The 57,311-nt window shown below is 67.1% G+C and carries 56 protein-coding genes and 1 pseudogene (2 of these 57 running past the window's edge); 19 read left to right on the top strand and 38 right to left on the bottom strand.

The annotated features are described in order from the left end of the window. The 14 genes from metK to pyrR all read right to left on the bottom strand — a co-directional run. Positions 1-46: the start of a methionine adenosyltransferase gene (metK, locus tag OHB26_RS26185; RefSeq protein ID WP_330179903.1), read on the bottom strand. It extends 1,169 nt beyond the left edge of the window; 46 of the gene's 1,215 nt are visible here — the first part of the coding sequence; the start codon lies at positions 44-46; the stop codon falls past the left edge of the window. Between the two features lie 199 nt (positions 47-245). Continuing rightward, positions 246-1,466, bottom strand: a complete 1,221-nt coding sequence (gene coaBC, locus OHB26_RS26180) for a bifunctional phosphopantothenoylcysteine decarboxylase/phosphopantothenate--cysteine ligase CoaBC (RefSeq protein WP_330179902.1) — start codon at positions 1,464-1,466, stop codon at positions 246-248. A 78-nt stretch (positions 1,467-1,544) separates the two neighbouring features. Then, complete coding sequence (gene rpoZ, locus OHB26_RS26175) at positions 1,545-1,811, bottom strand: DNA-directed RNA polymerase subunit omega (protein ID WP_067571890.1); 267 nt, start codon at positions 1,809-1,811, stop codon at positions 1,545-1,547. An 86-nt stretch (positions 1,812-1,897) separates the two neighbouring features. Next, positions 1,898-2,479, bottom strand: coding sequence for a guanylate kinase (gene gmk / locus OHB26_RS26170; RefSeq protein WP_330179901.1), 582 nt, complete (start codon positions 2,477-2,479; stop codon positions 1,898-1,900). 7 nt (positions 2,480-2,486) lie between these two features. After that, positions 2,487-2,810: an integration host factor, actinobacterial type gene (mihF, locus tag OHB26_RS26165; protein ID WP_067571887.1), complete on the bottom strand. Its 324-nt coding sequence runs from the start codon at positions 2,808-2,810 to the stop codon at positions 2,487-2,489. A gap of 540 nt (positions 2,811-3,350) precedes the next feature. After that, complete coding sequence (locus tag OHB26_RS26160) at positions 3,351-3,776, bottom strand: VOC family protein (RefSeq protein ID WP_330179900.1); 426 nt, start codon at positions 3,774-3,776, stop codon at positions 3,351-3,353. Positions 3,777-3,836: 60 nt separating this feature from the next. Next, complete coding sequence (locus OHB26_RS26155) at positions 3,837-4,679, bottom strand: patatin-like phospholipase family protein (RefSeq protein ID WP_330179899.1); 843 nt, start codon at positions 4,677-4,679, stop codon at positions 3,837-3,839. Between the two features lie 61 nt (positions 4,680-4,740). After that, positions 4,741-5,565, bottom strand: a complete 825-nt coding sequence (gene pyrF, locus OHB26_RS26150) for an orotidine-5'-phosphate decarboxylase (RefSeq protein ID WP_330179898.1) — start codon at positions 5,563-5,565, stop codon at positions 4,741-4,743. A 3-nt stretch (positions 5,566-5,568) separates the two neighbouring features. Next, positions 5,569-8,910 (bottom strand): carbamoyl-phosphate synthase large subunit, encoded by a 3,342-nt coding sequence (gene carB / locus OHB26_RS26145; protein ID WP_330179897.1) that lies wholly within the window; start codon positions 8,908-8,910, stop codon positions 5,569-5,571. Continuing rightward, positions 8,910-10,028 (bottom strand): glutamine-hydrolyzing carbamoyl-phosphate synthase small subunit, encoded by a 1,119-nt coding sequence (gene carA / locus OHB26_RS26140; RefSeq protein ID WP_330179896.1) that lies wholly within the window; start codon positions 10,026-10,028, stop codon positions 8,910-8,912. Before carA ends, carB begins: the two co-directional genes overlap by 1 nt. Beyond that, the gene (locus OHB26_RS26135; RefSeq protein ID WP_330179895.1) at positions 10,025-10,537 is read right to left on the bottom strand and encodes a PH-like domain-containing protein; all 513 of its coding nucleotides are present in this window, start codon (positions 10,535-10,537) and stop codon (positions 10,025-10,027) included. The genes carA and OHB26_RS26135 overlap by 4 nt, the downstream gene beginning before the upstream one ends. Then, positions 10,537-11,889, bottom strand: a complete 1,353-nt coding sequence (locus tag OHB26_RS26130; RefSeq protein ID WP_330179894.1) for a dihydroorotase — start codon at positions 11,887-11,889, stop codon at positions 10,537-10,539. The genes OHB26_RS26135 and OHB26_RS26130 overlap by 1 nt, the downstream gene beginning before the upstream one ends. 70 nt (positions 11,890-11,959) lie before the next feature. Continuing rightward, the gene (locus OHB26_RS26125) at positions 11,960-12,925 is read right to left on the bottom strand and encodes an aspartate carbamoyltransferase catalytic subunit (RefSeq protein ID WP_330179893.1); all 966 of its coding nucleotides are present in this window, start codon (positions 12,923-12,925) and stop codon (positions 11,960-11,962) included. Beyond that, entirely contained in the window at positions 12,922-13,557 is a 636-nt protein-coding gene (pyrR, locus tag OHB26_RS26120; RefSeq protein ID WP_153804349.1) for a bifunctional pyr operon transcriptional regulator/uracil phosphoribosyltransferase PyrR, read from the bottom strand. Before pyrR ends, OHB26_RS26125 begins: the two co-directional genes overlap by 4 nt. 324 nt (positions 13,558-13,881) lie before the next feature. Between pyrR and OHB26_RS26115 the strand changes: the two genes are divergently transcribed. Both OHB26_RS26115 and OHB26_RS26110 read left to right on the top strand, forming a co-directional pair. Further along, entirely contained in the window at positions 13,882-14,943 is a 1,062-nt protein-coding gene (locus tag OHB26_RS26115) for a mechanosensitive ion channel family protein (protein ID WP_330179892.1), read from the top strand. 24 nt (positions 14,944-14,967) lie between these two features. Further along, a complete protein-coding gene (locus tag OHB26_RS26110) occupies positions 14,968-15,840 on the top strand; it encodes an alpha/beta fold hydrolase (RefSeq protein ID WP_330179891.1) in 873 nt (290 codons plus the stop codon). Positions 15,841-15,845: 5 nt separating this feature from the next. On the opposite strand, the gene OHB26_RS26105 is transcribed toward OHB26_RS26110, so the two are convergent. From OHB26_RS26105 to OHB26_RS26090, 4 genes are all read right to left on the bottom strand, one after another. Further along, the gene (locus OHB26_RS26105; RefSeq protein WP_330179890.1) at positions 15,846-16,445 is read right to left on the bottom strand and encodes a TetR/AcrR family transcriptional regulator; all 600 of its coding nucleotides are present in this window, start codon (positions 16,443-16,445) and stop codon (positions 15,846-15,848) included. A 154-nt stretch (positions 16,446-16,599) separates the two neighbouring features. Next, a complete protein-coding gene (locus tag OHB26_RS26100; RefSeq protein ID WP_330179889.1) occupies positions 16,600-17,283 on the bottom strand; it encodes a GNAT family N-acetyltransferase in 684 nt (227 codons plus the stop codon). Positions 17,284-17,336: 53 nt separating this feature from the next. Next, positions 17,337-17,678, bottom strand: a complete 342-nt coding sequence (locus tag OHB26_RS26095) for a hypothetical protein (RefSeq protein WP_330179888.1) — start codon at positions 17,676-17,678, stop codon at positions 17,337-17,339. A 163-nt stretch (positions 17,679-17,841) separates the two neighbouring features. After that, complete coding sequence (locus OHB26_RS26090; protein ID WP_330179887.1) at positions 17,842-18,651, bottom strand: NAD(P)H-binding protein; 810 nt, start codon at positions 18,649-18,651, stop codon at positions 17,842-17,844. Between the two features lie 142 nt (positions 18,652-18,793). On the opposite strand from OHB26_RS26090, the gene OHB26_RS26085 reads away from it, so the two are divergent. After that, a complete protein-coding gene (locus OHB26_RS26085; protein WP_330179886.1) occupies positions 18,794-19,420 on the top strand; it encodes an alpha-ketoglutarate-dependent dioxygenase AlkB in 627 nt (208 codons plus the stop codon). A 12-nt stretch (positions 19,421-19,432) separates the two neighbouring features. Here OHB26_RS26085 and OHB26_RS26080 read toward each other — a convergent pair whose 3' ends face one another. Together OHB26_RS26080 and OHB26_RS26075 are read right to left on the bottom strand one after the other, a co-directional pair. Further along, a complete protein-coding gene (locus OHB26_RS26080; RefSeq protein WP_330179885.1) occupies positions 19,433-20,725 on the bottom strand; it encodes an FAD-dependent oxidoreductase in 1,293 nt (430 codons plus the stop codon). Positions 20,726-20,771: 46 nt separating this feature from the next. Further along, the gene (locus OHB26_RS26075; protein ID WP_330179884.1) at positions 20,772-21,335 is read right to left on the bottom strand and encodes a DUF4334 domain-containing protein; all 564 of its coding nucleotides are present in this window, start codon (positions 21,333-21,335) and stop codon (positions 20,772-20,774) included. 167 nt (positions 21,336-21,502) lie between these two features. On the opposite strand from OHB26_RS26075, the gene OHB26_RS26070 reads away from it, so the two are divergent. From OHB26_RS26070 to OHB26_RS26055, 4 genes are all read left to right on the top strand, one after another. Beyond that, positions 21,503-22,519: a J domain-containing protein gene (locus tag OHB26_RS26070; protein ID WP_330179883.1), complete on the top strand. Its 1,017-nt coding sequence runs from the start codon at positions 21,503-21,505 to the stop codon at positions 22,517-22,519. A gap of 8 nt (positions 22,520-22,527) precedes the next feature. Further along, positions 22,528-23,514 carry a hypothetical protein gene (locus tag OHB26_RS26065; RefSeq protein WP_330179882.1) on the top strand — a complete coding sequence of 329 codons (987 nt, stop codon included), beginning with the start codon at positions 22,528-22,530 and terminating at the stop codon, positions 23,512-23,514. A 13-nt stretch (positions 23,515-23,527) separates the two neighbouring features. Beyond that, positions 23,528-24,823 (top strand): adenylosuccinate synthetase, encoded by a 1,296-nt coding sequence (locus tag OHB26_RS26060; protein ID WP_330179881.1) that lies wholly within the window; start codon positions 23,528-23,530, stop codon positions 24,821-24,823. Positions 24,824-25,053: 230 nt separating this feature from the next. Continuing rightward, positions 25,054-25,707, top strand: a complete 654-nt coding sequence (locus tag OHB26_RS26055; protein ID WP_330179880.1) for an NUDIX domain-containing protein — start codon at positions 25,054-25,056, stop codon at positions 25,705-25,707. Positions 25,708-26,132: 425 nt separating this feature from the next. Here the strand turns inward: OHB26_RS26055 and OHB26_RS26050 are convergent, their stop codons facing one another. Further along, positions 26,133-26,837, bottom strand: a complete 705-nt coding sequence (locus tag OHB26_RS26050) for a TetR/AcrR family transcriptional regulator (RefSeq protein ID WP_330179879.1) — start codon at positions 26,835-26,837, stop codon at positions 26,133-26,135. Positions 26,838-26,990: 153 nt separating this feature from the next. Between OHB26_RS26050 and OHB26_RS26045 the strand changes: the two genes are divergently transcribed. Together OHB26_RS26045 and OHB26_RS26040 are read left to right on the top strand one after the other, a co-directional pair. Then, the gene (locus tag OHB26_RS26045) at positions 26,991-27,962 is read left to right on the top strand and encodes a quinone oxidoreductase family protein (RefSeq protein ID WP_330179878.1); all 972 of its coding nucleotides are present in this window, start codon (positions 26,991-26,993) and stop codon (positions 27,960-27,962) included. Positions 27,963-28,147: 185 nt separating this feature from the next. Next, complete coding sequence (locus OHB26_RS26040; RefSeq protein ID WP_330179877.1) at positions 28,148-29,005, top strand: SDR family oxidoreductase; 858 nt, start codon at positions 28,148-28,150, stop codon at positions 29,003-29,005. 7 nt (positions 29,006-29,012) lie between these two features. On the opposite strand, the gene OHB26_RS26035 is transcribed toward OHB26_RS26040, so the two are convergent. Further along, entirely contained in the window at positions 29,013-29,561 is a 549-nt protein-coding gene (locus OHB26_RS26035; protein WP_330179876.1) for an LppU/SCO3897 family protein, read from the bottom strand. Positions 29,562-29,729: 168 nt separating this feature from the next. On the opposite strand from OHB26_RS26035, the gene OHB26_RS26030 reads away from it, so the two are divergent. Next, complete coding sequence (locus tag OHB26_RS26030) at positions 29,730-32,597, top strand: LuxR C-terminal-related transcriptional regulator (protein WP_330185789.1); 2,868 nt, start codon at positions 29,730-29,732, stop codon at positions 32,595-32,597. A gap of 102 nt (positions 32,598-32,699) precedes the next feature. On the opposite strand, the gene OHB26_RS26025 is transcribed toward OHB26_RS26030, so the two are convergent. From OHB26_RS26025 to OHB26_RS26010, 4 genes are read right to left on the bottom strand one after another with little or no spacing between them, the layout of a single operon-like run. Beyond that, positions 32,700-32,957 carry a YciI family protein gene (locus tag OHB26_RS26025; RefSeq protein ID WP_330179875.1) on the bottom strand — a complete coding sequence of 86 codons (258 nt, stop codon included), beginning with the start codon at positions 32,955-32,957 and terminating at the stop codon, positions 32,700-32,702. A gap of 17 nt (positions 32,958-32,974) precedes the next feature. Further along, positions 32,975-33,484 (bottom strand): transcription antitermination factor NusB, encoded by a 510-nt coding sequence (gene nusB / locus OHB26_RS26020; protein WP_330179874.1) that lies wholly within the window; start codon positions 33,482-33,484, stop codon positions 32,975-32,977. A gap of 19 nt (positions 33,485-33,503) precedes the next feature. Beyond that, on the bottom strand, positions 33,504-34,067 hold the full coding sequence (efp, locus tag OHB26_RS26015; protein ID WP_330179873.1) for an elongation factor P: 564 nt from the start codon (positions 34,065-34,067) through the stop codon (positions 33,504-33,506). A 35-nt stretch (positions 34,068-34,102) separates the two neighbouring features. Next, positions 34,103-35,227, bottom strand: a complete 1,125-nt coding sequence (locus OHB26_RS26010; RefSeq protein WP_330179872.1) for a M24 family metallopeptidase — start codon at positions 35,225-35,227, stop codon at positions 34,103-34,105. A gap of 154 nt (positions 35,228-35,381) precedes the next feature. Here OHB26_RS26010 and OHB26_RS26005 point away from each other — a divergent pair, with 154 nt between their 5' ends. The 4 genes and pseudogenes from OHB26_RS26005 to aroB all read left to right on the top strand — a co-directional run bounded on the left by OHB26_RS26005 (position 35,382) and on the right by aroB (position 39,957). Continuing rightward, entirely contained in the window at positions 35,382-36,002 is a 621-nt protein-coding gene (locus OHB26_RS26005) for an A24 family peptidase (protein WP_330179871.1), read from the top strand. Between the two features lie 60 nt (positions 36,003-36,062). After that, positions 36,063-37,277, top strand: a complete 1,215-nt coding sequence (gene aroC, locus OHB26_RS26000; RefSeq protein WP_330179870.1) for a chorismate synthase — start codon at positions 36,063-36,065, stop codon at positions 37,275-37,277. 89 nt (positions 37,278-37,366) lie between these two features. Further along, positions 37,367-37,858, top strand: a pseudogene (locus tag OHB26_RS25995) (shikimate kinase); the annotation flags it as partial. Positions 37,859-38,841: 983 nt separating this feature from the next. Next, entirely contained in the window at positions 38,842-39,957 is a 1,116-nt protein-coding gene (gene aroB / locus OHB26_RS25990) for a 3-dehydroquinate synthase (protein WP_330179869.1), read from the top strand. Positions 39,958-40,085: 128 nt separating this feature from the next. On the opposite strand, the gene OHB26_RS25985 is transcribed toward aroB, so the two are convergent. After that, the gene (locus OHB26_RS25985; RefSeq protein ID WP_330179868.1) at positions 40,086-40,571 is read right to left on the bottom strand and encodes a B-4DMT family transporter; all 486 of its coding nucleotides are present in this window, start codon (positions 40,569-40,571) and stop codon (positions 40,086-40,088) included. A gap of 132 nt (positions 40,572-40,703) precedes the next feature. On the opposite strand from OHB26_RS25985, the gene OHB26_RS25980 reads away from it, so the two are divergent. Both OHB26_RS25980 and OHB26_RS25975 read left to right on the top strand, forming a co-directional pair. After that, a complete protein-coding gene (locus OHB26_RS25980) occupies positions 40,704-41,324 on the top strand; it encodes a helix-turn-helix transcriptional regulator (protein ID WP_330179867.1) in 621 nt (206 codons plus the stop codon). 13 nt (positions 41,325-41,337) lie between these two features. Beyond that, entirely contained in the window at positions 41,338-41,790 is a 453-nt protein-coding gene (locus OHB26_RS25975) for a DUF3291 domain-containing protein (RefSeq protein ID WP_330179866.1), read from the top strand. A 109-nt stretch (positions 41,791-41,899) separates the two neighbouring features. On the opposite strand, the gene OHB26_RS25970 is transcribed toward OHB26_RS25975, so the two are convergent. The 5 genes from OHB26_RS25970 to alaS all read right to left on the bottom strand — a co-directional run bounded on the left by OHB26_RS25970 (position 41,900) and on the right by alaS (position 48,879). Beyond that, a complete protein-coding gene (locus tag OHB26_RS25970) occupies positions 41,900-43,216 on the bottom strand; it encodes an IS4 family transposase (protein ID WP_330179865.1) in 1,317 nt (438 codons plus the stop codon). A 168-nt stretch (positions 43,217-43,384) separates the two neighbouring features. Continuing rightward, a complete protein-coding gene (locus OHB26_RS25965) occupies positions 43,385-44,212 on the bottom strand; it encodes a shikimate dehydrogenase (protein ID WP_330179864.1) in 828 nt (275 codons plus the stop codon). Next, complete coding sequence (locus OHB26_RS25960) at positions 44,187-45,632, bottom strand: endolytic transglycosylase MltG (protein WP_330179863.1); 1,446 nt, start codon at positions 45,630-45,632, stop codon at positions 44,187-44,189. Before OHB26_RS25960 ends, OHB26_RS25965 begins: the two co-directional genes overlap by 26 nt. Continuing rightward, a complete protein-coding gene (gene ruvX, locus OHB26_RS25955) occupies positions 45,629-46,213 on the bottom strand; it encodes a Holliday junction resolvase RuvX (protein ID WP_330179862.1) in 585 nt (194 codons plus the stop codon). The genes OHB26_RS25960 and ruvX overlap by 4 nt, the downstream gene beginning before the upstream one ends. After that, a complete protein-coding gene (alaS, locus tag OHB26_RS25950; RefSeq protein ID WP_330179861.1) occupies positions 46,213-48,879 on the bottom strand; it encodes an alanine--tRNA ligase in 2,667 nt (888 codons plus the stop codon). The genes ruvX and alaS overlap by 1 nt, the downstream gene beginning before the upstream one ends. Positions 48,880-48,950: 71 nt before the next feature. Here alaS and OHB26_RS25945 point away from each other — a divergent pair, with 71 nt between their 5' ends. Continuing rightward, positions 48,951-49,610: a CatB-related O-acetyltransferase gene (locus OHB26_RS25945; protein WP_330179860.1), complete on the top strand. Its 660-nt coding sequence runs from the start codon at positions 48,951-48,953 to the stop codon at positions 49,608-49,610. 22 nt (positions 49,611-49,632) lie between these two features. On the opposite strand, the gene OHB26_RS25940 is transcribed toward OHB26_RS25945, so the two are convergent. From OHB26_RS25940 to OHB26_RS25930, 4 genes are all read right to left on the bottom strand, one after another. Beyond that, the gene (locus OHB26_RS25940; RefSeq protein ID WP_330179859.1) at positions 49,633-49,971 is read right to left on the bottom strand and encodes a cytochrome P450; all 339 of its coding nucleotides are present in this window, start codon (positions 49,969-49,971) and stop codon (positions 49,633-49,635) included. Between the two features lie 214 nt (positions 49,972-50,185). Next, on the bottom strand, positions 50,186-50,392 hold the full coding sequence (locus OHB26_RS39755) for a Uma2 family endonuclease (RefSeq protein ID WP_442942718.1): 207 nt from the start codon (positions 50,390-50,392) through the stop codon (positions 50,186-50,188). After that, positions 50,341-50,751: a Uma2 family endonuclease gene (locus OHB26_RS25935; RefSeq protein WP_330185788.1), complete on the bottom strand. Its 411-nt coding sequence runs from the start codon at positions 50,749-50,751 to the stop codon at positions 50,341-50,343. Before OHB26_RS25935 ends, OHB26_RS39755 begins: the two co-directional genes overlap by 52 nt. Positions 50,752-51,069: 318 nt before the next feature. Next, positions 51,070-52,419 carry a replication-associated recombination protein A gene (locus OHB26_RS25930; RefSeq protein WP_442942717.1) on the bottom strand — a complete coding sequence of 450 codons (1,350 nt, stop codon included), beginning with the start codon at positions 52,417-52,419 and terminating at the stop codon, positions 51,070-51,072. Positions 52,420-52,620: 201 nt separating this feature from the next. On the opposite strand from OHB26_RS25930, the gene OHB26_RS25925 reads away from it, so the two are divergent. After that, positions 52,621-54,261, top strand: a complete 1,641-nt coding sequence (locus OHB26_RS25925; RefSeq protein ID WP_442942716.1) for an alkaline phosphatase D family protein — start codon at positions 52,621-52,623, stop codon at positions 54,259-54,261. Positions 54,262-54,337: 76 nt separating this feature from the next. Here the strand turns inward: OHB26_RS25925 and OHB26_RS25920 are convergent, their stop codons facing one another. Continuing rightward, on the bottom strand, positions 54,338-55,507 hold the full coding sequence (locus tag OHB26_RS25920) for a phosphotransferase family protein (RefSeq protein WP_330179858.1): 1,170 nt from the start codon (positions 55,505-55,507) through the stop codon (positions 54,338-54,340). Between the two features lie 357 nt (positions 55,508-55,864). Between OHB26_RS25920 and OHB26_RS25915 the strand changes: the two genes are divergently transcribed. Continuing rightward, positions 55,865-56,962, top strand: a complete 1,098-nt coding sequence (locus OHB26_RS25915; RefSeq protein WP_330179857.1) for a hypothetical protein — start codon at positions 55,865-55,867, stop codon at positions 56,960-56,962. A 72-nt stretch (positions 56,963-57,034) separates the two neighbouring features. Here OHB26_RS25915 and aspS read toward each other — a convergent pair whose 3' ends face one another. Next, positions 57,035-57,311, bottom strand: the final stretch of a protein-coding gene (gene aspS / locus OHB26_RS25910; protein WP_330179856.1) for an aspartate--tRNA ligase. Its footprint extends 1,514 nt past the window's final position; 277 of the gene's 1,791 nt are visible here — the last part of the coding sequence; its start codon lies beyond the right edge, outside the window; it ends in the stop codon at positions 57,035-57,037.

Here is a 57,311-nt window from a genome sequence, read left to right as displayed (position 1 = left end):
CGGTCACGGACTCACTGGTGAATAGGCGGCTGCCAGTCGTGCGCACAGTTGTTCCCTCTCCCTCAACGGGTTCTCGTATCGGGCTGCGACAGTAGCGGACCCCCACCACCGCACAACCCTTTGTCTCAGGTTATGCCAATTCGTTCGTCACAAGGCGCGAGGACGCTCCGTGACGAACGGATTGTGACTCAGACAGTCTGCCATCAAAGCGGGCAGTTCCATCCGAACCCTGCGGTGCCGAGGCTTCAGCGGAGCAAGGGGCCGAGCGCATCGAGCACTCGGCTGGCCAGCAGCGCCTTGGATCCATGATCCAAGGCGATCTCGGTGCCATCGGCACCGAGCAGCCAACCATCATTATGGTCTACTTCGAAGGCTTTGCCTTCCCCAACGGCGTTGACCACCAATAGGTCACAGCCTTTGCGCGCCAGTTTGGCGCGCGCGTGGGTGAGCACATCGGCGTGCTCGTCACCGGTCTCGGCGGCGAACCCGACAATGGCGGTGCCCGCGAGCTGACCGTCCCGGCGCGTTTGAACCAGACCGGCGAGAATATCCGGGGTCTTGGTCAGTTCGATCGAATTCGGTTCGTCCGCACCCTTTTTGATCTTCGCGGCGGCCACGTTCACCGGCCGGAAATCGGCCACGGCGGCGGCCATGATGACCGCGTCCGCACCGATCGAATGCTTGTCGACCGCCACCTTCAACTGCTCGGCGGTGGTGACGTGCACGACCTCGACCGCGGCCGGCGGTGCCAGCCCGATGGTGTTGCCCGCGATGAGCGTCACCTGCGCACCGCGCTGCGCGGCCACCCTGGCGATCGCATAACCCTGCTTACCGGAGCTGCGATTACCGAGGAACCGCACCGGATCCAGGGGTTCGCGGGTACCGCCCGCGGAGACGACGACACGACGGCCTTCGAGATCACGCGGGATCGCATCGGCCCGTTCGAGCAGTAGCGAGGCGAACGAGAAGATCTCCTCCGGTTCGGGCAAACGCCCTGCGCCGGAATCGGATCCGGTGAGCCGCCCGTGCGCGGGCTCCATGACCATGGCGCCGTGCGCGCGCAGTGTCGCCACATTCGCGATCGTCGCGGGGTGCTCCCACATCTCGGTGTGCATCGCGGGCGCGAACAAAATGGGACATCGGGCGGTGAGAAGTGTGGCGGTGAGTAGGTCGTCCGCGCGGCCGGAGGCGGCACGCGCCATGAGATCGGCGGTGGCGGGGGCGATGACCACCAGATCGGCCTCCTGGCCGAGTCGCACATGCGGCACCTCGGGCACATCGGAGAAGACTCCGGTGTGCACGGGATGACCGGACAGCGCCTCGAAGGTGGCCTTGCCGACGAAATTCAATGCCGACTCGGTGGGGATGACACGCACCTCGTGCCCGGTTTCGGTGAACCGGCGCACGAGGGCGCAACTCTTGTACGCGGCGATACCGCCGCCGACACCGACGATGACCCGGGTCACCGCATGCCCCGGGTGAATTCTGTCGTCACTACGCCTCCAGCGCCGTAGAGAGATGCCTGGCTTTTACGCTGCGAGGGCTTATTCGCCTTCGGAGTGCTCGAGCAGGTCGGCGTGGATCTCACGCATGGCCACCGACAGCGGCTTCTCCTGCAGACCCGGCTCCACCAGCGGGCCGACGTATTCGAGAATGCCGTCGCCGAGCTGGTTGTAGTAGTCGTTGATCTGCCGGGCCCGCTTGGCCGCGTAGATGACCAGCGCGTACTTCGACGAGGTCCGCTCCAGCAGTTCATCGATCGGCGGGTTGGTCAGGCCGATCGGAGTGTCGTAGATGGCCGCGGTCTTCATGTCAGTACTCACTAGGAAGGCTCCTGCGGGTTGTTTGAATGGTGAAACCGGCTCACTTCGAAGATGAGCCGGTCAGGTTTCGAGACCTACCTCGAAATTGTGCTAACGAACAAGGATACCAACTGCTCACAGGCGGTCGTCACCTCGTCGTTCACTATGACGGTGTCGAACTCGTCACAGGCCGCCAATTCGGTCCTGGCGGTTTGCAGCCTTCGCGCTATGACCTCGGGCGATTCCGTGCCTCGCGAGGTCAGCCGGGATACGAGCTCATCCCAACTGGGGGGTGCCAGGAAGACCAATTGGGCTTCGGGCATGGTCTTGCGGATCGAGCGAGCGCCTTCGAGGTCGACCTCGATCAGGACCGGGTGTCCGGTCGCGAGCGCTTCGCGCACAGGTGCGGCCGGAGTACCCGACCGCTGAAGTCCACCGTGGATATCGGCCCATTCGAGTAGTTCGTCCGCCGTGATCATGGCGTCGAATTGCTCGCGGGATACGAACCGGTAGTCGCGACCGTCGACCTCCCCGGGCCGGGGGGCCCGGGTGGTGGCCGAAACACTGAAAACCAGTTCGGGCAGTCGTTCGCGCACGCAGCGCACGACAGTGGACTTGCCGACGGCCGAGGGGCCGACCAGAACTACCAGTCGTCCCTTCCGAGTGTGTTCGACCACCCTCGGATTAATCTGCCGTGAAGTCGAACCGGGCCAGCAGCGCCTTACGCTGCCGGTCACCCAGTCCGCGCAGGCGGCGAGTGGGAGCGATTTCCAGTTCGCTCATGATTTCAGCGGCCTTGACCTTGCCAACCTTCGGCAGAGCCTCGAGCAGTGCCGAAACCTTCATCTTGCCGAGAACTTCGTCCTTCTCGGCATCAGCAAGGACCGTCTTCAGATCGGTGCCGCCACGCTTCAGGCGCTCCTTGAGCTCCGCCCGAGCACGGCGAGCGGCAGCCGCCTTCTCCAAAGCAGCGGCGCGCTGCTCGTCAGTCAGCTGGGGAAGGGCCACGGTTCCTCCGTCTCATCGTTCATTGCATGTACTCCCGCCGTTCTAACCCGGCGGTCTCAGCGACCGTACCCACGACGCCTCCCGATTGCGAACCCGCCCCCCAGGTCAGCGCGTGATTCCGAGCACGACCGGGCGGAATGCGGCCATCCGGGGACGGGTTCGGACCGGGTTCGGGCGGTCGCTCGGCGAGTGCGCGAATCCCCTTGTGGCCAGGGGTTTTTCGACTTTCGGCGGGGGCGGCGAACGGCGCTCGAGATGTCCGATTCAGACCGTGACCCACCTGTAATCATCCGACCTGGAACTTTCTCGAATTTCCCGGCGTGTCGCGTGAAACTGCACCGCGTGTCGCGCATCACGCCGGACATTCGAACACGATTCGAACACTCGATCCCGCCGCAGGTCCAGCCCCCTAATGCCTCCCCAATCCGACGTGCGGACCCCCTGACCGCGCCGCAGACGGGTGAAATCCGATGGATGCGACTTCCCGGGCGTTTCGCCCACAGCGCAGCGGGAGCGGCGCGATCAGGCCGGGCGCGCATTTCAGCCGTCGTACTGGCAGAGCTCGATGAGGGTGCCTTCGGGGGCGCGCAGATGGGCCACGCGCATGCCCCAGGCTTCCTGATAGACCGGCGCGGCGGCGAGTTCCGCACCCCGGCTCTCCAGCACCTCGGCGGCGGCATCGACATCGGCGACGCGCAGTACGACCACCACGGCGTCGACACCCTCGCGCGGGCGGTGCTCGGCCCCGACCGCGGCCTCCATGAAGGCGCGCTGGAACAGCGCGAGGTCGGCGTCACCGGCGACGAAGCAGGCATAGGGGCCGTCGACGGGTTCGAGGCCGGACTCGTCCTGATGCTTGAGCGGGAGGCCGAGCGTCTCGCGGTAGAAGCGATAGCTGGGTGCGAAATCGTCTACCAGGACGCGGGTTTGGGCGTACGAGAGCAGTCCCAGGCCGTCACCGGACATGAATGGTCCACCTTTCACTACGAGGGCGATCGAGGCCACTGTAGTGAAAAGTGGTGTGGTTCAGCGGCTCGGCCACACCGCCTTCAGACCCGGGGCGGCGTCGGCGGCCTGGCGATATCCGGCCTCGTAGGCCGGTTGCAGGGCGGCCGCGCTGAACAGATCGAGACCGAAGGCGGTGATGGCGTCGGCATCGGGAACGATGGAGGCCGTTGCGGCGCCGCCCAATTCGCTGTCGGACGGGGCGTGCGGAAACAGATGCGCCAGCGGTTCGATGATCAGCATGAACTCCGCGCCGGCGGCCAGATCGGCATTGATGGGTGAGCGCATACCGCCGTCGATGTAGTAGTGGTCACCGATCGGAATGGGCGGGAAGACACCGGGAACCGAGGTGCTCGAGGCCAGCGCCTCGGGCAGGGTGGCCGCGCTGTCGCGGGTCCAGGGCTGTAGTTCACCGGTGGTGATATCGATGGCGGTGACGATGAAATCCGCCTCCGGCCAGTCGGAAACCGCGGCCAGGCCGCCGATCCGGGCGATGTGCGCGACCGGATCGCCGACATTCATCTCCAGGGCGCGGGCGCCGGCCAGTTTGCGGGCCTCGTTCGCACTGAGGCCGGGGGTGGTGAGAATCCCCAGGATCTCGCCGAAGCCGGACGCATCGAACTGCGGCCCTTGGGAATCCGGCGGAGGCATGGTGAGCAGCTTTTGCAGGTCGCCGTGCCCGGTCAGCACCGCACCGACCACCGCACCGGCGGAGGTGCCAACGAATCTGTCGGCCAGGGACAGGTCGATACCGGCCTCCCGCAGCCCGATGGCCAGACCGGTCATCCAGCAGATGCCGACCGCACCGCCTCCACCGAGTACGAGCGCATGGCGAATACCGTTGGGCGACACCGAGTCAGACATGACAACCACTGTACCGAAACGGCCCGCTGCAATATTTCACAACGGGCCGCTCAGGATTCGATCAGTGCTGCAGGAAGGCGAACTCCTGGGCGAGCTCGGCTACGCGATCCTGGAGGGCTGCGACCGAGGGGCCGGATTTGAGGACCTCGCGGGAGACGTTCGGCAGGACCGCGCCGAGGTCGCTCGCGGGGACCAGGTTGCGGATGGAGTCCGCTCCCCCACCCTGTGCGCCCACACCCGGCATGAGGATGGGGCCGTTCAGGGCCGACAGGTCGGGGGCTTGGGTGAGGGTCGCGCCGACGACCACACCGACGGAACCGAATTCGGTGCCCGCGTTGGCGGCGGCCGCGTCGTCGACCATGCGCTGGGCGATGGTGCGGCCGTCCGGGCCGGTAATGCGTTGCAGCTCGGCCGCTTCCGGGTTGGAGGTGGCGGCGAGCACGAAGACGCCGCGGTCATTGGCCCGCGCCAACTCCAGAGCCGGTGCGAGAGCGCCGAATCCGAGGTACGGCGAGACCGTCACCGCATCGCTGGCCAGCGGTCCGTCACCGAGCCAGGCGTGCGCGTAGGCGTCCATGGTGGAGCCGATATCGCCGCGCTTGGCATCGGCGAGCACCAGGGTGCCCGCCTCGCGCAGGGCGCCGATCGTCTCCTCCAGCACCATGATTCCGGCCGAACCATAGGTTTCGAAGAACGCCACCTGCGGTTTGACCAGGGCCACCCGACCGGCGAACGCCTCGACGCAGGCATCGGCGAACTTCGCCAGTCCGACGGTGTCCTCGGGCAGACCCCAGGCCCGCAGCAGCGGCGGATGCGGGTCGATACCGACACAGACGGGTCCGTGCTCGCGCATCGCATCCCGCAGCCGCACACCGAAACTCGTCATATCTCAGCCTCGCAGGGTGGCGTGGAGTTCCTGCAGGGACCGCACACCGATGCCGCCGTTGATGGTGGCCTCGATGCCCTGGACCGCCGCGGCCGCACCCTGGACGGTGGTGATGCACGGGATATTCGCGCTCACCGCGGCGGTGCGGATCTCGTAACCGTCCACGCGGGGACCGTTATTGCCGTACGGGGTGTTGAAGACGATGTCGACCTCCCCGTCCTTGATCATGTCCACGATGCTGGGCGAGGCGACGGAACCCTCGGCGGTGCCCGATCGACCCTCCGCGAGCTCCGGGTCCGAATGCTTGCGCACCTGCTCGCACGGGATTCCGTTGCGGCGCAGCATTTCCGCGGTGCCCTCGGTGGCCAGAATGCGGAAGCCGAGGTCGTGCAGGCGCTTGACCGGGAAGACCATGGCGCGCTTGTCACGGTTGGCGATCGAGACGAAGGCGGCGCCCTCGGTCGGCAGCGAACCGTAGGAAGCGGTCTGGGACTTGGCGAACGCGGTACCGAAGTCGGCGTCGATACCCATGACCTCACCGGTGGACTTCATCTCCGGCGAGAGCAGCGAATCGATACCGCTGCCGTCGGGCCGCTTGAAGCGGTGGAAGGGCAGAACGGCTTCCTTCACCGCGACCGGGGCGTCGATCGGGGTGTACCCGCCGTCGCCCTCGGCCGGGAGCAGGCCCTCCTTGCGGAGTTCGGCGATGGTGGCGCCCAGCGCGATTCGCGCCGCGGCCTTGGCCAGCGGCACCGCGGTGGCCTTGGAGACGAAGGGCACGGTGCGGCTGGCGCGCGGGTTGGCCTCGAGGACGTAGAGCACATCGTCCTTGAGCGCGTACTGCACGTTCAGCAGGCCCTTGACGCCGATGCCCTTGGCCAGAGCCACGGTGGAGCGGCGCACGGCCTCGATATCGCTGCGGCCCAGGGTGATCGGGGGCAGGGCGCACGCGGAGTCACCGGAGTGGATTCCGGCCTCCTCGATGTGCTCCATGACTCCGCCCAGGTAGACCTCTTCGCCGTCGCACAGGGCGTCGACGTCGATTTCGATGGCGTCTTCCAGGAACCGGTCGATGAGCACCGGGCGATCCGGGCTGATATCGGTGGCGCGGGAGATGTAGCCCTCGAGGGTCTGCTCGTCGTAGACGATCTCCATACCGCGACCGCCCAGCACGTAGGACGGGCGCACCAGCACCGGGTAACCGATCTCGGCGGCGATCTTCTTCGCGGCCGGGAAGGTGGTGGCGGTGCCGTACTTCGGGGCCGGAAGGCCCGCTCCGACAAGGACATCGCCGAATTCGGCGCGATCCTCGGCCAGATCGATGGCGGCGGCGGAGGTGCCGACCACGGGAACGCCCGCGTCCGTGAGCTTCTGGGCAAGACCCAGCGGGGTCTGGCCGCCGAGCTGGCAGATCACGCCCGCGACGGTGCCGGATTCGGTTTCCGCGTGGTAGACCTCGAGGACGTCCTCGAAGGTCAGCGGCTCGAAGTAAAGGCGGTCGGCGGTGTCGTAGTCGGTGGAGACGGTCTCGGGATTGCAGTTGACCATGACGGTCTCGTAACCGGCTTCCGAAAGCGTCAGTGCCGCATGCACACACGAGTAGTCGAACTCGATGCCCTGACCGATGCGGTTCGGACCCGAACCCAGGATCAGCACCTTCTCGCGCTCACGCTGCGGCGCGACCTCGGACTCCGCGGCGGGATCGAGCTCGTAGGCCGAGTAGTGGTAAGGGGTCTTGGCCTCGAACTCGGCGGCGCAGGTGTCGACGGTCTTGAACACCGGGCGGATGTGCAGGCGGTGCCGCAGTGCGCGCACACCGTCTTCACCCGCGAGTTCGGGTCGGAGAGCGGCGATCTGGCGATCGGAGAGGCCGTAGTGCTTGGCCGTGCGCAGCAGCGGCTCATCCAGTACGGCGGCGTCCAGGATCTCCTGGCGCAACTCCACCAGCGCGGCGACCTCGGCCACGAACCAGGGGTCGATACCCGAGGCCTTGGCGGTGTCCTCGATGCTCGCGCCCAGGCGCAGCGCGCGCTCCACCTGGTAGATGCGTCCCTCGGTGGGGGTGCGCAGATCCTCCAGGATGGCCTCGACGTCGGTCCAGTCGCCATCGGGCTGGGTCCAGAAGCCGGTGGCCTTGGTCTCGAGCGAGCGCAGCACCTTGCCCAGCGCCTCGGAGAAGTTGCGGCCCATGGACATCGCCTCGCCGACCGACTTCATGGTGGTGGTCAGCGTCGGGTCGGCACCGGGGAACTTCTCGAACGCGAAGCGCGGGGCCTTGACCACGACGTAGTCGAGCGTGGGCTCGAAGCAGGCCGGGGTCTCCTTGGTGATGTCGTTGACGATCTCATCGAGGGTGTAGCCGATGGCCAGCTTGGCGGCGATCTTGGCGATCGGGAATCCCGTTGCCTTGGAAGCCAATGCGGACGAGCGCGAGACGCGCGGGTTCATCTCGATGACGATGAGGCGGCCGTCGGCGGGGTCGACCGCGAACTGGATGTTGCAGCCGCCGGTGTCGACGCCGACCTCGCGCAGAATGGCGATGCCGAGATCGCGCATCTTCTGGTATTCGCGGTCGGTGAGGGTCATGGCCGGGGCGACGGTGACCGAGTCACCGGTGTGCACGCCCATCGGGTCGACATTCTCGATCGAGCAGACGATGACCACATTGTCATTGCGGTCGCGCATGAGTTCGAGCTCGAATTCCTTCCAGCCCAGGATGGATTCCTCGATGAGCACGTTCGCGGTCGGCGAGGCGGCCAGGCCGCCTCCGGCGATGCGATCGAGATCCTCATCGTTGTAGGCCATTCCGGAGCCGAGGCCGCCCATGGTGAAGGACGGACGCACGACCACCGGGAAACCGAGCTCGGCAACGGTTTCGCGGACCTGGTCCATGGTGTAGCAGACCTTGGAGCGCGCGGACTCGCCGCCGACCTTGGCGACGATGTCCTTGAACTTCTGCCGGTCCTCACCGCGCTGGATGGCTTCGAAGTCCGCGCCGATGAGCTCGACGTTGTACTTCTCCAGAATCCCGTTGTCGTGCAGGTCGACCGCGCAGTTCAGGGCGGTCTGACCGCCCAGGGTCGCCAGGATCGCGTCGGGGCGCTCCTTGGCGATCACCTTCTCGACGTACTCCCAGGTGATCGGCTCGACATAGGTGGCGTCGGCGAACTCCGGGTCGGTCATGATGGTGGCCGGGTTGGAGTTGACCAGCGATACGCGCAGGCCCTCGGACCGCAGGACGCGACACGCCTGGGTTCCGGAGTAGTCGAACTCGCAGGCCTGGCCGATGACGATCGGACCCGAGCCGATCACCAGGATGTGGTTGAGGTCGGTACGGCGTGGCATCAGGCACCTTCCATCAGGGTGGCGAAGCGATCGAACAGGTAGGCGGCGTCATGCGGTCCGGCGGCGGCCTCGGGGTGGTACTGCACCGAGAAGGCGCGACCGCTGACCAGCTGAACACCTTCGACGACACCGTCATTGGCGCAGACGTGGCTGACCTCGGCCTTGCCGAACGGGGTGTCGAAGACCTCGCCGCGCTCGCCCTCGAGGGCGAAGCCGTGGTTCTGCGCGGTGATCGAGATGCGCCCGGTGTGGTGTTCGATGACCGGGACATTGATGCCGCGGTGACCGAACTTCATCTTGTAGGTGTTGCGGCCCAGCGCCCGGCCCAGGATCTGGTTGCCGAAGCAGATGCCGAACAGCGGCAGATTCTCCTGCAGCACAGCCTGGGTCAGCGCGACCGCGCCGTCGGCGGTGGCCGGGTCACCGGGACCGTTGGACAGGAACACCCCGTTCGGGTTCAGCTCCTTGATCTGGTCCAGGGTCACATTGGAGGGCACCACGTGCACCCGCATACCGCGCTGGGCGAACATGCGCGGGGTGTTGGACTTGATGCCGAGATCGACTGCGACAACGGTGAATCGATGCTCACCGTCGGGTTCGATGGTGTACATCTCATCGGTCGAGACCTCACCGGCCAGGTCCGCGCCGAGCATGGAGGGCTGGCCGGTGACCCGCGCCACGAGCTCCTCGTAGTCGGCCAGGGCCGCACCGGAGAAGACGCCCGCCTTCATCGAACCGCGAGTGCGCAAGTGCCGCACCAGGGCTCGGGTGTCGATACCCGCGATGCCGACGACGTTCTGGTTCTCCAGCTCGTCCTGCAGGGTGCGCTCGGCGCGCCAGTTGGAGGCGCGGCGCGCCGGATCGCGCACGGCGTAACCGGCGACCCAGATCTTGCCGGACTCGTCGTCCTCGTCGTTCCAGCCGGTATTGCCGATCTGGGGCGCGGTGGCCACCACGATCTGACGGTCGTAGCTGGGGTCGGTGAGGGTCTCCTGGTATCCGGTCATCGCGGTGCAGAACACCGCCTCACCCAAAGTCTGTCCGACGGCGCCGAAGGTTGTTCCGCGGAATACGCGGCCATCCTCGAGCACCATCACTGCGACGTTGTCGCTGCTCATGCCTCGTCTCCCGTCTTCATAGTCTGTGCCTGCGGTGTCCCGGTCCAGGCGGGGTACACCGTCTTGTCGTCGCCCCGGAATCCGGTATCCACCTCGGTTCCGGTCGGCAGCGTCCAGCGAATCACCAGCACACCGCCTTCGGTCATCACCTTGCCCGCGTGCCCACGCTCGGTGCGCACCGCGGTGATGGACTCCTGCGGAATCCAGATCGTGTCCGCGCCGTCACGTTGCAGCAGGATGCCGCGTTCGAATCGAGTCATCTCCGCCGTAGCTCGGAAACCCAGGTCGCCCACCGTGATTCGCTGAATCCAGCTGGGTGCCAGGGTGCTGCCGAGATACATCCCCGTGGTCGGCTCCAGCAGCTGCGCACCGCAGTCGGCCGGGACGAGCGGCAGCTCACCGATCGACGCGGCCTGCTTCTTCGCTCGCCCGGTCCAGGCGCGGTACATGCCCCAGACGCACAGTGCGAACAATACGAGCAGCACGACCACCGTCAGTGTTCGCTCCATTACGGACCTCCTCGGTTCCCCACCCGCCGGTCTCCACCGGCGAAGACCTCATCGCCACCGCGCGGGGCGGCGGCCACTCCGTCGCGCGAGGTGATCCGGCCGCGCAGGAAGGTGGCGGTCACCTTCGCGGGCAGGGTCATCTCGTCGAACGGAGTGTTGTGGGCGATGCTGGCGAGTTCCTTCGCGCGCACCGTCCACTCGGTGTTCGGATCGATCAGCGCCAGGTTGGCCGGTTCGCCGACGGCGAGCGGGCGGCCCTGATCGTCCAGGCCCACAATGCGGGCCGGGTTCTCACTCATGACGCGGGCCACGCCGCGCCAGTCGAGCAGGCCGGGCTGAACCATGGTCCGCACGATGATGGAGAGCGCGGTCTCCAGGCCGAGCATGCCGGGGCGGGCCGCGGCGAACTCGCAGCACTTGTCCTGTTCGGCATGCGGGGCGTGATCGGTTGCGACACAGTCGATGACGCCGTCGGCCAGGGCCTGGCGCAGTGCGCTCACATCGGAGGATTCGCGCAGTGGCGGGTTGACCCGGTTGACCGCGTCGTAGGTCTCCAGGCGCGAGTCGTCCAGCAGCAGGTGGTGCGGGGTGACCTCGGCGGTGATCGAAATACCCTGGGACTTGGCCCATTTGAGCAGTTCGACGGTGCCCGCGGTGGAGGCGTGGCAGATGTGCACGCGCGCACCGGCATCGCGGGCGAGCAGGGCGTCGCGGGCCACGATGGACTCCTCGGCGGCACGCGGCCAGCCGGCCAGGCCCAGGCGGGCGGCGTTCGGACCCTCGTGTGCCACCGCGCCCTTGGTCAGGCGCGGCTCCTCCGCGTGCTGAGCGATCAGGACGCCGAGCGAGTTCGCGTATTCGAGGGCACGGCGCATGATCAGCGGGTCGTAGACGCAGTGACCGTCATCGGAGAACATGCGCACCGCGCCGACTCCGGCCGCCATGGTGCCCATTTCGGCGAGCTGCTTACCCTCGAGCCCGACGGTGACCGCGCCGACCGGATGCACATCGACCAGACCGACCTGCTGGCCGCGCCGCCACACATGGTCGGTGATGACCTGCGAGTCGGCGACCGGGCTGGTGTTGGCCATGGCGAACACGGCGGTGTATCCGCCGAGGGCCGCTGCGGCCGAACCGGTTTCGATGGTCTCGGTGTCCTCGCGACCCGGCTCACGCAGATGCGTGTGCAGGTCGATGAAGCCCGGCAGCAGGAATTGTCCGGTGCCGTCGACGATTTCGGCGTCATCGGCCTTCAGGCCCGCACCGATTTCGCGGATTTCCCCGTCGGCCAGCAGGACGTCGACGGGATCGCCTTCGCCATACAGCCGGACGTTCTTGATCAGGATGCTCATGCTGTCTCCTCTCCGCGCGATCGGGGGCCCTCCGTGGTTATGCGGGCGGCCGCCTCCGGGCCTGACCCGATCACGCGACCACCTCGTCGGTTCCGACCAGCAGGCGGAAGAGCACCGCCATGCGCATATGGACTCCGTTGTTGACCTGTTGCAGCACAGCCGCTTTGGGGGAATCGGCGACGGCCGACGCGATTTCCATACCGCGCAGCATGGGGCCGGGATGCAGGACCACCGCGTGCTCGTCGAGCATGCCCATGCGGCGCTCGCTCAACCCGTAGTTGATCGAGTACTCGCGCGCCGACGGGAAGAAGCCGCCGTTCATGCGCTCGGCCTGCACGCGCAGCATCATGACCGCGTCCGCGCCGGGGAGTTCGGCATCGAGGGAGTGCGAGATGCGCACCGGCCATTGCCCGACGCCCACCGGCAGCAGGGTCTGCGGGGCGACCAGGACCACCTCGGCCCCGAGGGTGCCGAGCAGGAAGGCATTCGAGCGCGCGACCCGGCTGTGCAGGATGTCGCCGACCAGCACGACCCGCTTACCTTCGAGGTCGCCGAGGCGCTGGCGCAGGGTGAGTGCGTCGAGCAGAGCCTGGGTGGGGTGCTCGTGCGTGCCGTCACCGGCATTGATGATGGCCGGGCCGGGTCCGACGAAACCGCCGCTCTGCTCGGTGATCTGGGCGAACCAGCGGGCGATCTGATGCGCCGCGCCCGAGGCCGGATGCCGCACGATGAGCGCGTCCGCGCCCGCCGCGTGCAGGGTCAGCGCGGTATCGCGCAGCGATTCACCCTTGGAGACCGAGGAGCTCGAGGCGCTGACATTGATCACGTCCGCGCTCATCCACTTGCCCGCGACCTCGAAGGAAACCCTTGTGCGCGTGGAGTTCTCGAAGAACACCGTCATGACGGTGCGCCCGCGCAGGGTCGGCAGCTTCTTGACCTCGCGCCCGAGCAGGGCCTGTTCGAAGCGCTCGGCGTCGTCGAGCAGTTCGGTGGCGGCGGCGCGATCCAGATCGGTCACCGAGAGCAGATGCTTCACTTGTCACCCTCCTGACGCAGGTACACACCGTCACGGCCGTCGTGCTCACGCAGCAGCACCGAGATGTCCTCGCTGCGGGAGGTGGGCACGTTCTTGCCGACATAGTCGGCGCGGATGGGCAGTTCGCGATGGCCGCGATCGATGAGTACGGCCAGCTGGACCGCGCGCGGGCGGCCCAGATCGCGCAGCCCGTCCAGGGCCGAGCGCACGGTGCGTCCGGAGAAGAGCACATCGTCGACCAGCACCACCAGCACGTCTTCGATACCGCCCTCGGGCACCGAGGTGCGCTCGAGCGGGCGGTGCGGACGGCTGCGCAGGTCGTCGCGGTAGAGGGTGATGTCGAGGGAGCCGACGGCGGGTCGCACACCGGAGAACTCCTCGATGCGGTTCGCCAGCCGGGTGGCGAGAGTCGTTCCGCGCGTGGGGATTCCGATCAGCACCACACGGGGGCCGTTCGGGTCGCCGGAGTCCAGCGCGGTCTTCTCGATGATCTGATGCGCCATACGCGCGATGGTGCGGCCGACATCGGAGTCCGAGAGCAGTTCTCGTCCGGCGTCCACCTGCGCGGGATCGTGCCGCTGCGAGTATTCGGCAGCGCTCGACTTGGCCGCCCGATCTTCGGGCACAGCCATGCCGACCTCCTTCCCCGCCTCACCGGACGGTCCGTTAAAGGATGTCTTTTCGGGTTGCGAGCCTAGCAGCGCCGCCGCCCCGGCCCGGCACCGCACCCCCGTGGCAACCAACGAGTCCGAGCAGGTCGGCGAGTTGCGCGCGACACACCTGCGGTAGAGCGCCCAGCTCCGGGAGTTCGGGCCGCGTAAGCCTCACACCAGCACATTTCCTCCGAGAATCCTCGCAACTAGGACATGCGATTAGCTACTCCACAGCTATGATCCGAACCGATCGGTTTGCAAGGGGTCCGCCGTCATCGCTCGATGCTGGGAGGAATCTCACACATGAGTAAACCGCTGATCTGGGCGATCGCCGCCGCACTGGTGATCATGGGTCCGCTTCTCGGCATCGCCACCCGCAGGATCGTCGATCGCCTTGCCGAGAAGACCATCGGCAAGGGCCGAGCCATGCATCGGATGGGTTTCGGACTCGCGCACGACCTGGCGGTGCCGGTGGGAGCGCTCATCGGACTCACCATCGCGCTCGCGCTGCCGACCGGGCTACCGTTCTCCCCCGCCTCGGTGCACCAGATCCTGACCGCGGCGTTGATGCTCGCGCTGACCTACGCCGTGGCCCGGCTGTGCGCGGATGTGGTGACCTCGGTGGCCAAGCGAATCACCGGGGTGTCCGGCTCGGTCAGCCTGTTCTCCACCATCACCCGGGTCGTGGTGTTCGTGCTGGGCATACTGATCACCCTGGACAGCGTCGGGGTGCAGATCACTCCGCTACTGGGCGCGCTGGGTATCGGCGCGCTCGCCATCGCACTGGCCCTGGAGGGCACGCTCGCGAATCTCTTTGCCGGAGTACATATCCTGGCGTCGAAAACCGTGCAACCCGGAGACTTCGTCAAGATCGACAGCGGGGACATCGGCTGGGTGCGCGATGTGAACTGGCGGACCACCACCATTCAGGACCTGTCGGGAAACTTCATCATCGTGCCGAACAGCAAGTTCGCCGAGGCCATCCTCACCAATTTCCATCGCCCCGATCAGGATATGGCGGTCACCGTCGAGGTGAGCGCGAGCTACGCCAGCGACCTCGAACACGTCGAGGCGGTGGCCCTGGATGTGGCGCGCCAAGCGGTGAAGGAACTCGATGCCGGTTTCAGCGGCGCCGAACCGCGGGTACGGTTCCACACCTTCGGCGAGTCGGGGGTCGAATTCCGGGTGGTGCTGCGCACCCGCCATTACGAGGACCAATACCTGCTGGTCAGCGAGTTCATCAAGGGGCTGCACAAGCGCTTCCGCGAAGAAGGCATCGTCATTCCGTACCCCGTGCGGGTGCTGGAAATCGCGCCGGGCGGCGCGCCCGAGTCCCGCTTGGCGGCAGCTCTTCATACACCGTAAACCCGTCTGTGCGATGCTCGGAGGGTGAGCAACGAAGCCGACTTCACCGAACCAGCCCGCGTCACCTTCCGCGGCCATGGCGGTATCAACCTCGCCGGTGACTCCTGGGGACCCCAGGACGGACCGCTGGTGGTATTCCTGCACGGCGGCGGCCAGACCCGTCACTCCTGGAAGGACTCCGGGCTGGCGCTGGCCAAGGCCGGAATGCACGCGGTGCTACTGGACGCGCGCGGGCACGGTGACAGCGACTGGGCACCCGAGGGCGATTACACCCGCGGTGCGATGGTCGAGGACCTGCTCGGCGTACTCGATCAACTCGGCAAACCCGGCTTCGTGGTCGGGGCGAGTATGGGCGGGCTCACCGGACTCATCGCCAGCGCGCACCCGCGGCACGAACGCATGACCGGTCTGGTGCTGGTCGATGTGGTGCCGCGACCCGAGGTCAAGGGCGTGGAGCGGGTGATCAACTTCCTGGGCAGCAATCCCGAGGGCTTCGCCAGCCTCGAGGAGGCCGCCGATGCCGTGGCCGCGTACCTGCCGCACCGCCGCCGCCCGCGCAATCCCGAAGGGCTGCAACGCAATCTGCGCCAGCGCGAAGACGGCCGCTGGTACTGGCACTGGGATCCGGCCATGCTCGGCGGGCGCGGCGAACAGATCGATATGCATACCAAGGCCCTGGAAGACGCGGCGCGAGAGCTGACCATGCCGGTACTGCTGGTGCGCGGTGCGCTCTCGGATGTGGTGAGCGAGGAGGGTGTGCGGTCCTTCCGCGCCCTGGTTCCGCATGCCGAATACGCCGAGATCGGCACGGCCGCGCATACCGCGGCCAGTGATGCGAATGACGAATTCACCGATGCCGTGGTCGATTTCGTGCGCGCCCACGTGAATATGGGCTGAAAACGCTACTCCCCCAGCATCCGATCGAGCAGGTGGCGGGTCAACTCGACCACCTGCCCGCGGGTATGACTGCCGATCAGCACACCCTGGGTGATGCTGCCGAGGGCGAACACGATCAGCTGAGCGTCCAGGTTCGCGGTGTCGAACGCCTTGCCCGGCTGCCGATTTCGCTGCAATTGCGCGGTGAACAGGTTCACCAGATACAGCGGTGCGCCATGGGTGTCCTCCGGTGTGATGACATCGGATCCACTCAGCGCCGCCGCGTGAAAGGCCGCGAGTACCAGACTGTCCTGGTGGCTGGCATCGTCGAGCGGCAGGAGCGCGAGCGCGACCGCCTCGATCACCTCCCGGGGTCCGGCGTCCTGTCCCAGCGTGCCCACCCGGGCGGCGAACCGTTCGCCCGAATCCACCACCACGGCCAGGTGGGTGGCGAGCAGCAGCTCACGCTTCGCACCGAAGTAGTACTGGATCAGGCGCACCGAGATCCCCGCCTCGGCGGCGACCGATTGGAAGGTCGCGGCCTCCAGCCCGCCGGCGGCGATCACGCGCCGAGCGGCCGTGGTGATCTCGCGACGGCGCTGCTCGTGATCGACCAAACGTGGCATGAGAAGCCATGGTACGCCCATACCACGGCCTGAATTACCCAACGCAGATCGACCAATGTGGATTCACGCCCACCCCGCAGTCGGTGCCGAGCCGGTTGAGCAAGGGCGACAGCGCGGCCAGCGATCTCGCCGCCGTAGCGCAACCGAGTGCGAGTCAGGCGGTTTCGAGGCGGGTTGTCAGGCGGGACTTGGTGTTCGGCCAGTCGTCGATGGTGATGGAGAACAGAATGCTGTCGCGGAGGGTGCCGTCGGCGCGGCGGAATTGGCGGCGCAGGGTGCCTTCGTATCGTGCACCGAGACGGGCGATCGCCTGCTGGGAACGATGGTTGCGGACATCGGTTTTGAGTTGTACCCGTGCCGCACCGAGGGTTTCGAAGGCGTAGTCGAGGAGGAGCAATTTCGCCTCCGGGTTCACCACGGCGCCCCACACCGGGGGCGTGTAGACGGTGAAGCCGATCTCCAGACCCGCATCACGAGGACGGGCCTCCAGGTAGGAGGTGACGCCGATGATCGCCCCGGCCGGTCGATCGGCGATCGGCCGACGGGAGCGCACCGTCCACACATGCCAGTCCGGCTGCGAATTTCGCTCGCGCAGTAGGGCTTCCAGCTGCTCGGGTTCGCTCGGACGCCAGGGCAGGTGCGCCCAGACCCGGTCGTGGTCGAGGGCTCGGAACAGTTCGGCGGAGTCGGCGGCCGGGTCCACGGCGGTCAGTTGGATCGACTTGCCGATCAACTCGGTACCCACGGGTATGGGCCAGAGCATCTCCGGCCACGGCACGTCATCGGGTCGCGGGTCGGGGATGGGTTCGAAGCGCTCCGGATCTGCGATCTGCTGCACATCCGGACTATACGGTTTGCGAAGCTGACGCCGATGCCCCACCGGCACGTCGATCACTCCGCTACGGCACGCTTCTCCTCGATCCGGCGACGGATCCGGTCCCAGGATTCGGGGAGATCACTCGCCGGTGCGGTGAAGAATACGAAGGTGGCCTCGCGCATGACCTTTCGTTTGCGGGCGATGGTCGACTTGTGCGGCTCGGCGCCCGCGTAGGTGTAGATGGCTTGCTTATCGGTCCAGGCCGAGTAGGTCCAGAAGGTGCCCTTCAGCATTTCGGCCTTCAGTGCGACGCCGAGGACTCCCGGGGAGCGGCGTGCCTGACGCCAGAGAACCAGTGAGGCCATCAGGAAACCGGGAGCCTGCCACAGCGAATCGACCTCCAGACGGGAAGCCATGCACTGCACCTCGGGCGTGGCAGGCTGAACGATTGTCATCCAGGGAAGCGTGGGCATACGACCGCTCTTTCGGCGAAACGTGGACGGCCACCGAGCAGATGACCGCGCCTTACGTTCCGCAGTCCGGTGTTGATTGTCATGACAACAGTTCTGGGGGCGCTCACTATCGGAAACCGGCGACGTTGTCGAGAGCCCACTGCGCGAAAGTGGTTGCGGGACGGCCGGTGATGTCGTGGACGCTGCCGATGGGCAGCGCATCGGTCGATTCGCCGAAGCTGGTGAGGGCGTTGTCGACATACCAGGTGGCGGTCTCACCCATGGCCGGCGTCAGAGCGGCGATGGTCTCCTCCCGGGTGGAGGGCGCGAAGGCGATATCGCGACCGAGAGCGGTGGCGAGCGCGCGAACCAGATCCGTGCGGGTGAGGATCTCGGGCCCGGCCAGGGGGTAGGACCGGCCGAAATGAGTGTCGTCCAACAGGGCGGTGGCGGCGACGGCGGCGATATCGTCCATGGCGATGGGCGCGCTCGCGGCATCGGGCCGGGGTTCGCGGACGGTGCCGGTGCTGCGGATCTGATCCGACCACGTCAGGGAGTTCTCCATGAAGTCGGCGGGCCACAGGTGGGTCCAGGCCAGGCCGCTGTCCTCGACGGCGGTGCTCACGGTGCCCCACCAACTCTCGGGTTCACCGGACAGGTCCACCACATGCCGCACGCCCGCCGCGCGGGCGCGCGCCAGTAGATCGGCGGTGGTGTCTGAGTTCGGTGCCAGATACATGCGATCCACGCCGTCGAACACCTTCGCCAGGGTGTCGGGTCGGCGCGGGTTACCCTCGGCGACCTGCACCTCGGCCGGTAGCGCGGCCTTGCGCGGGTTGGCGGTGAGTGCGCGAATATCGGTGACGCCCAGGCCCAGCAGGTGGTCGACGACCTTGCGGCCGATATTCGCGGTTGCTCCGGTTACCAGGATGGTCATATGTGCCTTTCCATGCGATTCGCCGAAAGTGCCAGTTTGCCTACGGAATTCGCGAGGCGCACATGACTTTTTCGATGGACCGCGGTGGTGATCGGGCGTGGCACGCTTGAACATCAACTCGATAGAACGTATGTTCGATCCCATGTCGATGCCACTGCAGGGATCTCTGCTCGACGGGTTCGGGGAGCTCGAGGTGGGTGCGCTGGACGGAATGCGGCGCACCGCGCTCAGCGCCGGGGCCTGGGTGGATGTGCTGCCCGGCTGGATGAGCGGGGCCGATCTACTGTTCGAACGACTGGTCGCCGAGGTGCCGTGGCGGGCCGATCGGCGGGCCATGTACGACCGGATGGTGGATGTGCCGCGACTGCTCGCCTTCTACGAACAGGGGCAGGGGCTACCGGATCCCGTACTGGACCGGGCGCGCGACGCGTTGAGTGAGCATTACCGGCACGAACTCGGCGAGCCGTTCACCACCGCCGGGCTCTGCTATTACCGCGACGGGAACGACAGTGTCGCCTGGCATGGCGATACCTCCGGACGCGGCGCGACCCACGACACCATGGTGGCCATCGTGTCCGTCGGTGCGGCGCGAGCGCTGATGTTGCGGCCGCGTGGCGGCGGTGAGAGCCTGCGCTATCCACTCGGACACGGCGATCTCATCGTGATGGGCGGATCCTGCCAGCGGACCTGGGAGCATGCGATTCCCAAGACTCGCCGACCGGTGGGGCCGCGCATCAGTATTCAGTTCCGGACGCGGGGCGTGCGCTGAAAGATTCTGATGTCAGCCGGATTCGGTGACCATCGGGGCGGGCGGCACGGGGCGGCGGGCGAACTCCGGTGCGTGCTCGACGAATACGCCGCGGGCGACCAGGTACGGCGGCAGACTGCGCAGTATCGGAATGCGCCGGAACACGCGCAGCACCATTGGCGTGCTGTCGAAGTTGGAGACATTGATCTTGCCCGAGACCGCCGGTGCGATGCCGCGGGCGTGCGCGATGCGCTGCATGCTCTGGATCACCGCTGTCGGAATGGATCGGCGGCGCTGCACCCGCGCCAGGTCCGACTCCTCGACCTTTCCCGAAATCAATTTCGGGGCAAGGATTCTCGCCGCGGCGACCGCATCCTGCACGGCCAGATTGATACCCACTCCGCCAACCGGTGACATGGCGTGCGCGGCGTCACCGATGCACAGCAGCCCGTCCAGATGCCAGCGTTCGAGCCGGTCGAGCTTGACGTCCAGGAGTTTCACCTCATCCCAGCTCTGTACGGCATCGACGCGATCGGTGAGCCAGGGTACGGCGGCCGCCATCTGGCGCAGGATATCGGTGACCGGTTCCCGTTGTCGCACAGTGGAATCGATGCCCTTGGCGATGAGAATCGCACACTGCCAGTAGTCGCCGCGGTCGAGCATGATGGCGACGCGATCCGCGGTGAGCACCGGGACCGCTCCGGCCGGGTCGGTGTCATTACGCGGAATACGCGTCCACCACACATCGAACGGTGTCGGCCAGTCCCGCACCCGCAGTCCGGCGGCGGCACGCAGCGTCGAGGTGCGACCGTCGCAGGCCACCGTGAGATCGGCCCGAATCTCCCCCGTCGCACCATCTTCGGTGCGATAGCGCACGCCGGTGACGCGGCCGCTCTCCCGCAGCAGATCCGTCGCCTCGGTATTCATGCGCAGCCGGAAGGCGGGTTCGGTATCGGCGGCGTGGGCGAGCAGATCGAGCAGATCCCACTGCGGGACCATGGCGATGTACTTGAATCGGCCCGGAATGTGCTCGAACGTGGCGAGGGTCTGCATCCGCCCGCCGATCGGCAGGGCCACCGAATTCAACCGGCGCTGTGGGAGTTTCGCGAACTCCTCGCGCAATCCGAGCTCATCGAGCAGTTCCAGGGTGGTGGGATGCACGGTGTCACCGCGGAAGTCCCGCAGGAAGTCACCGTGCTTCTCCAGAACCATCACATCGATACCGGCGCGCGCCAGCAGCAGCCCCAGAATCATGCCCGCCGGTCCGCCGCCGACGACGAGACAGGTCGTACTCTCCATCGGGCAGCCCTCCCGAGCGACAACCATCGGTCACATCCATGGTAGGCCGCGAGGACCTGGCGTTCGGGCGAACCTACCGATCCCGGTAGAGGATGAAGAAGTACGGATCGCGCATACCGCGCATATCCATGACCCCGAGCAGGGTGTCCGCGTCCACCCGCCGGAACAGGTCGATGATCGGCAGGTGATCGTAGATCATTGCGGCACTGGACTTTCCACGGAACTCCAGATTGCGCAGCCGGGCACGCGGAGTTCCGGTGGCCAAGGCGGGGCGCAGGAGGCCGAGCGAACGACGCACCGGCCCCAGGGCGGCGGCGGGAACCTTGCCCGCCAGGAACAGCGGGACACGGCGCGGATCGACCGGGAAGATCCGCCCGTCGGGTGTGCTGAACAGCAGCGGCTGCACGGCATCGGCGCTGTCGAACTGCTTACCGTACCAACCGGATTCGACCAGCACACCCTTCCACGGATGCCCGGTATCGAGCTCGTCGCCACGCCAGCGCCCGCTGGTCACATCCTCCACCCGGACCGCGGCCAGCCCGTCGAAGAACTGCCACGCCTGCTCCGGGGTGCATCCCGCGGCCCGCAACTCCGCCAACCGCCGCGTCGCGGTCGCTACCGATTCACCGGCGACCATCCAAGCCTCCTCGCCCGAGTGGATGAAACATTCGCGCTCACACTATCTCAGCGCTCGAACGGGTCATAGAGGTGCTCCCGGCATCATCCGAGCCGTTTTAGTCTGGTTGACAAAATACTTCGCCAAAACACTGGCGCTCCCAGTTTTAGTCTCCTAGTCTAAAACACATGACGACGGTACGGGACGCAGCGCAGACGATCCGGACGGCCACTCGGCCCGAGGACCTGTTCGGCAGTGCCACAGCCGATTCCGACTCACGCACGCAAGGGCGGCGGCGGTATCACCGCCTCGCCGCACAGGTGCATCCCGACCGGGCCGCACCCGGTGAAATCGATCTGGCGCACACGGCATTCGAGCGGCTGGCCGAGATGTATCGGCAGTGGAGCGAGGCCGACGCCGCGGGCATGCGAGTGACCGGAGCCCGCGCCACCTACCCGATCGGCGCGCTGCACGCCCGCGGCACCGTGGCCGACCTCTATCGCAGCGGACCGGATCGGATCGTGAAGATCCCCCGGCGCACCGCCGCCAACAAGCTACTGGCCGCCGAGCGAAATGCCCTGCGCGACATAGCGATCGTGACCGGCGAACACGAATGGCTGCGACCGTACTTTCCGCAACTCGTCGATGCGGTCGATCATCGGGACCTCGATACCGGTGCGCACCGGACGGTGAATGTGCTCAACGCGCTCAACGACGGATTCGTCACCCTCGAGCAGGTGCGCGCCGAATATCCCGATGGCCTCGATCCGCGCGACTACGCGTGGATGCACCGGCGGCTGCTGCGCTGCGTGTCCGGGGCGGCGCTGGCGGGGTGGGCGCATACCGCGATCAGTCCGGCGAATGTGCTCATTCACCCACGTCAACACGGCGTCGTCCTGGTCGGCTGGTCGTTCGCCACCCGGCCGGGTACACCAGTCGCGGCGACCTTCGGATCCATCGACTATCCGCCCGAGATCCACGACGAGGTCTCCCCCGCCACCGATGTCCACCTCGCGCACCGGCTGATGCTCACCATGCTCGGCCGCCGCGCACCCACCGCCATGCGCACCTTCGCGGCCGGCTGCATGCAGCCCGATCCGAGGTTGCGCCCCGAACCCGCCGATCTCCTCGGCGAATTCGACGATCTGCTCGATCGGCTCTACGGACAGCGCCGCTTCCGGCCCTTCGAGCTCACGAAAGGATAGTGACGACAATGGGTTACGGAAACTGGGACGACCGCGCCTACGATGCCGCCCGAACCTTCCGCGCCGCCCGCGGCCTCGACGATTTCGGCTACACCGCCGATATGCGCGCGCAGCCGATGAACTCGTGGAAGGCACACCCCGCACTCGATCCCAAGGGCGTGAAACTCCGGGAATCCCGCGATTCCGATGATCATGGGAACTCGCTGCCGATCGCGGTGCTCTTCGATGTCACCGGATCGATGGGGCGGGTACCGCGCATCATGCAGGAGAAGCTCGGCAAACTGCACGGACTGTTGCAGCGCAAGGGATACGCCGACGACCCGCAGATCATGTTCGGCGGCATCGGTGACGCCGACTCCGATCAGGTGCCGTTGCAGGTCGGACAGTTCGAATCCGACAACCGCATGGACGAGCAGCTGCGGCTGATCTTCCTGGAGGGCAACGGCGGCGGACAGAAGTCCGAAAGTTATGAATTGGCCGCGTATTTCATGGCCCGGCACACCGCCACCGACGCCTGGGACAAGCGCGGACAGCAGGGATACCTGTTCATTGTCGGCGACGAACTGAACAAGCCACGGCTGGCCTCGCGGCATATTCGAAACATCATCGGCGACAAGGTGAATCGGGATATCTCGGTGGAGTCCGTCTACCGCGAGCTCGCCGACCGCTGGCACGTGCACTACATCCTGCCCAATCAGTCCAGCTACTACAACGATCCCGAGATCTCGGAGTACTGGCGCGGGCTGCTCGGCGAACGCTTTCTGCGCCTCGACGATCCGGCGGCGGTCTGCGAACTCATCGCGCTCACCATCGGAATCGGCGAGGACCGTATCGATCTCGGTGCGGGACTGGCGGATCTGCGCGATATCGGCTCCACCTCCGAGGCCGACGCCGTCGGCAAGGCCCTCGCACCCATCGGGGCGACACGGCGCAACAACAGCGTCGGCGCGCTGCCCGCACCCACCCGCGACGACGACGTCGACTTCGGAAACTAGCGGGGAGAGAGCAATGTTCGGCGATCGCCACCTGATAGTGGTCGACCTCGGGTTCGGCGATGCCGGCAAGGGCGCGACCGTGGATTGGCTCTGCGCACCCTCGAGCGGACTCGATGTGTCCGCCGTGGTCCGATTCAACGGCGGCGCGCAGGCTGCACACAATGTGATCGCGGGAGGACGGCACCACACGTTCCGGCAGTTCGGGTCCGGCACCTTCTCCCGGGTGCCGACCTTCCTGTCGCGGTACATGCTGGTGGAGCCCATCGCGCTCGCGGCCGAAGCCCTTGCGCTGGAACAGCTCGGGATCACCGACCCGCTGTCACTGCTGTCCGTGGACGAACGGGCCCTGCTCACCACCCCGATACACGGGGCCGCCAACCGTTGCCGGGAAGACGCGAGGGGTGCTGCCCGGCACGGTTCGTGCGGAATCGGAATCGGCGAAACAGCGAGTTACGCGCTCGCGCATGACGCTCCGCGCGTCGCGGACTGTCTGCGGCCGAATATTCTGCGGCGCAAGCTGATCGCGCTCGAGGAGTACTACCGGCCGCTGTTGGAGGGCAGCGGGCACCGGTACGACTCGATCGATGATCTCGTCGAGGTGTACACCGAATTCGCCCGCGCCGTGGCGATCCTGCCGGGCGATCAACTGGCCGCGTTCGCCACCACCGGGCGACTGGTGTTCGAGGGCGCGCAGGGGGCGCTGCTGGACGAATGGCGCGGACTACACCCGTACACCACCTGGTCGACCGTCGAGCCGCGCAACGCGCGCGCCATGCTCGCGCGGATCGACGCACCCGGTTACGTCCTGGGTGTCACGCGCAGTTACTTCACCAGGCATGGGGCCGGGCCCTTCCCCACCGAGGACGCCGACCTCTCGATTGTGGAGCGGCACAATGGAACCGGGGAGTACCAGGGCGACTTCCGGCGCGGACACCTCGATCCGATCCTGCTGCGCTATGCCATCCGGGCGTGCGGCGGGATCGACGGCCTGGCCGTGAATCACCTGGACGCACTCGGCGAAATCCGCACCGCCACCGGATATCTCACCGCGGACGGCTGCCTGGACCGACTCGATCTCGGCGAATGGCAGGACCTCGACCACCAGCGACGCCTCACCGAACTCCTCGAGGCCGCGACACCCGTACTCGCGGACCTGCCCACCGATGTGATCGGCTACCTGGAGGCCGAACTCGGCGTACCCGTGGTCCTCACCGCCCACGGCCCCGACCGATTCGACCGCGCCCCCGGGGCGGCGCGCACCACATCGAATAACCGGCCGGCACCCGGCACGCTTCGCATGCCGGGTTGACCCTCACACGCTCCGTGCGACGGGCTGATTCCCGCATTGCCCTGCGGGATCAGCTCGCGTCCGGCAGCACGAGGCACAACCCGATCCCGTCCATTAGCACGGGGAATGACCGCCTTGCGCCATGGCATCGCGGAGAATGGCCAGATCACACTGGGTTTCGCCGGGCACACCCCACCCGCGGGCGGCCGATCGCGCGGAACCGGCCCCGACTACGGCATGATTGACCACTTGTGGAGCAACAATCCGCGGTATCCATCGATGTGATCGCCCTACGCTACGGGCGCGATGAACCCACCGTCTCGGTCGGCATCGCGCCCCGACGCTGGGAGCCCTTTCCGGGGCAACTCGCGCTACCCGGAGTCCTGCTCGGGCGTGGCGAACGCCTGGAGGCCGCGGCCCGGCGCGCGGTACACACCAAACTCGGTGTGCCCGAGGCGGCTATCCGCGCCGTCGGCCAGCTGGTCACCTTCGATGAACCCAATCGCGACCCGCGCGGACCGACCCTGTCCATCGCCATGTGGGCGGTGATCGGCGAGCACGAGAGCGATACCGCCGAGTGGGTGACCTTCGAGCGCATGCCGGAGCTGGCCTTCGACCACAACCGCATTGTCGACACCGCACGCGGCCTCTTCGCCGAAATGCTCTGGAAGCACCTGGAATTCACCCGTCCACTGATCGGCGAGGAGTTCCCGGCAACCCGCGCCGTGGCCCTCACCGCCGCCCTCGAGGGCACCCGCCCCGATCCGGGCAATCTCAACCGCACCCTCGCCGCGCTGCCCGGCCTGACCCGCACCGGTGAACGCATACGCGTGAAAGCCACCGGACGCCCTGCGGCCATCTGGGCATTCGACGCCCGACAACCAGCGGCCCTCGGCAGCGAATAGCGCCCGCTCACAAGCGAATAGCGCCCCTTCCTCATCCCTGCTCAGCGGCCCATTCGCCATCCCTGCTCAGCGGCCCCTTCGCCATCTCGGCTCGGCGGGCGCGTCGCCATCTGGGGCTCGGCGGGCCATTCGTCATCCCAGCTCAGCGGGCCTCTTCGTCATCCCGGCGCGTTTTGGCCGGGAGCTACACGGTCAGCACAGTCGCCGCGGCTGTGGCTCCCGGCCAAAAGCATGCTGGGATGCCGGTTGGTCCTGGTGTACGCGTGACAGTTCCACGGGGTGATGGTTCTCGACACGCGCACTCACATAGTTAGATGCGCATATCCGCGTGTATATATGTTCGATCGCGCCCTCAAGGGAAGCAGCCCGGCGTCGCCCCCGATCAGCGGTAAGAGTTGGACGCAAGCGGCGCGAACCGCGTGCGGTCAGGGTGCGGATTTGCCGGTAAGCACCGAATCCACCAGCGCGCGAATGGCGGTGCGCAGGCGTTCGGTCTCCCCCGCGCGCACCATGGCGCGGGCCGTCTCCGAGCCGACGGAGCTGAAGAGCAGGCGGCCCGCCGCTTCGGCGTCGAGGTCGGGGCGGACCTCGCCCAGCAGGGTGGTGATATGCCGGTCCCAGGTGCCGTGGAATTCGGCGGTGCGGGGATGCGGGGGCATGGGGGCGCCCGTGTAAGCGGCCATGAGCTCGACGTTTTCAGCCATCATGACGGTCATCGCGTCGAAGAAGGCGAGCAGTCGATCTGCCGCCGACGCACCCGGACCCAGTGGCGGCGGGCCGTCGGTGATTGCCGCCATGAGGGTTTCCGCGGGTTCGGCGACGAGGGCGTAGAGCAGTCCCGCCCGGCTACCGAAGCGGTGAAAGATGGTGCCCTTGCCGACGCCAGCCGCAGCGGCGACGCGATCCATGGTGATGGCCTCGGAGCCGAACTCGTCCAGCAGCGCCCGCGTGGCGTCCAGGATGGCGCGGCGATTTCGTGCGGCGTCCGCCCGCTCCTTGGGCGCGGCGCGCTCCTTCGGCGCAGCGCCCACCCGATCCTTCGGCGCGGCGTCCGCGCGCCCTTTCGACGCGGCGTGCTCGCTCGGGGCGGCGGCCGCGCGCTCCTCCGATCCGGTGCGCTTCCCCGCCACACCACCCCCATCAGGTGGGGCGTGACCCTCTGGTGCGGCGCGCTCCCCTGGCTGATCAGCTGGCATTTCCTCCGCTTTCATTGACAAACTTGACCGACGGTCCATATCGTAGCGAGGCATAACTGGACCGTCAGTCAACTTATGAGGTTTTCGATGCAGGCAATCCTATTGACCGCGACCGGTGGACCCGAAGTCCTGGTGCCGAGCGAGGTCCCCGCGCCGCGACCGCGGGCCGGGCAGATACTCGTCAAGAGCGAGGCGATTCCGGTGCTCTACCCCGAGACCATGCTTCGTTCGGGAGCGTTCCCCGTCCCCCTCGAGAAGCCGTTCGTCTTCGGCACCCAGGCGGCCGGTGCGGTCGTCGAGATCGGCGACGGAGTGGACCCGGCACTACTCGGGCAACGGGTGATGGTGGCCAGCGACAGCTTCGGCACCTATGCCGAATTCGTCTGTGCCCCGGCCGAATCCGCGGTGCGTATTCCCGACGCACTCCCCTCCGTCGAGGCCGCGGCTTTGACCATGAGCGGATCGGTGACCCTCCCCCTGCTCACCGCCGCCAAACTCACCGGCACCGAGACCGTGCTGATCGAGGCCGCGGCGACCGGAATCGGCGGCTACCTGACCCAGCTCGCCAAGGAGGCCGGGGCCGCGCGTGTCATCGCCACCGCCGGTGGACCCGAAAAGTCCGACCGCGCACGCGAATTCGGCGCGGATGTGGTGATCGACCACCTGGACCCCGACTGGGTCGACCGGCTGCGTGAAACCCTCGGCGGCGCAACCATTGACGTGGTCTTCGACTCCATCGGCGGCGAATCCGCGCTGGCGCTACTGGATCTCATGACCCCGCTCACCGGCCGCATGCTCAGCTACGGTTTCCTCTCCGGCGCACCGGCGCAGGTCACCGCCATGGATCTGATCATGCGCGGGCTCACCCTCATCGGCTGCTCCGGCCCGGCCTGGCTCGCGGGAGTGGCCGACTCCCGGGCCGCGGCCATGGAGCGCGCCGTATCGGGTTCACTCACCCCGCTGGTGGATCGGGTACTGCCGCTCGACCAAGCCGCACAGGCCCATCGGATTCTGGCCGACCGTGCGGCCAAGGGAACGATTGTGCTGCAACCTCACTAGTCGCGATCGCACCGGTCGACTCCGCACCGGCCGGATCGGCGTGCGGGGTCGGCCGGGACGCCGCCGCGAAAATCGCGCGGCCCGACACACGCCCCGGCCAAACCTTCCGAATCGGGCGCGCGGGCCGCATAGAGTGCGGAGACGACAGTGGCGCGGCGCGGCACCTACCCCGGAAGCGAGGCTCCATGAGCTCCTCGAATACCGTCCTGATCACCGGCACCTCCTCGGGCATCGGCCTGGCCACCGCGCTGGGGGCGGCGCGCGCGGGCTGGCAGACCGTGGCCACCATGCGCGATGTGGGGCGGGCGGCGGCGCTCATGGACGCGGCCAACGAGGCCGGGGTCGCCGGGCTCATTCGAGTCGAGCCGCTCGATGTCACCGATGCGAATTCGGTCGCGGAGTGCGTGAAGAAGGTGGTCGCCGATTACGGACGGCTGGACGCGGTCATCAACAATGCCGGGTCCGGATTCGTCGGGACCATCGAGCAGACCGGGCTGCAGCCGGTACGAAATGTCATGGAGGTCAACTACTTCGGCGTGGTCGAGGTGACCCATGCCGCCATGCCGCATCTGCGGGAGGCGGGCGGGCGGCTGATCACCGTGACCAGTGTGGGCGGGGTGATCGGTCAGCCGTTCAATGAGGCGTACTGCGCGGCCAAGTTCGCCGTCGAAGGGTTCATGGAGTCACTGGCACCGGTCGCGGCGACCGTCGGCGTCCGGGTCATGGTGATCGAACCCGGTGCGGTGGCAAGCGAATTCGTGGCCAGCCAGCAGATCGACATTCCGGGTCTGCTGGGTGCGGCCGGGCCGTACGCACCGGCGCTGAAGCATTACATCGAGCGCACGCAGGGCGCATTTCGCAGCGCTCAGACGCCGGAGGATGCCTCCGCTCCGATTATCGCCGCGCTCACCGAGCCGGAGCCGCCGTTCCGGGTGCAGACCTCCTCGTGGGCACGGGGATTCATCTCCACCAAGCTCGCGGATCTGGACGGTGCGGCCGTGCAGATGGTCACCGCGAGCTGGGTGGAGGAGCGTCAGCACTGAAATCCGGTCAGCCCTGCGGCTTCCCGAGGCAGAAGGTGGTCTTGGGATCCGCCAGGGTGATCACGCTGTCGGCATCCTCGCCGCAGAGGTTCTCATCGGATTGGCCGTCGACGCGTGCCAGCACTCGGAAGCTCGCGTCGGAGGAGGCGCAGTCGGCGAACTGGTAGCCGGTGAGCATGCTCTCGTGATAGCAGCTGTCCTGCTTGAAGTTCGGTGCCAGACACAGGAACGCGGTGGTGCCGCCGTTGAGGGTCTCCTCATAGGAGGTGTAGTCGGAGGAGCAGTCGGCCTTGGCGTCGAAGACCCGCGCGACCTTGTAGACGGCCTTCTCCGAGGCGCAATCCACCGGTTCGGTCTTGGAGTCGATCATCGAGCCTTTGAGCACATTGATGCAGTCGCCCACCTTGGCGCGCGCGGTATCGGACTTACTGGCGTCCTTCACCGCGTCCGCGCCCTTCTGCGCGAGCGAGCATCCCGCCAGCATCAGCGCGAATACCGCCACCACGACGGGCAGGAGACGGCGTACTCGGGCCGCTCCCCTCGGATTTACCTGCATCAATGCCACAAACCTTTCAAAATTCGCAATCCGGTCAAGACCTCGACAACCACACCGCATCGACGATCGGCGAGCATCCGGGAAACCACGGGATCGGGGCGGAACCCGTGATCCGCACCCGGCCGGTTAGGCTGCGAACCGGGCGTTCGAGCGAATGAGGAGTACGCGATCAACGCGTTTGTCGGACGCGTCCACGAACTGACCAGCCTGGACGCGCAATGCCACGCACCCGGCGGACCCTGGGTATTCCTGGTGGAGGGACCCGCGGGCATCGGGAAATCCCGGCTGCTCGGCGAATTCGCGCGGCGGGAACAGGATCGAGCCGCCGCGGGTATGCGTGTGGTCGCGGTGCCCGCCACCGAGTTCGAACAGTCCAGCCCATTGCAACTGGTCCACGACATCCTCGACCGCCTCGCCGAACTCGACAGGCTTGACCGCGGAGCAGCGCAGGGGCGCGGCAACCAAGCCTTACGAGAGCCGGGCCTCGATTCGAACCCGGGCGCGCCAGTCGAAGCCTTCGGAGCCATGACATCCGGAATCACGACCGAGGACGAAGCCTTCGGTGCCGACAACGCGGACAGCGACGCCGATCCCCGCGCACTCGCGCGAAACCTGCGACAGCGGCTCGCGGTGGAGTCGACCCTGCTCGTCATCGATGACGCGCATTGGGCGGATGCGGCCTCACTGCGGGTGCTCGGGTTGTTGATTCGGCAGCGGCCCGACAATCTGCGATTGGTGCTGGCTTACCGCGAAGGACAGTTTCCGGACGCGGTCGGACCGGCCTTGCGTGATGCGTCGAGTTTCCATCTGCCGGTGCCACCGCTGTCCACCGATGACGCCGCGGCACTACTGCCGGACCTACCGTCGGGCCGCCGCGAGCGGTTACTGACCGCGGCACACGGCAATCCGCTCTATCTGCTGCTGCTCGCAGAACTCACCCCGGGCGAATTCGAGGCGGCGGTGACCGAGGACGGACCCGCCACATCCGACAGCTCCGCACTGGACCGCACCATCCGCGCCGAACTGACCCATCTCCCCCGACACGAACGACTCGCCGCTCAGGCCGTGGCCGTCTGCGGCTCCACCGCCGACGCCGAACTTCTGTGCGCCACCGCGGAATTGACGCACCCCGAGCTGACCGCCGCACTGGACGACCTGGCTCGGCGCGGCTGGCTCAGTATCACCGGCGGCACCGTCACCTTCCGACACCCACTCATTCGCACCGCCGCCTACCGACTGGGCGGCCCCGGCTGGCGAGCAGGCGCCCACGCCCGCGCCGCCCGCACCCTCCGCGCGGCCGATGCCCCATTGCTCACCCGCGCAAGACATCTCGAACACGCGTTGCGTGGCCGCGACGACCTCGCCGCCACCGAACTCATCCACGCCGCCGAACTGGCCCTGCCCACCGCCCCGGCCACCAGCGCCCGCTGGATCACCGCCGCACTGGCGGCCGGGCCCGGCAACGAGACAACCGACCTCGATCTCCTGGGCCCCGGTGAAAGCGCGGAGGTTGGGGCTCGACACCTGTTGGGGCGGGCGCTGTTGCTGTCGGGGGCGGTGGAGCAGGCTCGGGATACGCTCGAACCGGTTGCGGCGCAGGCGGGGCCGCGGCAGCAGGACGCGGTGCTGTTGTGTGCGCGGTGTGAGCGGATACTCGGGAATGTCGATACGGCGCGGAATCGGCTGGCGGCGTTGGTGGATCGGCCCGATATCGCCGGGAATGGGCCGGTACAGCTGGAATTGGCGATACTCGAATTGCAGGACAATCGGGAGTTCGAGGGTGGGGCTCGGGTGCGGGCGCTGTTCGGGTCCGAGGCGATTCGGGAGCCCGCGATTCTCGCGGCCGCCCTGACGCTGTGGAGTATGGGGCAGCTCACCGAGCTGGATATGGCGGGGGCCACGGCGAACTATCAAGCGGCGGAACGAGAGTTCGCGCGGCTCACCGATACCCAGCTGCTGGACAGCGCGCACGTGGTGGCGGCGCTGGGGTGGATGGCGTACTTCCTGGACGATCAGCGCACCGGAATCGCGCATATCGAGCGGGCCGTGCGAGTGACCCGGCGGTTCGGGCGAAGCTTCATCCTGCCGGAACTGTATACGGTGCAGGCGTATTCGCTGGCCAAGCTCGGCAGATACGAGGAGGCCCTGGCAGCGGCCGAGGATGCCGCCGAATGCGCCGAACTGTACGGGTATCCCGGGATTCTGCCGCTCGCGGGCGCGATCAAACTACGGGTGCTGCATACGACCTCACCGCGCTCCGAGGTGCTGGAGTGGTGGCGCACCGTCGACGCTATGCCGCGGCCGGTCATGCGCTGGTGGCGGGCGGTCGTCGAGGCGGCGCTGAACGAGATCGGTGCCCGGCTCGGGATCGCCGAGGCCGAACCGGCGGCGGCGCAACCGGATCGGACCCATCCCATGCGCCCGACGGAGGTCGGCGTGTATGCCCAGGTACTGCTCATCAAGGGCGATATCGATACCGCGGGCACACTGGTCGACCGCGCCGAGGCGGCCGCCCTGGAACTCGGACTGCCCGGACAGCTCGCGGCCGCCGCTCATGCCCGCGCCGAATACGCCGCCGCCCGAGGCGATCTCGACCGCGCCGAGATCGCGGTACAGGCCGCTGTCGACGGCTATGAGGTAGCCGAGATGCCCATCCAGCGTGCACAGGCCCAGCTCATCGCCGCCCGGCTGGCGGGTTTACGCGGCGACTTCACCCGCGCCACCACCCTGATCGCCATGGCGCGAGCGGAATTCACCCGCGCCGGAACACAGGAGCTGTTGAGCGAGGCGCTGGCGGCGCAGCGGCAACTCGCCGGACGGCAGAGCGTCAGCGGGGCAATGGCATTGACCGAGCGCGAACGCGAAGTCGCGGGCCTGGCGGCACGCGGGTGCACCAACAAGGAGATTGCCGCACAACTGTTCCTGAGCCCGCGCACCGTCGAGGATCACCTCAGCCGCATCCTGCGCAAACTCGGGCTGACCAGCCGCGCGGGTATCGCGAATCGGCTCAGCGAATTGGATGCGAACGCGACTTAGTTCGCGGAGGGCGCATCCCGGCCGAACGCATACCGGGATGACGAGGAAGGACATGCACACCGGTGACAAGGAAAGCCATGCACACCGGTGGCGGGGGAAGACCTAGCCGGTGATTTCCCACTCGTAGACGGTTAGTTCCGAGGCGCCGGTGGTGTGAATGGGATCGGTGTGGACCAGATCCCGTGCGGCGTCGAGGTTTTCGGCCAGAATCACGTAGGCCCCGCCGCTGTTATCGGTGAACTTGCCGGTCTCGACCAGCTGTCCGCGGGAGCGGACGCCGTCGAGCCAATCCTTGTGCGGCCGCGCCACACTCGGGTCGAAGCGCGGGGTGCGTATTGCCAGCACCAAGTACTTGCGCACCCTGCGCCTCTCCTTACTTACTTGTCGTCGCCACGCGGCGCGCGAGTCGCCGCCGCGGCCGCCCGGACCTGCGGTGCCACCTGCACCACCTGGCCGAGCACACCATTGATGAACGAAGGGGAATCATCGGTGGAGAGCTCCTTGGCGAGCTCGACCGCCTCATCCACCGCCACCACGGGCGGAACATCGTTGGCGTGGAACAACTCCCACACCGCGACGCGCAGGATCGCACGGTCCACGGCGGGCAGCCGGGACAGCGCCCAATCCTGCAGATAGGACTCGATGGTGCCGTCCACGCGATCCAGATCGTCGGCGACGCCTTCGACCAGGACACGGGTGTACGGATTCACCGGGGCCACCGAATCGTCGCGCACCGAGAGCGAGACGCGATCCGACAGCAACTCCGCGGGGTCGATATCGCGGGCCTCTGCCTCGAAGAGCAGATCCACCGCTCGCCGGCGCGCCTTGTGTCGCGCGCCGAGCTTCTTGAAACCTGCGGACTTCTTGTCCGGGGGCTGGTTGGCCACGGTCACCATTATCCGCGCGTCAGGAGTTGACGCGGCTGATGTAGGAACCGTCGCGGGTGTCCACGCGCAGCTTGTCACCCTGATTGATGAACAGCGGCACCTGGATCTCGGCGCCGGTCTCCACGGTGGCGGGCTTGGTGCCCGCGCTGGAGCGGTCGCCCTGCAGGCCCGGCTCGGTGTGGGTGACGATGACGTCGATGGCGACGGGAAGTTCGACGAAGAGCGCCTCGCCCTCGTGCATGGCGATCTGCACCTGCATGTTCTCCAACAGGAAGCCGGCGTTCTTGCCGATGGTGGCTTCCTGCAGGTGAATCTGGTCGTAGGTCTCGCCATCCATGAAGATGAAGTCCGAACCGTCGTGGTACAGGTAGGTCATATCGCGACGGTCGACGGTCGCGGTCTCGACCTTGACGCCCGCGTTGAAGGTCTTGTCGACGACCTTGCCCGAGACGACGTTCTTCAGCTTGGTACGCACGAAGGCGGGACCCTTACCGGGCTTCACATGCTGGAACTCGACAATCTGCTGCAGCTGATTGTCGATCTTCAGCACGAGGCCGTTCTTGAAGTCACTGGTGTCCGCCACTGTCCTGCGATCTCCTGTTTGTCGGTCAACCGGCGTCAGTCGACGACGGTCAGGTCTTTGCTGGTGCGGGTGAGCAGCTCCGGGCCCCCCTGGCGAACCACGAGCGTATCCTCGATCCGGACTCCGCCGCGGCCGGGGAAATACACACCTGGCTCGACGGTCACCGCCACGCCATCGAGAAGTGTACCCGTGCCGGTTTTGGCGATTCCGGGCGCTTCATGGATCTGCAGGCCGACCCCGTGTCCGAGGCCGTGTACGAAGAGTTCGCCATAGCCCGCCGCCTCGATCACCGAGCGCGAGGCCGCGTCCACCGCACGGGTCGACGCACCGGGGGCCAGCGCTTCGCGGCCTGCCCGCTGCGCGGCGTAGACCAGGTCGTATACCTCGCGCTGCCACTGCGAGGGCTGACCCAGCACGAAGGTGCGGGTCATATCCGAGTGGTAGCCGCCGACCAGTGCGCCGAAGTCGAGCTTCACGAAATCGCCCTGTGCCAGCACGGCCTCGGTCGGACGGTGGTGCGGGACCGCCGAATTCGCGCCCGCGGCCACGATGGTCTCGAAGGCGATCGCGTCCGCGCCGTGCTCGAACATGAGCCACTCCAGATCGCGGGCCACCTGGCGTTCGGTGCGGCCGGGGCGCAGACCACCGCGCTCGAGCAGGGCGGCCAGGGCGATATCGGCGGCATCGCAGGCGGCTTGCAGGCGGCCGACCTCGAAGTCGTCCTTCACCATCCGCAACTGCTCGACCAGGCCGGAGACCGGAACCAGGTCGAGGCCGGTGGCCTGGGCCCCGAAGGCGCGATGCTGTTCGAAGGTGACGATATGGCTCTCGAAGCCGACGCGGCCGGTCTGCCACTCCCCCGCTATCTCGAGGACGCGGCGGGCGCTGGCGCGATTGATCTCCGCGCGCAGATCCGGGACCTGCTCGCCGACCTGGGTGATGTAGCGGCCGTCGGTGCAGATGATCGTGCGGTCCTCATCGCTGCCCCAGGCATAGACCAGCAGTGCGGCATTGGAGCCGGTGAAACCGGTGAGATAGCGGATATTGATCAGATCCGTGACCAGTAGCGCATCGACGCGGTTCTCCACGAGCAGGTTCCGCAGGCTGGCCCGGCGCAGCGCGTAATCGGGGCGCGCGCCCGGATCGGGATCAACAGACATGTGTCAAAGCTACCGTCGACACGCCGCAACACCGACACGCAACGCGAATATCGGCGGGTGAGGGTGGAAGCCCCGTTGTTCACATGTCAAGTGGTTCTCCACAATTCGCGATTGCGCGGCCCGCCCGCGGCGCGCACGCGGCAGGCTCGAGGGTATGGATTCACCGGCTCTGATCGCCCTGACGCTCTGGTGCGCGCTGCTGAGCTACTTCGATCTGCGCGCCCATCGACTGCCGAACGTGCTGACGCTGCTCGGTGCGACGGTGGTGCTCGGCTACGGATTCGACACCGGCCGAGGCACAACCGCGGTGCTCGGGGCGCTACTCCTGGCGGTTCCCTATCTTCTGTTGCATCTCTGTGTGCCCGCCGCGCTCGGTGCCGGAGATGTGAAACTCGCCATCGGGCTCGGCGCGGCCACCGCACTGGGCGGCGCGCAGACCTGGGTGTGGGCGGCCCTTGCCGCACCCACACTGACCGCGCTCGCGGGGTTCGGAACACTCGTCGCACACACCCTGATGCCTTCGGTCGGCGCGACTCGCGTAGTTGCCTCGCCCACAATGAAGCTATTGCCCCCGAGGGCGACTCAGTCGGCGAACATGGCGCCACTACCGCCCGCGGAAGCGCGGCGATCAGCTCTCGTCAGTCTGCCGCGACCATGGGATTCACACTGCCCGGGACCACCGATCCGCGGCGTCGCGACCGGCTCGCTCGGGACCATCGCGCACGGTCCGGCCATGTGTCTGGCGAGTGTGGTCGCACTGGTTGCCGCGCGGTGAGAGCCGGGCTGTGCGGACCGCGTGTCCGAGCAGCCTCGTTGACATGGAAAGATGTAACTCGTGTTGCGCTGGATAACTGCCGGAGAATCCCATGGCCCTGCTCTCGTCACGATCCTCGAGGGGATGGTGGCCGGTGTCGAGGTGAGCTCTGCCGATGTTGCGGCGCAATTGGCGCGGCGCCGCCTGGGCTACGGGCGCGGTGCCCGAATGAAGTTCGAGGCCGATGTGGTCACCCTGGTCGGCGGCGTCCGCCACGGCCGCACCATGGGCGGACCGGTCGCCATCGAGGTCGCCAACTCCGAGTGGCCCAAGTGGACCCAGGTCATGTCGGCCGATCCGGTCGACGAGGCCGAACTCGCCGAGCTGGCGCGCAACGCACCGCTCACCCGGCCGCGCCCGGGACATGCCGATTACTCGGGCATGCTCAAGTACGGCTTCGGCGACGCCCGGAATGTGCTGGAGCGGGCCAGCGCCCGCGAGACCGCCGCGCGTGTCGCCGCCGGAACCGTGGCCAAGAACTTCCTGAAGCAGGCCCTGGGTGTCGAGGTCCTCTCGCACGTGGTGTCCATCGGCACGGCCGCCAACACCACCGGTTTCGTACCCTCCGCCGCTGATCTCGGCGCCATCGACGAGAGTCCGGTGCGCGCGTTCGACAAGGACGCCGAGGCCGCCATGATCGCCGAGATCGAGGCCGCCAAGAAGGACGGTGACACCCTCGGCGGTGTGGTCGAGGTCGTGATCGAGGGGCTGCCCGTCGGTCTGGGCTCGTTCACCTCCGGTGAGGCGCGCCTGGATTCGCGACTCGCCGCCGCGCTCATGGGAATTCAGGCCATCAAGGGTGTCGAGGTTGGCGACGGGTTCGAGACCGCGCGCCGCCGCGGCAGCCAGGCGCACGATGAGATGAAGCCGGGCCCGGATGGCGTGCTGCGCTCGACCAATCGCGCGGGCGGACTCGAAGGCGGTATGACCAATGGTGAGGCGCTGCGTGTGCGCGCCGCCATGAAGCCCATTTCGACTGTGCCGCGCGCGCTTTCGACCGTCGACATGTCCACCGGTGACGAGGCCGTCGCCATTCACCAGCGCTCGGATGTGTGCGCGGTGCCCGCCGCCGGTGTGGTCGCCGAGGCCATGGTGGCATTGGTCGTCGCGCAGGCCGTGCTGGAGAAGTTCGGTGGCGATTCGCTGAACGAGACCGTCGACAACATCACCAGCTATGTGAAGCGAATCAACGCGCGCCCGCACGTTCCCGCGGGCAATACGCCGCTGGAGGCGTAGGTGAGTGACACTTACGCAGCCCCGCTCATCGGAGCCGACCGGGTGCGGGTGTCCCGCAAGACACAGTGACCGGTGATACCGACCAGCCGCTGAGTGTGGTGCTGGTCGGTCCGCCCGGCGCGGGCAAGTCGACGATCGGCCGCAAACTCGCCCGCGAACTCGGCGTGGACCTCTACGACACCGACGCCGGGATCGAGGAGCAGACCGGGCGCACCATTCCGGAGATCTTCGCCGAGGATGGCGAACCCGAATTCCGGCGTATCGAAGAGCGGGTGGTGCGCGACGCCGTCCTGGCCGGACACGGCATCATCTCGCTCGGTGGTGGTTCGGTGCTGTCCGCCGCCACCCGCGAACTGCTGCGCGGCCGCACCGTGGTCTACCTGGAAATCAGTGTGGGCGAAGGACTCCGCCGCACCGGCGCGAGCACCAACCGCCCCCTGCTGAACGGTGCCGATCCCGCGGCCAAATACCGCGAACTCATGAAAATCCGACGCCCCCTCTACCGCGAGGTGGCGTCGGTCCGCGTCCGCACCGACGGCCGCAGCCCCGGGCGCGTGGTCCGCATGATCCTGACCAGACTCGGGCTGGAATCGACTCTCCCCGAGGAGATCACCGCCGTCGAGCCGCCCGTGGTCACCGTCGAGCCGGGCGACTCCGCCCGCTCACGTTCCCGCCGTCGCAGACGGCGGGGTCGCGGCCGCGCCGACACGACGTCCGCGACCCAGCCGAACGCCACCGGCGCCGAGCCGAATTCCACGAGCGTCACACCGGCTGCCAACAGCGCGTCCGAAACCTCGGACAGCACCGACGATTCCGCGAAATCAGCACGACGCGGCCGCCGTTCCCGGCGGCGTAGTAGCCGCGCCGCAGGTCCCGCGAGCACGGCGACCGATAGTGGAAGCGCTACCGGCGCAACCCCGCGAACAGGTGAGCCGGCCGGAATCGTCACCGAAACCGGTTCAGCCACAACGACGGCCGCCGCCACCGGTACCGCGGCCCGCACCGGCGGCAACCCGCCCACCGCAGCCGCGCGAACGGAAGCCCCGCCCGAGACCGGAGCGGGCACCGCCGCAACCAACACCGCGGCGCCCGGCGCAGCCGACACCGACGGTGGCACGGTCGCAGCGAATACGACCCAATCAGGTGGGGCCGTGCCCTCGCGGTCACGGCGGGGCCGTCGCCGCGGCGGCGCATCCCGATCTCGGGGTAGTGCCGAGACGCGGTCGCGCCGTGGTGAGGTGCCCGCCGAGTCTCAGCGCGCCGCGGCAGCCGAGGCCACCGGCGGTGGCCGGTCATCGGCCGAGGCTGCCATCACCAGTGGCGAACACGCCGCAGCCGAGGGCGCGGGTTCGGCGGCGACATTCGGTCCCGGCGCGCCGGATGCTGCGACCGGGGAGGCGAGCTCTGCTGCCGGTGGGATGAATTCCACTGGCGAGAGGCAGGATTCGGTGCCCGGGGAGCCGGGGGCGGGGCGGTCGCGGCGGGCTCGGGCCAGGCGGGCTCGGGCGCGGGCGCGTGAGAACGGAACTGAACAGATCGTACGAGAAGAATCGGAGCAGCCACTATGAGCGAGCCGACCCGCATCGAGGTCCGCACCGCCGATCCGTACCCGGTGATCATCGGGCGCGGTCTGCTCGGCGACCTGGTCGATGAGGTGACCGGGCGCAATGGTGTGCGCACGGTCGCGATCTTCCATCAGCCGCCGCTGGCCGAGACCGCCGAGGTGGTCCGGAAGGCGCTGGCGGACAAGGGGATCGACGCGCATCGCATCGAGATCCCGGACGCCGAGGACGGTAAGGATCTGGCCGTGGCCGGATTCTGCTGGGAGGTGCTCGGCCGGATCGGGCTGACCCGCAAGGATGTGATCATCAGCCTCGGCGGTGGCGCGGCCACCGATCTGTCCGGATTCGTCGCCGCCACCTGGATGCGCGGCGTGAGCATCGTGCATGTGCCGACCACCCTGCTGGCCATGGTCGATGCCGCCGTCGGCGGTAAGACCGGTATCAATACCGAGGCCGGTAAGAACCTGGTCGGCTCGTTCCACGAACCCGCCGCGGTGCTGGTGGACCTGGCGACCCTGGAGACGGTGCCGCGCAATGAGATCGTCGCGGGCATGGCCGAGATCATCAAGGCCGGTTTCATCGCCGATCCGGTGATCCTGGATCTCATCGAACGCGATCCCGAGGCCGCCCTCGACCCGACCGGCGATGTGCTGCCCGAGCTCATCCGCCGCGCGGTGCAGGTGAAGGCCGATGTGGTCGCCGCCGATCTCAAGGAATCGGATCTGCGCGAGATCCTGAACTACGGCCACACGCTCGGCCACGCCATCGAGCGCCGCGAGCGCTACCGCTGGCGTCATGGCGCGGCCGTCTCGGTCGGTCTGGTCTTCGCCGCGGAGCTCGGCCGCCTGGCCGGTCGCCTCGACGATGCCACCGCCGAACGCCACGCCCGCGTGCTGGCCAGCGTCGGCCTGCCCACCACCTACGATGCCGACGCCCTGCCGCAGCTGCTCGACACCATGCAGACCGATAAGAAGACCCGCTCCGGCGTGCTGCGCTTCGTGGTCCTGGACGGTTTGGCCAAGCCGGGTCGCCTGGAAGGCCCGGACCCGTCCCTGCTGGCCGCGGCCTACTCGGCGATTGCCCGCGAGGCCACGCCCGGCGGCGCGATCCTGCTGTAGCGCAACGCATTCCACGAGAATGCCCGCCGTCGAATCGCGACGGCGGGCATTCTCGTCTCGGGGTGGATATGAAAAACCGCGCGCTGCCACGGATTCCGTGGCAGCGCGCGGTGACAGCTGATGACGCCTCAGACCCCGGCGGATTCCTTCTGCAGCGACAGCGGCGCATCCGGTGCGGAGCCGCTTTTCTTACCCTCGCGCCCGACCAGCCAGCGGCCCAGGGCCACACCGATCATGGCCGGAACGAAGATGAGCAGGATGATGAAGGACGCGCCCGAGGTGATCTCGAAGAACAGTCCATTGTCACCGAGGTCGAACTTCGGCAGGAAGTCCAGGATCCAGGCGACCAGCCCCGCGCCGAGCCCACCGACCAGACCGGCCTTGAGCCAGCGCATGGTCAGATCGGCCCCGTGCTCGGGATCGGCATTGGCGCGCCGATCGGCGCGGCCGTCGAGTACACCCCAGGCGACCACGGCCGCCAGCAGGATGATCAGGCACAAGATCCGCATCCACGAGCCATTGGTCGGCCAGTACACCATCGCGAAGCCGAGCACGGTCCGCAGCACAATGGTCAGCGCTCCCAAACCTACGGCGCGCAACACCCACGCATTCATGATGATCACCTTAACCTGCGAAACCGCCGAGCCGAACTGAAACCCGTTCTAGAACTGTATCCGCTTCCGGAATCGCGGCGCATCCGGCACCCACGAGCGGGGCCGCGCGCATCCGCACGCTGATAGAAATGCATGGTGAGCATCGAAGCCGTCGCCCTGCTGCAGGACCCGATTCGCAGGCGGCTGTACGACTACATCGCCGCCGCGGATCACGATGTGAGCAGGGATGAGGCCGCCGAGGCCGCGGAGATCAAGCGGCCGCTGGCGGCCTTCCATTTGGACAAGCTCGCCGAGGCCGGACTGCTCGACGCGGTGTTCCGGCGGCCCGAGGGCAAGTCCGGGCCGGGGTCGGGACGGCCCGCGAAGTTCTATCGGCGCGCCGACGCCGAGTTCGCGGTCAGCCTGCCCGCTCGCGACTACCGCACCGTCGCAACGATTCTGGCCGAGGTGATCGAGCACGCCGGATTCGAGCAGGCGATCGAGCAGGCCGCCGAGCAGCACGGACCGGTGTTGAAGGATCGCGATGTGCTCGAGGCATTGCGCGAGCGCGGATATGAGCCGTATCCGGACGGCGAGGTGATTCGCCTGCGCAACTGTCCTTTTCATCGGCTCGCGCTGGATTTTCCGCCGTTGGTCTGCGGGATGAACCTGGCGATGCTGGAAGGCCCTGCGGCGGAGGCGGGTTGGGTCGCGCGGATGGATCCGGCTCCGGGGCGGTGCTGCGTAAGCCTTTCTAAAACAAACACAGATTAGTTATAGTCCAGTCATGCACCTCGCACTCTTCAATATCGGGCGCATGGTCGCCCCCAAGGACGACCCGCGCGTCGCCGAGTTCTATGCCGAACTCGATCGCATCAATGCCATCGCCGACGACTCCCCCGGCTTCGTCTGGCGTCTGGTCGACGAGGATTCCAACGACGCGACCTCGGTGCGCCCGTACGAGAATGAGCCGGACATGCTGGTGAACCTCAGCGTCTGGGAGTCACACGAGGCGATGTTCAACTACGTGTACCGCAGCCCGCATATGGATTTCCTGCGACGGCGACGGGAATGGTTCGTCCCGATCAAGGAGGCGATCACCGTGCTGTGGTGGGTGCCGATCGGTGAGACGCCGTCGCTGACCGAGGCTATCGAACGCCTGGATCATCTGCGCGCGCACGGGCCGACCGAGCATGCCTTCACGTTCCGGAATGCGTTCGAGCCGCAACCGGCCGGTTAGCGGGGTGTGGATCCCGGCCAAAAACACGCCGGGATGACGAGGCGGGTTGAACCGCGATGACGGGGCGGGTTAATCCCAATGCCGCGCAGTTAGGCCGACCTGTCTGCGGTCAACTCGGGTGTTTTCGCAGGTTGATGGTGATGGTGACGGTGGGATAATTGGTGCGGTCGATGGCGCCTTTGGCGCGGTGTTTGGAGATCGCTCGCTTGACGACGCGGGGGCTTTGGCGTGGTCGGCGTGCGGGCAGGAGGTCGGCCAAGACCGTGCGGCCGATCCGTCCGACCAGGTCGACGGCGGTGTCGGCGATGACCGCGGCGGCAGCCACGACCTGGTCGCGGGCGGTATTGAGTGCAATGGAGAAGCTGGCTTGCAGGGGTATGGCCTGCGGGTGTGTGGCGTCGGCGATGGCGATGCGCAGCGCTTGGTAAGTGCTCAGCAGGGCATAGACCTCCTGGTCGATCCCGGCGGGTGTGCGGGCGCGCAGTACCCGGCCGCCGAGCATGGTCGATTTCAGTTCCGCGTAGGTGGTTTCGATCTCCCAGCGCTGGTGATAGAGCCGCACCAGCTCCATCGCCGGGTAGCGGTGATGGTCGGTCAAGGTGGTGAGCAACCGGTAGCGTTCGCGGCGGGGTGGTCCGCCTTTCGGGGTGAGCGCGATGTCGGCGTCGATTACCCGCAGAACTACCGGACCCTTCACCGCGAGCCACGACCCGTCGGGCAGCCGCTCGATCAACGGCATCACACGGTTGGTCTTGTCACGGATCAGCAGGTCGGCTTTGGTTTGCGCGATCTGTCCGATCAGCGCGGCGCTGGCGAAGTTGCGGTCCGCCAGCAACAACATCCCCTCGTGCAGGCATCGGAAAAGCTTTGGGGCATAGGCGATCTCGGAGACACCCGAGGTGCCGAACACGACGTCGATGACGGTGCGGGTGCCACACGCCACCACCGCGAGCAGTCGCAGCATCGGATACCCCGAGTCGCCGTTGCCGCCGCCCTGACGGGCGAAGGTACCCGCGTTGGCGGCGGAGTCGGACACGAACATGGTGGTGCCGTCGACCGCACAGACCAACAGGCCGCGCCATCGGGCCGCGCCGGCAGCGGGACCGGCGAGCAGCCCGAACAACTCCCGCAACGGTGCGGCACCGACTCGGCGGCGGGCCTGGGCCAAGGCCGAGGAACCGGGGCGGGCCACGAGGATTTCGTCCAGGCCCGCGACCATCCGGGCCCATACCTGGGTGTAGCCGAGCTCGGTGAACAACGCCCCGGCCAACAGCAGATACACCACCACCCGCGAGGGTAGATCCCGCACCCGCGTCTGTCTCGCTCGCCCCGATTCCACTGCGGCGTCGACCATTTCGAATGGCACGATCTGGGTCAACTCCCCCAGATGACCCGGCGCGAACACCCCCGCCGCTACCACCGACACATGTTTGATGACAGACTGAACAGACAGCGGAACTCCCGGTGGACGGTTTGTCTTGGAGGACAAAACCTCTCTACCAGTAGTTCCGCTGTCTCGTTTCACAACATGTCAAGTCCCGCAACGACACTCGCTTGACAGGCATCCCCAACCGCTAACTGCGCGGCATTGGGGTTAATCCTGTAGGGCCGCAGCCATTTCCGCGCGCGGAGCGGGCTTGCCGGTGAACTGTTCGACTTGGCCGTACGCCTGGTTCAGGAGCATTTCCAGGCCGCTGACGACGGTGTGGCCCGCGCGGGTCACCGCCTCGGCGAGTGGGGTGGGCCAGGGGTTGTAGATGGCGTCCAGGACCACCGGGGCTTGGGCCACCGCGTCGGCGACGGGTTCGGCTCCGGCGGCGGGGACGGTGCTGACGACCGCGTCGACCTCCGAGCAGACGAAGCCGATCGAATCCGGATCGAAGCCGATGACCTCTGCCGAAAGGCCCAGGCGCTCGGCGAGTTCCAGGGTGTCCGCGGCACGGCGGGGGCTGCGCGCGACGATGGTGATGGTGTGCGCGCCGAGTTCGGCCAGGGCCAGCAGGGCGGGGCGGGCCGTACCGCCCGCGCCCAACACGACCGCCTTGTCGATCTCCTTGACGCCCGCGCCCTCGAGCGCCCCGCGCACCCCGTCGACGTCGGTGCAGTCGGCGCGCCAACCGTTCTCGATGCGCAGCAGGGTGTTGGCCGAGCCGACCAGTTCGGCGCGCTCGGTGCGCTCGGTGGCGTACTCGAGCGCGGCGACCTTACCGGGCATGGTCACCGACAACCCGACCCATTCGGGGCCGAGCCCGTCGACGAGGCCGGGCAGTCGCTCGGCATCGCATTCGATGCGCTCATACGTCCAGTCCAGGCCCAGCGCCCGGTAGGCGGCCAGGTGCAGTTGCGGCGAGCGCGAATGCGCGATGGGGCTGCCGAGTACGGCAGCCTTGCGGCGCTCACCGTCCACTGTCGAGAATTCCACTCTGCCTGGCCTTTTCGATATTGCGCAGATGTTCGCTATAGCTGTCGGTGAACAGCGTGGTGCCCTGCTTGTCGACGGTCACGAAGTACAGCCACGGTCCCGGTTCCGGCTTCTCCATGGCGCGCATGGCATCCAGGGAGGGTGCGGAGATCGGTGTCGCGGGCAGACCGGCCATGGCGTAGGTGTTCCACGGGGTCTTCCTATTGCGGTCCGCGTCGGTGGTGGCGACCTCGGTGGCCGAGAGCGCGTAGTTGACCGTGGAGTCGAACTCCAGCTTCTGGTCCGCCTCGAGCCGGTTCACGATCACCCGCGCCACCTTGGACATGTCCTGCGGCAGCGCCTCGCGCTCCACCAGCGACGCCCCGATCAAGGTGTCATACGGCGACAAACCATTGGCCGCACCGGAATTCAGCACCCCGGTCGCCTCATAGTTGGCCGCGCTGTCGGTGACCAGCTGCTTGAGAATCTGTTCGGGCGAACCGCTCGGATCGAAATCCAGTGTGCCCGCGGCGATCAGACCCTCCAACTGCCGACTGTGATCGGGCACCTGACGCACCCGGTCAATCGCCCAGGACGGCACGCCCAGGGTCGCCGGATCGGCACTGCCGCCCGCGGCCTCGAGCTGGTCGTAGGTCACGCATTTGGCGGCTGAACCGGTGCCGACACAGCTGGCATCGGCGATCTTGCGATAGATGCCGTCCTTGCGCGCACCGGTATTCACATCGGTGGAGTCGTGCAGCTGGCGCCCCTCGGAGATCACCACATTGCCGACCCGCGAGCTCTTGCCGACCAGCGCCACCACGGCCTCCGAAGCCTTGCTGTGGCTGGGGATGGCGTAGTAGCCGGGCTGCACCGCGCTCATATTGTCATTGCGCACCGCGGCCTCGTAGAAGGCGGCGCTGCTGGCCACCACCCCCTTGGCGAACATGGTGTCCGCGATCTGGGTGGCGGTATCGCCCGACTTCACCTGCACCACGGCCAGCGGGCCGGGCTCGCCGGAGAAGTCCTCGGCCGGGCTGAACCGGTTCATGAACTTCCAGGCCGCGAATCCGGCCGCGCCGACGAACAATACGGCGAAGACGGTCCCGAAGACCACGAGATTGCGGCGGCGGCGCTTGCGCTCGGCTGCCTTGCGCGAGGCCACCCGGGAGCGCTTGGGCCGGTTTCCGCCGCGCCCACCCGAACCGCGCGACTGCCCGCGCGAACCCGAACCGCGACCGCGGTCGGCACGCTGCGGGGCCTGGCGGCGGGGCGGCTCCGGCTCGAGGATGGGCTCCTCGTCCTCATCCTCGTAGCGCGGGATGACGGTGGTGTCGTCCTCGTAATCATCCGCCTCCGACCATTCCAGGTCGTCGCGGCGATAACGGCGTTCAGCGCTCTGCCGGTAACGTTCCTCGGCTCGCGTCCAGCGGTCGGTCATGCAAGATCACCATCACCGCGCGGCTTCAATGCTGCACTCCGTTCGTCCAACCAACCCTGCAGGATCGATACGGCGGCCGCCTGATCGATGACCGACCGCTGCCCGCGCGCGCGAACTCCACTGTCCCGCAACGCCCGTGCAGCAGACACCGTAGTCAAACGTTCGTCGGAAAGCCGCACCGGCACCGGTGCGATCAGAGACCGTAAACGCCCCGCGAAGGTGGCCGCCAGCTTAGCCGACGAGCCGCTTTCTCCGCGTAAGGTGCGCGGAAGGCCCACGATCACCTCTACAGCCTCGTATTCACGAACAATTTCGGCAATTCGGGCAAGGTCGGACGCCAAGGTTCCGGGCGCGACCTTCTTGGCCTTGGGCACGGTTTCGACCGGCGTGGCGAGCACACCGTCCGGATCGCTGGAGGCCACGCCGATGCGGACGGTGCCCACATCGAGCGCGATCCGCCTGCCGCGACCCGGATCATCCGAGGGGCTGGGCCGGTCCACGGGGAATCCCGTACTTCCGGCGATGAACCGGGTGCCGCCGTCGGCGGCGCCCGGACTGTCCGAGGGTTCGGAAGGGGGCATCACCCGGCGAGCTCGGCCACCCGCGCCCGCAAGGCCGACAGTCCGGCCTCGATGCCCTCGGGGTTCGAGCCCGCGCCCTGCGCCATCTCCGGCTTACCGCCACCGCGGCCGTTGATACTGGGACCGAAGGACTGGACGAGATCGCCCGCCTTCACACCCAGATCCTGCGCCGCCTTGGTGACCGCGACCACGAACGGCACCTTGCCCTCGTCATTGCCGAGCAGCGTGACAATCGCGGGCTCGGAACCCAAGCGGCCCTTGATGTCCTGCACCAGGGTGCGCAGATCGCCCGCGCCGACACCCTTGGGCGCGGCGGCGGCGACGAGCAGCACCTTGCCGACGCGCTGCGCCTGCTCCACGAAAGTGCCCGCACTCGACAGCACGGCCGCCATCTTGGTGCGCTCCAACTCCTTCTCGGCGACCTTCAAACGCTCGACGAGCTGCTCCACGCGCGCGGGCACCTCGTCCGAGGGCACCTTCAGCGATGAGGCGATACCGGCGAGCAGTGCGCGCTCCTTGGCCAGGTACTTGTAAGAGTCAAGGCCGACAAAGGCTTCCACGCGGCGAATGCCCGAACCGACCGAGGACTCACCCAGCAGGGTGATCGGGCCGATCTGCGAGGAGTGCCGCACATGCGTGCCACCGCACAGCTCCATGGAGAACGGTCCGCCGATCTCCACCACGCGCACCTGGTCGCCGTAGTTCTCGCCGAACAGGGCCATCGCGCCCATCTTCTTGGCCGAGGGCAGATCGGTGACGAAGGTGTTCACCGCGAAATCGTCGGCGACGGCGTTATTGGAGATGGCCTCGATATCGGCCTTCTGCTGCTCAGACAGCCCGCCCTGCCAGTTGAAGTCGAAGCGCAGGTAGCCGGGCTTGTTCAGCGAACCGGCCTGAACGGCGTTGGGGCCCAACACCTGTCGCAGCGCGGCGTGCACCATATGGGTACCGGAGTGGCCCTGGGTGGCGCCGTGCCGCCAGGCCGGATCGACCTGCGCGAGCACGGTATCGCCCTCGGTGAGCTGACCGGCCTCGACGGTGGACTTGTGCACCCACACCTTCTTGGCGATCTTCTGCACGTCATTGACGCGCACCTTCAGACCGTGCGAGGACTGCAGCGCACCGCGGTCGGCGATCTGGCCGCCGGACTCGGCGTACAGCGGCGAGCGGTCCAGAATGATCTCCACATCCTGGCCCACCTCGGCCACCGGCACCCGCACGCCATCCTTGATGATGGCGAGAACCGTTGCCTCGGTGGCGAGTTCGTCGAAACCGGTGAACTCGGTGGCGCCGCGGTCGACGAACTCCTTGTAGACCGTCAGATCGGCGTGCGCGTGCTTGCGCGAGTACGCGTCCTCCTTGGCGCGAGCGCGCTGCTCGGCCATGAGCGAACGGAAGCCGTCCTCGTCGACCTGGAGTCCGGCCTCGGCGGCCATCTCCAGGGTCAGATCGATCGGGAAACCGTAGGTGTCGTGCAGGGTGAACGCCTCGGTACCGCTGATCTTCTTGCCGCCGTGCGACTTCACCTCGGCGACGGCATCGTCGAACAGCTTGGAACCGGTGTTCAGCGTCTTGAGGAACGCGGATTCCTCACCGACGGCGACGGTTTCGATGCGCTTGAAATCGGTGGCCAGCTCCGGGTACGACGGGGCCATCAGATCGCTGACGACCTTCATGAACTCGCCCATCACCGGCTTCTCGGCACCGAGCAGGCGGGCCGAGCGCACGATGCGGCGCAGCAGGCGGCGCAGTACATATCCGCGACCGTCATTGCCCGGGTTCACTCCGTCGGCGATGAGCATGGCACCGGTGCGGGCGTGATCGGCGATGACGCGGAAGCGCACATCATCGGTGTGCTCGACACCGTAGCTGCGGCCGGTGAGCTCCTCGGCCTTGCTGATGATCGGGCGCAGCAGGTCGGTCTCGTAGACATTGTCGACGCCCTGCAGCAGGAACGCGACGCGCTCGATGCCCATGCCGGTGTCGATATTCTTCTTGGGCAGCGGGCCCAGGATCTCGAAGTCGTCCTTGCCGCGACCCTCGCCACGCTCGTTCTGCATGAAGACGAGGTTCCAGATTTCGAGGTAGCGGTCCTCGTCGGCCTCCGGGCCGCCCTCGATGCCGAACTCCGGACCGCGGTCGAAGTAGATCTCCGAGCACGGGCCGCACGGGCCGGGGATGCCCATGGACCAGTAGTTGTCGGCCATACCGCGGCGCTGGATGCGCTCGGCGGGCATGCCGAGTTCGAGCCAGATGCGCTCGGCCTCGTCGTCATCGAGGTAGACCGTGGCCCACAGCTTCTCCGGATCGAAGCCGTAGCCGCCGTCCTCGACGCTCTTGGTCAGCAGGGACCAGGCGAAGGAGATGGCCTCGCGCTTGAAGTAGTCACCGAAGCTGAAGTTGCCCGCCATCTGGAAGAAGGTGTTGTGGCGGGTGGTGATGCCGACATTCTCGATATCGCCGGTGCGCACGCACTTCTGCACACTGGTCGCGGTGGCCCAGGGCGGGGTTTGCTGACCGAGGAAATACGGCACGAACTGGACCATGCCCGCGTTCACGAACAGCAGGTTGGGGTCGGCCAGGATCAGCGAGGCGCTGGGTACCTCGGTGTGTCCGGCACGAACGAAATGCTCCAGGAAGCGTCGGCGAATCTCGTGGGTCTGCACAGGTATCCAGCCTACCGGTCCCGGTCCAGCGGCTTTCCGCCGACCGCCGGGGGCCCACTAGCATCGGTTCGATGAGTGTGATCCCGGACCCATCGACGCCCTTTCCGCTACCGCACACGGACCGGACAGTCTTCCTGAAACCTCATATCACCTCGGCGAATATCGAGGTCGGCGATTACAGCTACTTCGACGATCCGGTCGACGCCACCCGATTCGAGACCGAGAACGTGCTCTACGCCTTCGGGCCGGAGAAGCTGATCATCGGCAAGTACTGCGCGCTGGCGACCGGGACCCGGTTCATCATGGCGGGCGCGAATCACGCCACCGCCGGGGTCTCCACCTTCCCGTTCACCATTTTCGGCGGGACGTGGGCGCAGGAGACGATGGACATCATCACCTCGATCCCGAGCAAGGGCGACACCGTCGTCGGCAATGACGTGTGGATCGGCTACAACTCGTTGATCATGCCGGGCGTGCGGATCGGTGACGGCGCGATCATCGCCACCGGATCGGTCGTCACCGCCGATGTTCCGGCGTACACCATCGTCGGCGGGAATCCGGCCAAGCCGGTCAAGCAGCGCTTCACCGATGAAGAGGTGGATGCGCTGCTGCGCGCGGCCTGGTGGGATTGGCCGATGGAGCTGGTCACCGAACACGTCCGGGTCATCATGGCGGGCACGCCGAAGGCGATCGAGACGATCGCCCGCGACAACGGCCTCTTCCACGACTGACCCCTCCGGAGCCGCGAGCGGCCTACCAGCTGACCTGGAGCGCCTTCGGGCCGCGCACGAGCATGCCTCGCTTCCAAGGGATTTCGGCCTCGGGCACGGCCAGGCGCAGGTTCGGGAAGCGCTCCAGCATCGTCTCCAGGACCACCTGCAATTCGATACGGGCCAGTTGTGCGCCCAGACAGTGGTGGAAGCCGTGCCCGAATGCCATGTGCGGGTTGTGTTCTCGGGTCAGATCGAGGGTGTCGGCTGCGGCGAAGACCGATTCATCGCGATTCGCCGCCTGGGTATTGATGAAAACCGCGTCCCCGGCACGAATTCGGGTTCCGGAGAGCTCGACATCCTCGAACCGCGTAACCAGCACCCCTCGCCGCCATACGGCAACTGAATCCGCGAAACCGGTTCCTCCCGTTGCAATTTCGCGAAGAGTGAATGGGTGCCGAACCGAACCGGCTCACCGAACGGATACTCGCGAACCTCGAAATGAGTCGTCATGGGACTTCCTTCCCGCAGGAGTCCGGGGTAGAAGCGTCGAAGCACCCCGTCGACGATCGAATTCGATTACAGCGGACGAGAACTCAGCGAACCCAATTCTTCAGCGGATCGGTGTCCAAGGTGATTCCGACAGGTGCCGGCAGCTCGACCTGCGCACCGAATGGAAGTCGCACGGTCGATGAGTAGGTTCCGCTGACGGCGCGGCTGTAGACAACCGTTTCGCACGTATCGCGGTCGATCAGCAGGTAAACCGGGATCCCCGCCTCGGCATACGCACGAGGCTTCTCCACCGGTCCCGGCGGTCGGTATCGGAGTCATAAGAGGTGACCTCGACGACCATGAGCGCGGAATCCGCGGCGACCCAATTCCCCTGCCCCGAAAAGGAACCGTCCGGGGCGAGGACCGCATCGACACGGGCACGCCCGCTGCGATACTTCGCAACCTTGAGGTCAACCTCCGAATACAGCCAGAGTTCGTCACCCAGCGGAAGCAGTCGACGCGCGAGCCAGCGCACGATTTCGATGTGGTCCCCATCCGGCAACGCCTTGACCCCCAGCTTCCCGTACAGGAACTCCAGTCGCACCGTTTCGCCCTGGTGCTTGGCGAGTTCCTCGAACTCACTGACCAGCATCTGTGGTCGATCAGCCATGGCGGTCACCGAATCCCTCCGTTCTATTGGGTGGACCTGGATCGACATCGCCACCCTATGCACCAGTGTCGCGCGTAAAACGGGATTCGCATCGACTCGCGAGCTGACACGCAGAAACGTTGCTACCGCCCGCACCCGATACGGCGGAGTGGGTCGCCCGTCAACGGACGACTTCGGGGGATAACCGGATATCTCGGGCGGGGAGTTCCAGGCTCGGCGGTGTCGGCTCATGGGCCGTGAGCCGGCATTTCCCGCCCGAGAGGAGTCGGCGATCCGCAGGGCGACTTCTTCTCCGTGATCCGGATGGCCGGTTGAGCGCTACCGGCCGCGGACTATGCGGCGAAGTTTGGTGACTCGGGGGCCTACTTCGCGTTCATAGCCGTGGTCGGTGGGCTGGTAGTAGTCCGTGCCGACCAGCTCGTCGGGCGGATACTGCTGTGCGAGAACACCATCGGGATGGTCGTGCGGGTATTTGTAGCCCTGGGCATTGCCGAGCCCGGCCGCACCGGCGTAGTGCCCGTCGCGCAGATGCGGCGGGACGGCGCCCGCCTTGCCCGCGCGGACATCGGACATGGCCGCGCCGATACCCTTCACCACCGAACCGGATTTGGGGGCGGTGGCGATATGAATCGTGGCCTGCGTCAGCGCCAGTTGCGCCTCGGGCATACCCACCAACTGCACGACCTGCGCCGCGGCGACGGCGGTTTGCAGCGCCATCGGGTCGGCCATGCCGACCTCCTCACTGGCCTGGATCATCAAGCGGCGGGCGATGAATCGTGGATCCTCGCCCGCGCTGATCATGCGGGCCAGATAGTGCAGCGCCGCGTCCACATCCGAACCGCGCAGGGATTTGATGAACGCGCTGATGACGTCGTAATGCTGATCACCCGCGCGGTCGTAGCGGACCGCGGCCTTGTCGACACTGGCCTCGACGAGCTCCACGCCGACCTTGCCGTCGAGCGATGATTCGGCGGAGGCCTCGAGCGCGGTGAGCGAGCGCCGGGCATCGCCGCCCGCGATGCGCACAATGTGATCGAGGGCCTCATCCGTGACCGTGTACTCCCCCGCCAGCCCGCGCGGATCCTCGATGGCGCGGGTCAGCACCATGCGAATGTCGGCCTCGGACAAGGAGGTCAGCTGGAGTACGAGTGAGCGGGACAGCAGCGGCGACACCACCGAGAACGACGGATTCTCGGTGGTCGCGGCGACCAGCAGCACGATGCGATTCTCGACCGCTGCCAGCAGCGCGTCCTGCTGCGTCTTGGAAAACCGGTGCACCTCATCGATGAAGAGCACGGTCTGCTCCCCCGCGGTGAGTCGCCGTCGCGCCAGTTCGATAACCCCGCGCACCTCTTTCACACCCGCCGACAGCGCCGACAGCGCCTCGAATCGGCGGCCGGTCGACTGCGAGATGAGTGATGCGAGGGTCGTCTTGCCGGTGCCGGGCGGTCCGTACAGCAGGACCGAGGCCGCGCCCGAGCCCTCGATCAATCGGCGTAGCGGCGATCCCGGGCCCAGCAGATGCTGCTGTCCCACCACCTCATCCAGATTTCTCGGCCGCATGCGCACCGCCAAGGGTGCGAAGCCCTCACCCATCGGCGCGATACTCGGCACGAATTCGTCGGCCACGTCCTCCGTCCCCGGTGCATCGAACAACCCGTCACTCACCCCGCGACCGTACCGTCCGGCCCCGACAAAATCGCCGCCGCGCGGCGCGTGTGCCGACGGGTCAGCCCGCCGGGCGCGGCAGGGCGGGGATTCGGACCGCGGGTATGGGTCGAGGGGCGGGCGATTGCCGAGCCGACGGTTTACGAACTGTTCACTCGTCCAGATTTGCCTCGCGAGTGCTGGATCGTATTCGATTCGTGCGTGCGCATCGCCGAGATCATCTCCACGCCGTTCGATCGTCGCTCCGCGTTGAAGGGTGGGGGCGCCGCGGTCGCGGTCTCGCTGCTGGGGACGGCGGTGGCGCGCGCGGAGTCGGTCGCGTTCCGGCATGGCGTCGCCTCCGGGGATCCGCTGCCGGGCGGGGTGATCATCTGGACCCGCCTCACGCCGTCCGAGGAGGCGACCCCCGGATCGGGCGCGGGCGCGCCGACTGCGGTGCACTGGGAGATTGCCACCGACTCCGGCTTCGGGAGTATCGCCGCATCGGGCGCCCAGACGGCGAGTGCGGATTCCGATCACACGGTCAAGGTCGATGTGTCCGGATTGGCCGCCGGGCGCGAATACTTCTATCGCTTCACGGCTCTCGGGCAGACCTCACCGGTGGGGCGTACGCATACCGCTCCCGCTGTATCGGATACCCCCGATCGACTGCGGCTCGGCGTGGTGTCCTGTGCGAACTGGGAGGCCGGTTACTTCGGGGCGTACCGGCATTTGGCGGCGCGCGGTGACCTCGACGCCATCGTGCATCTGGGCGATTACATCTACGAGTACCAGCGCGGTGAGTACGGCGGGCGCAATGGTTCGGTGCGCTGGCATGAGCCCGCGCACGAGATCGTATCGCTCGCGGATTATCGAATTCGGCACGCGCAGTACAAGACCGATCCGGACCTGGCGGATCTGCATACCCGGCTGCCGTTCATCTGCACCTGGGACGATCACGAATCCGCCGATAATGCCTGGTCCGGGGGTGCGGAGAACCATCAGCCCGAGACCGAGGGCGATTGGCGGGCGCGGCGCGCGGCGGCCCTGCAGGCGTACCTGGAGTGGATGCCGGTGCGCACCGGCGGCGATCGGCGGCTGTATCGGCGGCTGCGCTTCGGCACCCTCGCCGAGCTGTCCATGCTGGATCTGCGCAGCTACCGGAGCGAGCAGGCCAAGTCCGGGCCGGGCTGGAAGGTGGTCGACAGTCCGGATCGCACCATCGCGGGCAAGGACCAATTGGATTGGGTCTCCGCCGGTTTGACCTCGGCGCCGGTGAGCTGGAAATTGGTCGGCAATCCGGTGATGATCGCACCGCTGGTCTTCCCACCGCTGGATCCGGATGCGACCAAGGCGCTCACCGAGCTCATCGGCATCCCGGAGTCGGGCATTCCAGCCAATCTGGACCAGTGGGACGGGTACACCGCCGATCGGCAGAAACTGTTGCACGCCATCACCGATAACCAGGTCGCCGATGTGGTCTTCCTGACCGGCGATATCCACACCTCCTGGGCGGCGGATGTCCCCCTCGACGCCGGCGCCTACCCGGCCGGACCGACCGCGGGCGTGGAATTCGTTGTGCCGTCGGTGTCCTCGCAATCCATGGGCGATATGACCAAGACCCCGCCGCGCACCGCCTCGGTGGTCGCCGAGACCGCGCTGCTCGGGATCAACCGCCATCTGCACTACGCGGAGCTGGACTCACACGGTTACGGCGTACTGCACGTGGATGCCGGGCAGGCGCAGATGGACTGGTTCTACCTCGATGACGTGGCGGATCCGAATACCGGTGTGCGCCACGGCGGTTCCTTCGGGGTACGACGCGGCGGCCGCATCGAGCCGCGCGCGACCCCGATGGCCTGACCAGCGGGAACACTCTTTCGACAAGGAGAAAGGCCGGGGTTCGGTTGAGCCCCGGCCTTTCTCGTGCTGCATATCCCTACTCTTCCCAGTGCTCCTCGAGCGTCGCCGATACATGTTCGGCGAAATCACCCAGTGAGTCGTCACCGGTGCAGCGGGCGTCCTCGGCGAGGGCGGCCCAGCGGTTGATCAGCGCCGCCGAACGCGGAATCGAGAGTCCGTGTTCGCGAGCGGCGGCAATGCGGGTGTGATCGGCGGGCAGGAACCAATAGGTGGAGAGCCATACCCAGATGAGTCGCGCCTCGAGAATGCGCTCGGCGAGCACATCGTCATCGGCGAGGGCGGGCCAGACCGCGACCACTTCGGAGCGCCACGCCTCGACCATCTGTCTGGCGCGTTCGCGGGAGAGCTCGAAATCGCAGAGGCAGCCCGGAAAAGAGACCAGTGCGTACGCGATATCGAGCGTCGCGTCGCGGAAGCCACCCCACTCGTAGTCGAGGAAGCGCGCGCCCTCCTCATTGAGAATCACATTGTCGGGGCACAGGTCCGAGGGACTGAAGGCGCGGTAGCGCCCCGCGGAGAACAGCCGGTTACCGCGCACGATGCGTTCGGCGATCTCCCCCGGCACCTCGATGCCGAGTTCACGCTGCAGCATGAGGGGCACCTCGGAGACGGCGGTCTCGGCCTGTTGGGCGATGCCGTCGACGCGATGGACCACGTCGACTCGGCGTAGCAGGGCCACGAAATCGGCCTCGCGGCCGACGGTGGCGGCGTGCATTCGGCCCAGGGCCTGCGCGAAGGCCATGAGTGAATTACGCCCGGCGGGTTCGACTCCGGCCTGTAGCACCGCGGTGAGTGACGTGTTCTCACCGAGGTCGCTGAGGATGAGCAGCCGATCGGGGAGGCTGTACGCAAGCAGGTACGCGCCCGGTCGGTGATCGCGCCCCAGCGCGGTGGTGAATTGGTAGGACACCGCCTCCCGCAGAAATGCGGAGTCGATGCTTGCCACACCGGGTGCCATGCCCCCGGTGCGTCGTTCCTGCGCGGCGCCGCGTACCTGTTTCACTATGAGTGTGCGAGGAAGTGAGAAAGCGTTCTCCGCAACACGTACGCGTAGCACCGTCGTCCTACCACTGCCGCTGAGTTCCATAGGATCGCTCAGCTTTACCGGAGCACCCATTCGCTTTGTGAGCAACTGCTGTGCCGCGGACACGACTTCGGCGGCGCGTTCGGCCAATAGTGCGGTCATCTCGTCCCAAGTTACTCGCACCAGGTCACTTTCAGCGAGCGGTTACGCAACCTTTCGCGCGTCGTCCGGCGTGTCCTGGTGAAGGGTTTGCCCACACGGCGCTGGTTGCTTGACACAACCAGGGCGTTCTAGTTGTCTCATGTTCAACTGCTGTGCGCCACACCGTAAACCGGGAAATGTGAAAGGCTCGCGACCATGACCGGCACGCCGCCCTCCGCACCGAATGATCCCTCCGGCGACACACCCGGCGACGAAGGCAGATCGCGCCCCTCCGCCAGCCCCGGACAGCACCAAAACCCCGAACCACCACCGCATTCAGAGAGCGGCGAATCCGGACCCGGCCCGTCCCGGCACGGGATGCCCGGTCTCGCGGGGTACCCGCAGTTCGAGGGACCGGGTGCCGCGCAGTACGGCAGCGAGGCCGTGGAGCCACCGCCGCGCCTGCACCCGCAGTCGGGTGCGCCGGTGCCACCGGGCGGTAATCCGGGTCAGCCGGGCGGATACGGTTCCGGGCCGGGCGGATACGCACCGCAGCAGGGCGGATACGCGCCGCAGTCCGGCGCACCGCAGGGCGGGTTCGCGGGGCAGCGGAGTGGGCCGCAGGGCAGTTACGCACCGCAGCAAGGGAGTTACGCACCCCAGCAGGGTGGTTACCCCTCGCACCAGGGTGGGCCGCAGGGCGGATATCCCCAACAGGGTGCACCCCAGGGCTACGGACAACCGGGCTTCCCGCCGGGTTCCGCACCGGGCAATATGGCTCCCGGCAGCGTCCCTCCGGGCGGCGCGCCGACGGGTCCGCCCCCCGGCGCCATCGACACACCCGCGGCGGCGTATGAACGTCTCGATGTCGGCCATGCCGTCTCATACGGCTGGGATCGCTTCCGCGCCAATCCGATTCCCTGGGTCGGCATGGTGCTCATCGGCTTGATCGCGTGGCTCGTCGTCACCCTGCTGGTGAATATAGTGAACGTCCAGTCCCTCTCGGGCGTACTGCTCATGTTCGCCGTGGCCGCCCTCATCGTCTGGCTGCTCCAGGCCGCCATGATCCGCGGCGCACTCTATGAAACCGACGGCACCCCACCGGATTTTCCGGCCTTCTTCGGCTTCGTGAACGCGGGCAGCGTGCTGCTCACCGCCCTGATCGTCTTCCTCGCCTGCCTGATCGCGGCCGCCCTCTGCTTCTTCCCCGCGGTGATCGTCGGCATTCTGTGCATGTTCTCCCTGCACTTCGTCATCGATCAGGAGATGAACCCGGTCGCCGCGATCAAGGCCAGCGCCCAGTTGGTGATCGCCAATGCCCTCCAGATCGCACTGCTGGCCCTGACCGTCGTGGTGATCACCTTCGTCGGCGCGCTGTTCTGCGGTATCGGCCTGCTGATCGCGGGCCCGGTGACCGCCATCGCCATCACCTACGCCTACCGCTTCCTCACCGGCCGACTCGTCGTGCAGTACTAAATAAGCAGACACACAAGACAAAACGCCCGTTGCCGAGATTATCGGCAACGGGCGCAGTGTTTTTCGGAAAGGCTACTTCTCGGCCTTCACCGGGTTGCCGTTCTCGTCCAGCTTCACATCCAGGCCGGCGTCACGACGCTGGATGGGGGTGATGGGGGTCGGGGCATCGGTGAGCGGGTCGACGCCGCCACCGGACTTCGGGAAGGCGATGACCTCGCGGATGGAGTCGACACCGGCGAGCAGCGCGGTGATGCGGTCCCAACCGAACGCGATGCCGCCCATGGGCGGAGCGCCGTAGGAGAAGGCATCGAGCAGGAAGCCGAACTTGTCCTGCGCCTCCTCCTCGCTG

Origin of the sequence: Nocardia sp. NBC_01503 (assembly GCF_036327755.1) — a bacterium.
In the GTDB taxonomy this organism is placed as follows: Bacteria; Actinomycetota; Actinomycetes; order Mycobacteriales; family Mycobacteriaceae; genus Nocardia.
This window is presented reverse-complemented; position numbering and strand designations above follow the sequence as displayed.

Excerpts from the sequence above, each read along its gene's own strand:
- rpoZ (WP_067571890.1), bottom strand. The coding sequence starts at position 1,811 with ATGAAGACCGCGGCCATCTACGACACTCCGATCGGCCTGACCAACCCG.
- OHB26_RS26160 (WP_330179900.1), bottom strand. The coding sequence starts at position 3,776 with ATGTCCGGTGACGGCCTGGGACTGCTCTCGTACGCCCAAACCCGCGTC.
- OHB26_RS26155 (WP_330179899.1), bottom strand. The coding sequence starts at position 4,679 with ATGTCTGACTCGGTGTCGCCCAACGGTATTCGCCATGCGCTCGTACTC.
- pyrF (WP_330179898.1), bottom strand. The coding sequence starts at position 5,565 with ATGACGAGTTTCGGTGTGCGGCTGCGGGATGCGATGCGCGAGCACGGA.
- carB (WP_330179897.1), bottom strand. The coding sequence starts at position 8,910 with ATGCCACGCCGTACCGACCTCAACCACATCCTGGTGATCGGCTCGGGT.
- carA (WP_330179896.1), bottom strand. The coding sequence starts at position 10,028 with ATGAGCAGCGACAACGTCGCAGTGATGGTGCTCGAGGATGGCCGCGTA.
- OHB26_RS26135 (WP_330179895.1), bottom strand. The coding sequence starts at position 10,537 with ATGGAGCGAACACTGACGGTGGTCGTGCTGCTCGTATTGTTCGCACTG.
- OHB26_RS26130 (WP_330179894.1), bottom strand. The coding sequence starts at position 11,889 with ATGAGCATCCTGATCAAGAACGTCCGGCTGTATGGCGAAGGCGATCCC.
- pyrR (WP_153804349.1), bottom strand. The coding sequence starts at position 13,557 with ATGGCTGTGCCCGAAGATCGGGCGGCCAAGTCGAGCGCTGCCGAATAC.
- OHB26_RS26115 (WP_330179892.1), top strand. The coding sequence starts at position 13,882 with ATGAGTAAACCGCTGATCTGGGCGATCGCCGCCGCACTGGTGATCATG.
- OHB26_RS26105 (WP_330179890.1), bottom strand. The coding sequence starts at position 16,445 with ATGCCACGTTTGGTCGATCACGAGCAGCGCCGTCGCGAGATCACCACG.
- OHB26_RS26095 (WP_330179888.1), bottom strand. The coding sequence starts at position 17,678 with ATGGCTTCCCGTCTGGAGGTCGATTCGCTGTGGCAGGCTCCCGGTTTC.
- OHB26_RS26090 (WP_330179887.1), bottom strand. The coding sequence starts at position 18,651 with ATGACCATCCTGGTAACCGGAGCAACCGCGAATATCGGCCGCAAGGTC.
- OHB26_RS26085 (WP_330179886.1), top strand. The coding sequence starts at position 18,794 with ATGTCGATGCCACTGCAGGGATCTCTGCTCGACGGGTTCGGGGAGCTC.
- OHB26_RS26080 (WP_330179885.1), bottom strand. The coding sequence starts at position 20,725 with ATGGTTGTCGCTCGGGAGGGCTGCCCGATGGAGAGTACGACCTGTCTC.
- OHB26_RS26075 (WP_330179884.1), bottom strand. The coding sequence starts at position 21,335 with ATGGTCGCCGGTGAATCGGTAGCGACCGCGACGCGGCGGTTGGCGGAG.
- OHB26_RS26070 (WP_330179883.1), top strand. The coding sequence starts at position 21,503 with ATGACGACGGTACGGGACGCAGCGCAGACGATCCGGACGGCCACTCGG.
- OHB26_RS26065 (WP_330179882.1), top strand. The coding sequence starts at position 22,528 with ATGGGTTACGGAAACTGGGACGACCGCGCCTACGATGCCGCCCGAACC.
- OHB26_RS26060 (WP_330179881.1), top strand. The coding sequence starts at position 23,528 with ATGTTCGGCGATCGCCACCTGATAGTGGTCGACCTCGGGTTCGGCGAT.
- OHB26_RS26045 (WP_330179878.1), top strand. The coding sequence starts at position 26,991 with ATGCAGGCAATCCTATTGACCGCGACCGGTGGACCCGAAGTCCTGGTG.
- OHB26_RS26040 (WP_330179877.1), top strand. The coding sequence starts at position 28,148 with ATGAGCTCCTCGAATACCGTCCTGATCACCGGCACCTCCTCGGGCATC.
- OHB26_RS26035 (WP_330179876.1), bottom strand. The coding sequence starts at position 29,561 with ATGCAGGTAAATCCGAGGGGAGCGGCCCGAGTACGCCGTCTCCTGCCC.
- OHB26_RS26010 (WP_330179872.1), bottom strand. The coding sequence starts at position 35,227 with ATGTCTGTTGATCCCGATCCGGGCGCGCGCCCCGATTACGCGCTGCGC.
- OHB26_RS26005 (WP_330179871.1), top strand. The coding sequence starts at position 35,382 with ATGGATTCACCGGCTCTGATCGCCCTGACGCTCTGGTGCGCGCTGCTG.
- aroB (WP_330179869.1), top strand. The coding sequence starts at position 38,842 with ATGAGCGAGCCGACCCGCATCGAGGTCCGCACCGCCGATCCGTACCCG.
- OHB26_RS25985 (WP_330179868.1), bottom strand. The coding sequence starts at position 40,571 with ATGAATGCGTGGGTGTTGCGCGCCGTAGGTTTGGGAGCGCTGACCATT.
- OHB26_RS25980 (WP_330179867.1), top strand. The coding sequence starts at position 40,704 with ATGGTGAGCATCGAAGCCGTCGCCCTGCTGCAGGACCCGATTCGCAGG.
- OHB26_RS25975 (WP_330179866.1), top strand. The coding sequence starts at position 41,338 with ATGCACCTCGCACTCTTCAATATCGGGCGCATGGTCGCCCCCAAGGAC.
- OHB26_RS25960 (WP_330179863.1), bottom strand. The coding sequence starts at position 45,632 with ATGACCGACCGCTGGACGCGAGCCGAGGAACGTTACCGGCAGAGCGCT.
- ruvX (WP_330179862.1), bottom strand. The coding sequence starts at position 46,213 with ATGCCCCCTTCCGAACCCTCGGACAGTCCGGGCGCCGCCGACGGCGGC.
- OHB26_RS25945 (WP_330179860.1), top strand. The coding sequence starts at position 48,951 with ATGAGTGTGATCCCGGACCCATCGACGCCCTTTCCGCTACCGCACACG.
- OHB26_RS25935 (WP_330185788.1), bottom strand. The coding sequence starts at position 50,751 with ATGGCTGATCGACCACAGATGCTGGTCAGTGAGTTCGAGGAACTCGCC.
- OHB26_RS25920 (WP_330179858.1), bottom strand. The coding sequence starts at position 55,507 with ATGACCGCACTATTGGCCGAACGCGCCGCCGAAGTCGTGTCCGCGGCA.
- OHB26_RS25915 (WP_330179857.1), top strand. The coding sequence starts at position 55,865 with ATGCCCGGTCTCGCGGGGTACCCGCAGTTCGAGGGACCGGGTGCCGCG.